Origin of the sequence: Providencia sp. PROV267 (assembly GCF_028477825.1) — a bacterium.
Lineage (GTDB): Bacteria > Pseudomonadota > Gammaproteobacteria > Enterobacterales > Enterobacteriaceae > Providencia > Providencia stuartii.
This window is the reverse complement of the sequence record NZ_JAMPLX010000016.1, coordinates 1-57,671: the sequence shown is the minus strand read 5'-3', so window position 1 is coordinate 57,671 and position 57,671 is coordinate 1. Positions and strand designations below refer to the sequence as shown.

The 57,671-nt window shown below is 43.2% G+C and carries 50 protein-coding genes (1 of these 50 running past the window's edge); 35 read left to right on the top strand and 15 right to left on the bottom strand.

The annotated features are described in order from the left end of the window. The 5 genes from pstS to greB form a co-directional block, all read right to left on the bottom strand. On the bottom strand, positions 1-430 hold the start of the coding sequence (pstS, locus tag PR709_RS11100) for a phosphate ABC transporter substrate-binding protein PstS (protein ID WP_004923592.1). Its footprint begins 614 nt before the window's first position; the window shows 430 of its 1,044 coding nt (coding positions 1-430); the start codon lies at positions 428-430; the stop codon falls past the left edge of the window. Between the two features lie 488 nt (positions 431-918). Continuing rightward, positions 919-1,674: a hypothetical protein gene (locus PR709_RS11095; protein ID WP_154610530.1), complete on the bottom strand. Its 756-nt coding sequence runs from the start codon at positions 1,672-1,674 to the stop codon at positions 919-921. Between the two features lie 187 nt (positions 1,675-1,861). Next, entirely contained in the window at positions 1,862-3,193 is a 1,332-nt protein-coding gene (envZ, locus tag PR709_RS11090; RefSeq protein WP_071599669.1) for a two-component system sensor histidine kinase EnvZ, read from the bottom strand. Continuing rightward, entirely contained in the window at positions 3,190-3,909 is a 720-nt protein-coding gene (gene ompR / locus PR709_RS11085; RefSeq protein WP_004923581.1) for an osmolarity response regulator transcription factor OmpR, read from the bottom strand. Before ompR ends, envZ begins: the two co-directional genes overlap by 4 nt. A 247-nt stretch (positions 3,910-4,156) precedes the next feature. Next, positions 4,157-4,642, bottom strand: coding sequence for a transcription elongation factor GreB (gene greB, locus PR709_RS11080; protein ID WP_014657013.1), 486 nt, complete (start codon positions 4,640-4,642; stop codon positions 4,157-4,159). Positions 4,643-4,800: 158 nt separating this feature from the next. Between greB and PR709_RS11075 the strand changes: the two genes are divergently transcribed. From PR709_RS11075 to PR709_RS11055, 5 genes are all read left to right on the top strand, one after another. Beyond that, the gene (locus PR709_RS11075; protein ID WP_004923575.1) at positions 4,801-7,134 is read left to right on the top strand and encodes a Tex family protein; all 2,334 of its coding nucleotides are present in this window, start codon (positions 4,801-4,803) and stop codon (positions 7,132-7,134) included. Positions 7,135-7,471: 337 nt separating this feature from the next. Beyond that, a complete protein-coding gene (feoA, locus tag PR709_RS11070; RefSeq protein WP_036942241.1) occupies positions 7,472-7,702 on the top strand; it encodes a ferrous iron transporter A in 231 nt (76 codons plus the stop codon). 56 nt (positions 7,703-7,758) lie between these two features. Then, complete coding sequence (gene feoB / locus PR709_RS11065; RefSeq protein ID WP_014657016.1) at positions 7,759-10,077, top strand: Fe(2+) transporter permease subunit FeoB; 2,319 nt, start codon at positions 7,759-7,761, stop codon at positions 10,075-10,077. Between the two features lie 12 nt (positions 10,078-10,089). Then, complete coding sequence (locus PR709_RS11060; RefSeq protein WP_040132687.1) at positions 10,090-10,341, top strand: FeoC-like transcriptional regulator; 252 nt, start codon at positions 10,090-10,092, stop codon at positions 10,339-10,341. A 94-nt stretch (positions 10,342-10,435) separates the two neighbouring features. Then, positions 10,436-11,722 (top strand): hypothetical protein, encoded by a 1,287-nt coding sequence (locus PR709_RS11055; RefSeq protein ID WP_042117029.1) that lies wholly within the window; start codon positions 10,436-10,438, stop codon positions 11,720-11,722. A 44-nt stretch (positions 11,723-11,766) separates the two neighbouring features. Here PR709_RS11055 and bioH read toward each other — a convergent pair whose 3' ends face one another. Further along, positions 11,767-12,546 carry a pimeloyl-ACP methyl ester esterase BioH gene (bioH, locus tag PR709_RS11050; RefSeq protein WP_004923560.1) on the bottom strand — a complete coding sequence of 260 codons (780 nt, stop codon included), beginning with the start codon at positions 12,544-12,546 and terminating at the stop codon, positions 11,767-11,769. A 33-nt stretch (positions 12,547-12,579) separates the two neighbouring features. Here bioH and PR709_RS11045 point away from each other — a divergent pair, with 33 nt between their 5' ends. The 7 genes from PR709_RS11045 (at position 12,580) to PR709_RS11015 (ending at position 19,670) form a co-directional block, all read left to right on the top strand. Continuing rightward, positions 12,580-13,263 carry a hypothetical protein gene (locus PR709_RS11045; RefSeq protein WP_014657020.1) on the top strand — a complete coding sequence of 228 codons (684 nt, stop codon included), beginning with the start codon at positions 12,580-12,582 and terminating at the stop codon, positions 13,261-13,263. A 63-nt stretch (positions 13,264-13,326) separates the two neighbouring features. Continuing rightward, on the top strand, positions 13,327-13,905 hold the full coding sequence (nfuA, locus tag PR709_RS11040; protein WP_014657021.1) for a Fe-S biogenesis protein NfuA: 579 nt from the start codon (positions 13,327-13,329) through the stop codon (positions 13,903-13,905). Between the two features lie 89 nt (positions 13,906-13,994). Continuing rightward, positions 13,995-14,318, top strand: coding sequence for a thiosulfate sulfurtransferase GlpE (gene glpE / locus PR709_RS11035; RefSeq protein WP_004923549.1), 324 nt, complete (start codon positions 13,995-13,997; stop codon positions 14,316-14,318). Between the two features lie 16 nt (positions 14,319-14,334). Next, entirely contained in the window at positions 14,335-15,180 is an 846-nt protein-coding gene (gene glpG, locus PR709_RS11030) for a rhomboid family intramembrane serine protease GlpG (RefSeq protein WP_014657022.1), read from the top strand. Between the two features lie 30 nt (positions 15,181-15,210). Next, positions 15,211-15,969, top strand: a complete 759-nt coding sequence (locus PR709_RS11025; RefSeq protein ID WP_004923543.1) for a DeoR/GlpR family transcriptional regulator — start codon at positions 15,211-15,213, stop codon at positions 15,967-15,969. 294 nt (positions 15,970-16,263) lie between these two features. Beyond that, complete coding sequence (gene glpD, locus PR709_RS11020; protein WP_004923536.1) at positions 16,264-17,772, top strand: glycerol-3-phosphate dehydrogenase; 1,509 nt, start codon at positions 16,264-16,266, stop codon at positions 17,770-17,772. A 329-nt stretch (positions 17,773-18,101) separates the two neighbouring features. After that, positions 18,102-19,670, top strand: coding sequence for an ATP-binding cassette domain-containing protein (locus PR709_RS11015; protein WP_004923533.1), 1,569 nt, complete (start codon positions 18,102-18,104; stop codon positions 19,668-19,670). Between the two features lie 42 nt (positions 19,671-19,712). Here PR709_RS11015 and PR709_RS11010 read toward each other — a convergent pair whose 3' ends face one another. Genes PR709_RS11010 through PR709_RS11000 form a run of 3 tightly spaced genes read right to left on the bottom strand, consistent with a single transcriptional unit; the run spans position 19,713 to position 21,172 of the window. Continuing rightward, a complete protein-coding gene (locus PR709_RS11010; protein WP_004923529.1) occupies positions 19,713-20,207 on the bottom strand; it encodes a DUF2569 family protein in 495 nt (164 codons plus the stop codon). Positions 20,208-20,220: 13 nt separating this feature from the next. Continuing rightward, positions 20,221-20,580 (bottom strand): DUF488 domain-containing protein, encoded by a 360-nt coding sequence (locus PR709_RS11005; RefSeq protein ID WP_004923526.1) that lies wholly within the window; start codon positions 20,578-20,580, stop codon positions 20,221-20,223. Between the two features lie 37 nt (positions 20,581-20,617). After that, positions 20,618-21,172 carry a DUF2569 family protein gene (locus tag PR709_RS11000; protein WP_004923523.1) on the bottom strand — a complete coding sequence of 185 codons (555 nt, stop codon included), beginning with the start codon at positions 21,170-21,172 and terminating at the stop codon, positions 20,618-20,620. Positions 21,173-21,370: 198 nt separating this feature from the next. On the opposite strand from PR709_RS11000, the gene PR709_RS10995 reads away from it, so the two are divergent. Continuing rightward, on the top strand, positions 21,371-22,270 hold the full coding sequence (locus PR709_RS10995; RefSeq protein ID WP_004923520.1) for a DNA-3-methyladenine glycosylase family protein: 900 nt from the start codon (positions 21,371-21,373) through the stop codon (positions 22,268-22,270). Positions 22,271-22,356: 86 nt separating this feature from the next. Here PR709_RS10995 and poxB read toward each other — a convergent pair whose 3' ends face one another. Then, a complete protein-coding gene (gene poxB, locus PR709_RS10990) occupies positions 22,357-24,081 on the bottom strand; it encodes a ubiquinone-dependent pyruvate dehydrogenase (RefSeq protein WP_004923516.1) in 1,725 nt (574 codons plus the stop codon). Between the two features lie 1,106 nt (positions 24,082-25,187). On the opposite strand from poxB, the gene proP reads away from it, so the two are divergent. The 3 genes from proP (at position 25,188) to PR709_RS10975 (ending at position 28,558) form a co-directional block, all read left to right on the top strand. Continuing rightward, positions 25,188-26,690 (top strand): glycine betaine/L-proline transporter ProP, encoded by a 1,503-nt coding sequence (gene proP / locus PR709_RS10985; protein WP_004923504.1) that lies wholly within the window; start codon positions 25,188-25,190, stop codon positions 26,688-26,690. Positions 26,691-26,717: 27 nt separating this feature from the next. Beyond that, positions 26,718-28,169, top strand: a complete 1,452-nt coding sequence (gene phrB, locus PR709_RS10980; RefSeq protein WP_004923499.1) for a deoxyribodipyrimidine photo-lyase — start codon at positions 26,718-26,720, stop codon at positions 28,167-28,169. A gap of 77 nt (positions 28,170-28,246) precedes the next feature. Beyond that, positions 28,247-28,558: a monooxygenase gene (locus PR709_RS10975; protein ID WP_004923494.1), complete on the top strand. Its 312-nt coding sequence runs from the start codon at positions 28,247-28,249 to the stop codon at positions 28,556-28,558. A gap of 92 nt (positions 28,559-28,650) precedes the next feature. Here the strand turns inward: PR709_RS10975 and paaZ are convergent, their stop codons facing one another. Further along, entirely contained in the window at positions 28,651-30,711 is a 2,061-nt protein-coding gene (gene paaZ / locus PR709_RS10970; RefSeq protein ID WP_004923491.1) for a phenylacetic acid degradation bifunctional protein PaaZ, read from the bottom strand. A 321-nt stretch (positions 30,712-31,032) separates the two neighbouring features. Between paaZ and paaA the strand changes: the two genes are divergently transcribed. The 17 genes from paaA (at position 31,033) to PR709_RS10885 (ending at position 48,779) form a co-directional block, all read left to right on the top strand. After that, on the top strand, positions 31,033-31,971 hold the full coding sequence (gene paaA / locus PR709_RS10965) for a 1,2-phenylacetyl-CoA epoxidase subunit PaaA (RefSeq protein ID WP_036944051.1): 939 nt from the start codon (positions 31,033-31,035) through the stop codon (positions 31,969-31,971). A 22-nt stretch (positions 31,972-31,993) separates the two neighbouring features. Further along, positions 31,994-32,281 carry a 1,2-phenylacetyl-CoA epoxidase subunit PaaB gene (gene paaB / locus PR709_RS10960; protein WP_004923482.1) on the top strand — a complete coding sequence of 96 codons (288 nt, stop codon included), beginning with the start codon at positions 31,994-31,996 and terminating at the stop codon, positions 32,279-32,281. A gap of 9 nt (positions 32,282-32,290) precedes the next feature. Further along, positions 32,291-33,049 carry a 1,2-phenylacetyl-CoA epoxidase subunit PaaC gene (gene paaC / locus PR709_RS10955; protein WP_272570891.1) on the top strand — a complete coding sequence of 253 codons (759 nt, stop codon included), beginning with the start codon at positions 32,291-32,293 and terminating at the stop codon, positions 33,047-33,049. Between the two features lie 4 nt (positions 33,050-33,053). Continuing rightward, positions 33,054-33,563, top strand: a complete 510-nt coding sequence (gene paaD / locus PR709_RS10950) for a 1,2-phenylacetyl-CoA epoxidase subunit PaaD (protein ID WP_014657032.1) — start codon at positions 33,054-33,056, stop codon at positions 33,561-33,563. 10 nt (positions 33,564-33,573) lie between these two features. Then, on the top strand, positions 33,574-34,632 hold the full coding sequence (gene paaE / locus PR709_RS10945; protein ID WP_042117021.1) for a 1,2-phenylacetyl-CoA epoxidase subunit PaaE: 1,059 nt from the start codon (positions 33,574-33,576) through the stop codon (positions 34,630-34,632). Between the two features lie 9 nt (positions 34,633-34,641). Further along, entirely contained in the window at positions 34,642-35,415 is a 774-nt protein-coding gene (gene paaF, locus PR709_RS10940) for a 2,3-dehydroadipyl-CoA hydratase PaaF (protein WP_004923466.1), read from the top strand. Between the two features lies 1 nt (position 35,416). Further along, positions 35,417-36,211, top strand: a complete 795-nt coding sequence (paaG, locus tag PR709_RS10935; RefSeq protein ID WP_042117018.1) for a 2-(1,2-epoxy-1,2-dihydrophenyl)acetyl-CoA isomerase PaaG — start codon at positions 35,417-35,419, stop codon at positions 36,209-36,211. Between the two features lies 1 nt (position 36,212). Then, positions 36,213-37,751: a 3-hydroxyacyl-CoA dehydrogenase gene (locus PR709_RS10930; RefSeq protein WP_004923457.1), complete on the top strand. Its 1,539-nt coding sequence runs from the start codon at positions 36,213-36,215 to the stop codon at positions 37,749-37,751. Next, on the top strand, positions 37,748-38,185 hold the full coding sequence (gene paaI / locus PR709_RS10925) for a hydroxyphenylacetyl-CoA thioesterase PaaI (RefSeq protein ID WP_061064602.1): 438 nt from the start codon (positions 37,748-37,750) through the stop codon (positions 38,183-38,185). Before PR709_RS10930 ends, paaI begins: the two co-directional genes overlap by 4 nt. Next, positions 38,185-39,387: a 3-oxoadipyl-CoA thiolase gene (gene pcaF / locus PR709_RS10920; RefSeq protein WP_053110258.1), complete on the top strand. Its 1,203-nt coding sequence runs from the start codon at positions 38,185-38,187 to the stop codon at positions 39,385-39,387. Before paaI ends, pcaF begins: the two co-directional genes overlap by 1 nt. 201 nt (positions 39,388-39,588) lie before the next feature. Further along, complete coding sequence (paaK, locus tag PR709_RS10915) at positions 39,589-40,899, top strand: phenylacetate--CoA ligase PaaK (RefSeq protein ID WP_014657036.1); 1,311 nt, start codon at positions 39,589-39,591, stop codon at positions 40,897-40,899. A gap of 163 nt (positions 40,900-41,062) precedes the next feature. Continuing rightward, positions 41,063-42,001, top strand: a complete 939-nt coding sequence (gene paaX / locus PR709_RS10910; RefSeq protein WP_004923446.1) for a phenylacetic acid degradation operon negative regulatory protein PaaX — start codon at positions 41,063-41,065, stop codon at positions 41,999-42,001. 45 nt (positions 42,002-42,046) lie between these two features. Further along, positions 42,047-42,640: a phenylacetic acid degradation protein PaaY gene (gene paaY, locus PR709_RS10905; RefSeq protein ID WP_004923444.1), complete on the top strand. Its 594-nt coding sequence runs from the start codon at positions 42,047-42,049 to the stop codon at positions 42,638-42,640. 1,214 nt (positions 42,641-43,854) lie between these two features. Beyond that, positions 43,855-44,433, top strand: coding sequence for a fimbrial protein (locus tag PR709_RS10900; protein ID WP_004923436.1), 579 nt, complete (start codon positions 43,855-43,857; stop codon positions 44,431-44,433). 55 nt (positions 44,434-44,488) lie between these two features. Next, positions 44,489-45,184, top strand: coding sequence for a fimbrial biogenesis chaperone (locus tag PR709_RS10895; protein WP_072503009.1), 696 nt, complete (start codon positions 44,489-44,491; stop codon positions 45,182-45,184). A 21-nt stretch (positions 45,185-45,205) separates the two neighbouring features. Beyond that, positions 45,206-47,698, top strand: a complete 2,493-nt coding sequence (locus PR709_RS10890) for a fimbria/pilus outer membrane usher protein (protein ID WP_004923428.1) — start codon at positions 45,206-45,208, stop codon at positions 47,696-47,698. A 13-nt stretch (positions 47,699-47,711) separates the two neighbouring features. Further along, positions 47,712-48,779 (top strand): fimbrial protein, encoded by a 1,068-nt coding sequence (locus tag PR709_RS10885; protein ID WP_040132675.1) that lies wholly within the window; start codon positions 47,712-47,714, stop codon positions 48,777-48,779. A 49-nt stretch (positions 48,780-48,828) separates the two neighbouring features. Here the strand turns inward: PR709_RS10885 and PR709_RS10880 are convergent, their stop codons facing one another. Together PR709_RS10880 and emrA are read right to left on the bottom strand one after the other, a co-directional pair. After that, positions 48,829-50,349 carry a DHA2 family efflux MFS transporter permease subunit gene (locus PR709_RS10880; protein ID WP_014657040.1) on the bottom strand — a complete coding sequence of 507 codons (1,521 nt, stop codon included), beginning with the start codon at positions 50,347-50,349 and terminating at the stop codon, positions 48,829-48,831. Positions 50,350-50,365: 16 nt separating this feature from the next. Then, positions 50,366-51,538, bottom strand: a complete 1,173-nt coding sequence (gene emrA, locus PR709_RS10875; RefSeq protein WP_272570890.1) for a multidrug efflux MFS transporter periplasmic adaptor subunit EmrA — start codon at positions 51,536-51,538, stop codon at positions 50,366-50,368. 538 nt (positions 51,539-52,076) lie between these two features. Between emrA and glgB the strand changes: the two genes are divergently transcribed. Together glgB and glgA are read left to right on the top strand one after the other, a co-directional pair. Next, positions 52,077-54,284 carry a 1,4-alpha-glucan branching protein GlgB gene (glgB, locus tag PR709_RS10870; protein ID WP_004923415.1) on the top strand — a complete coding sequence of 736 codons (2,208 nt, stop codon included), beginning with the start codon at positions 52,077-52,079 and terminating at the stop codon, positions 54,282-54,284. 3 nt (positions 54,285-54,287) lie between these two features. Further along, positions 54,288-55,727, top strand: coding sequence for a glycogen synthase GlgA (gene glgA / locus PR709_RS10865; protein WP_004923412.1), 1,440 nt, complete (start codon positions 54,288-54,290; stop codon positions 55,725-55,727). Between the two features lie 346 nt (positions 55,728-56,073). Here glgA and PR709_RS10860 read toward each other — a convergent pair whose 3' ends face one another. Both PR709_RS10860 and PR709_RS10855 read right to left on the bottom strand, forming a co-directional pair. Beyond that, on the bottom strand, positions 56,074-57,015 hold the full coding sequence (locus PR709_RS10860) for a hypothetical protein (protein WP_004923406.1): 942 nt from the start codon (positions 57,013-57,015) through the stop codon (positions 56,074-56,076). Between the two features lie 482 nt (positions 57,016-57,497). Continuing rightward, positions 57,498-57,671, bottom strand: a 174-nt coding sequence (locus tag PR709_RS10855) for a PAAR domain-containing protein (RefSeq protein WP_272570898.1), incomplete at its 5' end; no start/stop codon positions are given.

Here is a 57,671-nt window from a genome sequence, read left to right as displayed (position 1 = left end):
ATTTAGCGATGGCAGGATCATTCCATTTGGTGATTTTACCAAGGTAGATATCACCTAATGTTGTACCGTCTAATGTCAATTGACCTGACTGGATACCTTTTACGTTAACCGCCAGTACCACACCACCGATTACGGTTGGGAACTGGAATAGGCCATCTTCTTTCAATTTTTCATCGGTTAATGGCGCATCAGACGCACCGAAATCAACCGTTTTTGCATTAATTTGTTTAACACCACCAGAAGAGCCAATCCCCTGATAGTTCACTTTATTACCTGTTTCTTTCTGATAAGAGTCCGCCCACTTAGCATAAACTGGAGCAGGGAATGTTGCACCCGCGCCAGTTAAGCTTGTGGCAGCAAAAGAAGACATTGCAGTCATTGAAAGGGTTGCTGCCATTACGCTAGCTAAGGTTGTACGCATCATTTTCATAATCCCTCCGGGGATGTATAGAAACAATTAAGTAGTAAATTGTTGGTGAAATGTCACGGTAGGAAAAATAGGACAATTTGATGACAACAACATGTCTGATTTATGACAGTTTTATGACAATTGACGATTTTCGTCTAGCTATCGAAAAAAACAGCAGCTTAAAAAAACAAAATTGACCATAAAATCAATAAGTAATGAAATACAGAGCAGAATATCTCTATATTGAGACCACCATGACAAACTGTCATAAAAAAGTCGTAAAATCCTTTTTTACTGCTTCTCTATTTTGATAATACGGTTTAATTCACCGTTTCAAGGGAGAAACATGCGCTTGCCATCAAGGGATTAAAATCAGCAATTTGCGTATGCGGTCAGACTACCATCACAAAATGGTCATCTCGCGTGGTGCCTGCTTTATGATAAAGCAGGCAGATAATCAGCGAAAATTGAGCCTCACGCCAGCTACGCAAACAACAAGCAAATATTCATTATTCTTTATTTGACTTGAAAACCGGATGTTGTTTGAGCTGAGCGATTACTTGATCCATCCCCGTTTTATCATGAGTGGTCTGCGATGATGCCGCTATAGTGTTGCGAAGACCTGCAAATTTTGCCATCGGCGGTGGAGGTGGCGGTGTATTTGTCGACGTCGGTTGCTCCGTGGCTGCGGCTTGGTATTTCTGCGCATTGGCTTTAAATACTGGGCTATTTTTAAGTTCAGCAATCACTTGATCCATCCCCGTTTTACCATGAGTGGTCTGCGATAATGCCGCTATATTGTTGCGAAGACCCGCAAATTCTGCCATCGGCGGTGGAGGTGGCGGTGTATTTGTCGACGTCGGTTGCTCCGTGGCTGCGGCTTGGTATTTCTGCGCATTGGCTTTAAATACTGGGCTATTTTTAAGTTCGGCAATCACTTGATCCATCCCTGTTTTTCCGCCATCTCCTGTTTGAGCGGGCTTAATATCAGGCTTTGGCATAGGGGGTGGCATAGGAATAGATAATGCCCCTTTCGATGCTAAGGGTTGATTTGGAGGTAGTTGTATAACGGTTGCCAGTTGTTTGCTCCATTTCACCTGCTTAAAGGCCTTTTTGGGTTCTTGAAACAGCCCTACGACTGTGTTTTTGATATTAATTATTCCCGTGGAGAGTGTAGCCTGCTTTTGCTTTCCCTCTATTCCAGCGAAAGCTAATGCCGCTTTACTCTGAAAACAGCAAATAGGTTTAGAAAAATTGATATGCATAAATTCACCTGAGTTATTTTATTTATGTTTATTATCTAAATAAAATAACTATCAGATCTTTTATATAACGATGGTATTACTTATAGAGTAAGTTATTTTTTATATGATGACTGGCGCGTAAGATAGGCGTTAATACCGAAATAAAATAGAAGGTAGGTCGTTTTATACGACCCACTACCGACAATGGTTACTCTTCTTTTTCTTTCAATGGCAGGAGTGCACGAATGGCGAAACCGCCGCGTTCACTTTTATGGATTTCGATACTACCTTCATGGGCATCGACAATACGGCGGATAATTGCCAATCCTAGCCCTGTTCCCTTATTGCTACGGGCTTTTTCACCTTGCACAAAAGGTTGGAAGAGGCGTTGAATATCTTCTTCTTTGATACCTGCACCATCATCTTCCACTTGGAACCAAACCGAATCCTCATTTTTGCCACTGCTCACTTTGATCCAGCCGTTACCATAGCGATAAGCGTTAACAATCATATTGGTGATGGCGCGTTTAATGGCTAATGGATTCGCATTCACGATCAGACTACCCGGCTCCAGTGCCGTTTCAATTTCACCAGTCACGCTCGTTTCAGCGGTAACTGCCTCATTGAGGATGCTATTTAGGTCACAAAACTCCATATTCATTTCCTGACCCGTTTTCAGGTAGTCCATAAACTGACCAATAATCGCATCACACTCTTCAATATCCTTATTGATGGATTCTGCTAGGTAGCCATCTTCAGGGCTCATCATTTCCGTCGCCAATCGGATCCGTGTCAGTGGGGTACGTAAGTCATGACTGACCCCCGCCATTAAAATTGTCCGATCATTTTCAAGCGTCTTTATGCCCGCAGCCATATGATTAAAGGAGCGGATCGCGGCTCTTACCTCAGTTGCCCCTTTTTCTTGCATGGCGGGTAATATGACCCCTTTTCCCACTTGCCCTGCATGGTATTCAAGTTCAAGTAATGGCTTGTTTTGGTAACGAATATAGAGCCAGACCCCTGCAAAAATAGACAGGAAAATAGCTAAAGTATAACGGAATACTAACGAAAATTGGTTTTGCCCAATTTCAGTTAATGGCACACGCACCCAGATATCAGGCGCAAGATAGGAGGTCAACCAAAGAATAGGATATTCGCGGCCAAGCTCAAGACGCACTTGGGCTTCGCCACCAATATATTCCGACATGTTTTCGCTGAGAAAATCGTATTCTTTCGCCCAATTTAAGCCTTCTTCCATCGCGGCTGATTGAGCATAAAAGGTGATCCCCAACTCATTGTAGATTTTTTTACGTAATGCGGGAGAGACCCGTACTGTGGTTCCATCTTGCAGCACCATCCGCTCCGTCATTAATGTTCGCACTTCATAAGCCAACACTTTGTTGAATTGCTGCAAACTTGGCATAACAACAAAATTCAGCACCACCATATAGCTGGTGACAAGGCTGGCAAACAGTAATGCAACAAACAAAAATAACGAACGCGAAAATGTACTACGGCGAGAGAACCTCAGTCGCTTCATGCTTTACTACCGTCCGGCACAAATACATAGCCCAAGCCCCAGACTGTCTGAATGTAGCGAGGGTGAGCTGGATCTTCTTCAACCATACGACGTAAACGTGAAATTTGAACGTCAATTGAACGTTCCATCGCACTGTATTCACGGCCTCTCGCTAAGCTCATCAGCTTATCACGAGATAATGGTTCCCTTGGGTGCGAAACCAATACTTTAAGTACAGCAAACTCACCGCTCGTCAAAGGCATATTTTCTTCGCCTTGGAACATTTCACGGGTGCCTAGGTTCAGTTTAAACTTACCGAAGGTAATAATCGCATCATCCTGAGATGGTGCGCCTGGCAATTCATTTGCTTGGCGACGTAATACAGCACGAATACGTGCAAGTAATTCACGCGGGTTAAAAGGTTTAGGAATGTAATCGTCGGCGCCAATCTCTAAACCAACAATACGGTCAACCTCTTCACCTTTAGCCGTTACCATAATAATCGGTATTGGATTGTTTTGGCTGCGTAAACGACGACAAATTGACAGACCATCTTCACCTGGCAACATCAAATCTAAAACGATTAGATGAATCGACTCCCTCGTTAGGATCCTATCCATTTGTTCAGCATTCGCGGCACTACGTACCTGAAATCCTTGCTCTGTGAGGTAGCGTTCAAGCAAGGCACGCAAACGCATATCATCATCGACGACAAGAACTTTATAGCTTTCTTGCATTTTGTAGCCCTCAAGATGTGCAATCTATCGAAATTATTTTTAAAATAAGAATATACCCACCATGCTCCAAGCTGTATGGGTGTTACAAAGCGCTGCTATCTAAATCACAAAAATAGTCATGACGATAAATTTTTACTTGCGCTTAATAACGGCATATCACCTGAATTATTTTGTGTATAAGTAAAATATAAGATAGTTAACGTCCTAATTTACCATCAACTTGAAATTTAATGAATAATTTTACGCCTTATAGGACTAGCGGTTTATAACTAATTTCTAACACTGTATAGGTTACCCGCCCCCCAGGTGTATTCACCGTAATTTCATCATCAACCTGCTTACCAACTAGCGCGCGAGCAACTGGAGAATCAATAGAAATCCAATTTTTGGATGGATTAAACTCATCGGCACCGACCAATCGGAATATTCTGATATTTTCATTATCGTCTTCTAATTTCACCCATGCGCCAAAAAAGACTCGCCCTTCTTGCCGTGGGTCTGGTTCGACAATTCTTAGTTGATCCAATCTTTTAGATAAAAAGCGTACTCGACGATCAATCTCTCGCAAACGCTTTTTACCATAAATATATTCCGCATTTTCTGAACGATCACCTTGAGCCGCAGCTTCAGAAACCGACTGAGTGACTCTTGGGCGCTCCTCTTTCCAAAGATATTTAAGTTCTTTGTCTAGCGCATCCCAACCTTCGCGTGTGATTAAGAGACTCTTATTCATAACCTTCATAAATCAGTAAGCAAGTTAGATAATTATAAATTATATACAGAATTAATCTTTAACTTTAGCAAAGTTCACCCTAGAAATTCTGCTTCTGTGCAAGTATAACAGTGCCATAAATTTTTTAACCATTCTTTGACTAGGTATTAAAAAGCGACATGAATGAAACTCTAAGCCAAATAATCGCGGGAGAGCTACAAGTTCAACCGAAACAGGTATTTTCTGCTATCACCTTGTTAGATGAAGGGAATACGGTTCCTTTTATTGCTCGTTATCGTAAGGAAGTCACAGGAGGCCTTGATGATACTCAGCTTCGCCAATTAGAGAACCGTTTAGGCTATTTACGAGAGTTAAATGAACGCAAGCAAACCATCCTCAAGTCAATCGAAGAACAAGACAAACTCACTCCCGAACTCGCCGCTGCTATCAATAACACCTTAAATAAAACCGAGCTTGAAGACCTCTACTTGCCCTTTAAGCCCAAACGCCGCACTCGTGGGCAAATTGCTATCGAAGCAGGCCTAGAGCCGTTAGCAGACACATTGTGGAATGACCCCACTCAATCCCCCGATGATGTCGCTCAATCCTTTGTCAATGCCGAAAATGGCGTGGCAGATACGAAAGCGGCTCTCGATGGTGCTCGTTATATCTTAATGGAGCGTTTCGCCGAAGATGCAGCATTATTAGCTAAAGTTCGCGACTATTTACTGAAAAATGCCCATTTGGTTTCCAAAGTTATCGATGGCAAACAAACCGAAGGCGCTAAATTTAGTGACTACTTTGATCACCAAGAACCTGTTTCTTCCGTTCCGTCGCATCGCGCATTAGCCATGTTCCGTGGTCGTAATGAAGGTATTTTACAGTTATCACTAAACTGTGACCCGCAATTTGAAGAGCCACCAAAAGAAAGTTACTGTGAAGAGATCATTACTCGTCACCTTGATGTTCGATTGAATAATGCACCAGCAGACCAATGGCGTAAAGCGGTTATTAGCTGGACATGGCGCGTCAAAGTATTGCTACATCTCGAAACTGAGATTATGAGCTCACTGCGCGAAAAAGCAGAAGAAGAAGCAATCAATGTGTTTGCGCGTAACCTCAGTGACTTATTGATGGCGGCACCAGCCGGTATGCGGGCGACTATGGGGTTAGATCCGGGTCTACGGACAGGGGTGAAAGTCGCGGTGGTGGATGCGACAGGTAAACTTATCGCAACGGATACTATCTATCCACACACAGGTCAAGCGGCTAAAGCGGCGGCTAGCGTTGCGGCCTTATGTCAAAAACACCAAGTCGAGTTAGTCGCTATCGGTAACGGAACGGCTTCAAGAGAGACTGAGCGCTTCTTTGCTGACGTGCAAAAACAGTACCCCGAAGTCACAGCACAGAAAGTGATTGTGAGTGAAGCGGGGGCCTCCGTTTACTCGGCATCAGAGCTGGCCGCTCAAGAGTTCCCTGATCTTGATGTGTCATTGCGCGGAGCCGTGTCTATCGCACGCCGCTTACAAGACCCCCTCGCCGAATTAGTGAAAATCGACCCGAAATCGATTGGTGTTGGTCAATATCAACACGATGTGAGCCAAACTCAATTAGCTCGTAAACTCGATGCCGTGGTCGAGGACTGTGTAAACTCTGTCGGCGTTGACTTGAATACCGCTTCTGTTGCCTTGCTAACCCGCGTTGCAGGTCTAAGCAAAATGATCGCGCAAAACGTGGTAAATTGGCGCGATGAGAATGGCCGTTTTGCAGATAGAAAACAGCTTCTAAAAGTCACTCGCTTAGGGCCAAAAGCCTTTGAACAGTGTGCGGGCTTCTTACGGATCACCAACGGCGATAACCCACTTGATGCTTCTGGCGTTCACCCAGAGGCTTATCCCGTTGTTGAAAAGATCCTCGAAACTGTTCGCCTGCCCCTTAAAGAGATTATGGGCAACTCCTCTGTTTTAAATAGCTTAAGCCCTCGCGACTTCACAACAGAGCAGTTTGGGGTTCCTACTGTTACCGATATTATCAAAGAGCTGGACAAACCGGGCCGCGACCCACGCCCTGAGTTTAAAACGGCGACCTTTGCCGAAGGCATTGAAACCATGAATGACTTAGTCGCAGGCATGATTTTGGAAGGTTCGGTGACTAACGTCACTAATTTCGGCGCTTTCGTTGATATTGGTGTGCATCAAGATGGCTTAGTGCATATTTCATCGCTGTCTAACAGCTATGTTGAAGACCCACATAAAGTGGTTAAAGCAGGTGATATCGTTAAAGTAAAAGTGATGGATGTTGATATCCCTCGCAAACGTATCGCCTTATCGATGCGCCTTGATGAACAACCCGGCGATACCAATAGCGCACCACGCCGCCATAATGACCAGCAAGAGAGAAACTCACGTAAACCGCAATCTGCACAACGTGACATGTCACGGAAAAACCAAGCCGCCACTGGAAACAGTGCGATGAGTGATGCCCTCGCTGCCGCATTCGGTAAAAAACGCTAATCCCTCAACCTCTACAATCCGATTTCTCTTTGATTGTAGAGGTTTTTACTCACGCCCAAGCTATTTCGCCCCGTGAATAATTAACAAAACAAATACATTAATCGATTTTAATTTACTCTATAAATTTATTGGGTTTCGCCTTGGTGCGCGGCAAACTCAATGCTTAGTTGATCCACATCAATTAAATTTGACGAAAAAAGAGGCTAAATATAACGAATAGTTGATGATTATTATTATCATTATTGATTAGATTTTTTTCTGTTTATGCTGACTTTTTACTTGTATCTCTCTTAATAACAATCATCAGTATTATTACCTATGACTAATGGAAGGCGATATGTCACTACTTCCTCAACACAGCTACAAAATACTCGGTTTTTCACCGCAGATAAGCCCCGCTTACCGACAAAAACTGCTCTCGCTTGGTTTATTACCGGGTTCCATTTTTAAAGTAGTACGTTTTGCTCCTTTAGGAGACCCAATACAAATCGAAACGCATCGAGTTAGTCTTGTACTACGAAAAAAAGATCTCGCCTTACTCAACCTTGATGAAGCCACGCCGACTTAATATCAGGTGTTGTTATACCACGTTACTATTTTGTATTTTTATTATCGGTAAACACTATGAAACCATTAACCATCGGCCTCATTGGCAATCCAAATGCAGGTAAGACAACGCTATTTAACCAATTAACTGGCTCTCGCCAACGGGTTGGTAACTGGGCTGGTGTCACCGTCGAAAGGAAAGTTGGGCGTTTTAATACGGCTGAGCATCATATTGAATTAGTTGACTTGCCCGGTACTTATTCGCTAACCACCATTTCAGAACAGACATCTCTCGATGAGCAAATCGCCTGCTATTTTATTTTAAGCGGCGAAGCCGATATGCTGATTAACGTCGTCGATGCCTCTAATTTAGAGCGCAACCTCTACCTCACTTTGCAATTAGTGGAGTTGGGAGTACCTTGCATCATCGCACTTAATATGTTGGATATTGCACAAAGCCAACACATTGAGATTGATGTTGAAAAACTGCAACAGCAGTTGGGTTGCCCTGTCATTCCGTTGGTTTCAACCCGTGCGACAGGGATTGATAAACTCAAACAAGCGATTGATAAACATCCTCAGAACAATATGACAGCGCTGGTTGAATATCCGGCGGCCTTATTACAAGAGGTGGATTCACTCTCTGAGCAGATCTCGGCGCAGCAATTTAGTCAGCAACAACGTCGTTGGTTAGCATTGCAGATACTCGAAGGCGATATTTATAGCCGCCAGCGCGCGAATATTACAGAAGCGCAATTGCAGGCAACTCAACAGCACTTAAAAGCTAGCTTAAATGAAGAGCCTGAACTGTTAATTGCCGATGCCCGCTACCAATCCATTGCAGCGATTTGTGAGAAATCCATCAATAACAGTGCCGCGGAGCCCAACAAATTAACGCAATCCCTTGATAGACTCATCCTTAACCGCTGGCTTGGCGTTCCGATTTTTTTATTTGTCATGTACTTAATGTTCGTCTTGGCAATTAATATTGGTGGCGCTTTGCAGCCGTTCTTTGAAGGTGCCTCAGAAGCCATCTTTATCCATGGTATTCAGTGGGTAGGGGCGTATTTCAGTTTCCCTGATTGGCTCACCGTCTTCCTTGCACAAGGTATTGGTGGCGGTATCAATACCGTACTCCCTCTCGTACCGCAAATTGGTATGATGTACCTGTTTTTATCTGTCTTAGAAGACTCGGGCTATATGGCACGAGCCGCCTTTGTGATGGATAGATTAATGCAGGCCTTGGGCTTACCGGGTAAATCCTTCGTGCCATTAATTGTGGGTTTTGGTTGCAATGTTCCCGCTATTATGGGCGCACGTACGTTGGATGCACCTCGTGAGCGCCTCATTACCGTATTAATGGCTCCATTTATGTCTTGTGGTGCACGGCTCGCTATCTTCGCGGTATTCGCCTCCGCGTTTTTTGGGAAAAGTGGCGCAAGTATTGTTTTTTCACTCTATATCCTCGGAATTGTTGTCGCTATCTTAACGGGTTTGCTACTCAAACATACCTTAATGCGTGGTGAAGCCTCTCCTTTTGTGATGGAACTCCCGGTGTATCATGTGCCCCACCTAAAAACACTGTTGATCCAAACTTGGCAGCGCCTAAAAGGCTTTGTGATCCGTGCGGGTAAAGTTATCGTGGTTGCCAGTATGTTTATCGGCGCTTTAAATAGTTTTTCCCTTTCAGGAAAACCTGTCGATAATATTAATGACTCCGCTCTTGCTTCCGTCAGTAAAGTGATTACCCCTGTTTTACAGCCTATCGGAGTGCATACCGATAACTGGCAAGCCACTGTTGGTTTGATTACTGGTGCGATGGCAAAAGAAGTTGTTGTAGGAACATTAAACACCCTCTACACCGCGGAAAATATCACAGCCGAGCCATTCGATGCCCAATCCTTTGATTTACTCGATGAGTTGGGGGATGCAGTCGCAGAAACTTGGGATAGTTTGAAAGAGACCTTTACCCTAAGTGCACTTTCTAATCCAATCGAGGCAAGTAAAGGCGATGGTGAAATGGCTTCTGGATCCATGGGCACCATGGCAGCCAAATTTGGTTCCGATATTGCCGCATACAGCTACCTTATTTTTGTCTTGCTGTATGTCCCTTGTGTTTCGGTCATGGGGGCTATCGCTCGTGAAACCAATAAAAGCTGGATGGCATTCTCCATTTTATGGGGGCTGAATGTGGCTTATAGCCTTGCGGCTCTGTTCTACCAAGCTGCAACTTTTAGCCAGCACCCGCAAAGCAGCTTAATTATTATTGTTGCAGTTATCATATTTAATCTTGTGCTGTTTACCTTATTGCGCCGAGCACGGAGCAGAGTAACACTGAATCTGGCAAATCAAACCGCCAAATCTTGTTCCGACTGCTCAGGCAAGGCCTGCCACTAACGGGGAATAACAATGGTCAGCTTGTTACAAATTAGGGATTTCATTGCACTGTATGGGCAAGCTGACCTCGACTTACTCAGCCAACGACTCCATGCCCCTAAATCACTTATCCAAGCGATGCTCGATAAACTAGTCGCAATGAACAAAATCGAAAAAGTCGATATAACAGCCTGTTTAACCGGAACAAGCTGTAAAGGATGCCCCGAAAGCAGTAATTGCTCACACCCTTTATATAAAATAAAGTCACCCCCGCTCTGTGAATGACTTACGCGACCTCGACAATGTCTCTTTTTTAAAGTTTTAATCAAATTACTCACTAAAATACATGACTTCATTCAGGTTAAAAGAGGAAGTATGTATGACAAGATTTGATAAAAGCCTATTTTTAAATAATACGCTTAATTACCTTCGTCAATTCGGCTATCAAGCAATCCCATCAGAAGTGAAATATAATTTAACCAAAGGCCTTACCGCTTATTTCCTCGTTACCTCAGTGAAAAATAGTGGTAACAGTTACATCAGCTTGTTATCGCGAGCGCAAGATTATCTTAATCGTACTCACTTAACTTCAAATAAAACCGATATCTCCCATGAATTACTCACAACAAGTATCAAAAAAGTACTTGATATCCAAAAACCCTTAGATGTGATTAAACGCTATCAAGACTATCATGCCAGCTCTAGCAAAATTGATCGCCGAGGTTTAGGCGTAAAACAATCACTCGCAACCCACCGAAAAGCAGATGTTGAAAGCAGCCAACATTTCAAAAAATATAGTGACAGCGTTCATCAATTAGCTGAACAATATTTTAATGCACTAAAAAATAAAGCACTTAAAAACGTTGATGAGCTCGACCCCTCATTAAATAAGGTTTTATTTAAAAAATTACTCAGCAGATACCCCAATAATTTATCAAAACTCATTACCAAATCCGATAAAAGCCTAATAGAGGCCTGCTTTAATACCGCTGCGGAACAAATGCGTTGCCCCAAGTTAAAGCAATATGACCAATTTATGGCAAAAAATGGATTTATCACAGCGAGTGAAACTGAGCTTAGCTATTTTTTTCAAATAAAAACGCCTGTTGAAATTAAACTAGGGTTACGTGAAGACGCCCGGCAGGCTGAAACAGGCAATAAAGAGACAGGGATACAAATTTTTGCCGGTAAAGATACATTAGCGGCCTATATCCGTAAAAATCCAGCGGATGATGTCACAACTTTCACCCTCTTTGACCCTAATGTCGGTGTTGAAAAATTCTATAGTATTGACGCCTTTCTTACGACGCTGATTAGCAAAGCTACGGCTTATAACCTTGAAAATGGCTATTCTACCGAAACATTGAAATACAAAAAGTTTTATTACCACCGACCACCCGCCGCCGACCAAGAACAAACGGCAACCCATCGTGCAAACCTTTTTGCGCCGTCCGCGCCACCACTCCCTTTTGAGCCTTCCGCCCCACCCGAGGCGTTGATGGCAGAAGACACGGTTGGCTCTACCAGCTCTGCCGTTCCTCCATCTTATGGCGAACTATTTCTAGGGGATAAATCCCCTTTAGCGCTCCATGACGCACATCTTTCTGGGCAGCACAACGCACCAGCTCCCCCTTATGCCCTATTTTCGCCTACCCAGCAACGTTAGTTTTATCATTTTACTCAGTGGCTTATTGCCACTGAGCTAATAGGTCACTCTTCCAATCGTGCCAGAAAGTCCAGTAAATATTCACAAAATTCATCTGGATGGGAAATGAAGGGTGCATGAGCGCTATGGCGCATCACAACAGAAGGTGAATTAGGATAACGTTCATCAAGTAATGTCGCGACTTTACGTGGCACCAAACCATCTAAGTAACCATAAAGACGTAAAAATGGCACGGTGAGAGCTTTAAGCTCCTCACGTAAATCTGTAATACGTAAAATTTCTAGCCCTGCATTTAGAATTTCCACTTTTGGCATAGGCTGCTCGAGCACCACAGATTTTAGCAATTTAGCATCTTGACGAGCGCTTTCAGTGCCTAACGTCTGCAATGCTAAAAAACGTTCGACTGTGCGCTGAAAATCTGTCGATAGTTGCTGTTCAAACCCAAGTAGCACCGTTGATTTTATCCCTGGCCAGCTCCCCTCATGGGCTTGAAAACAAGGTGATGAAGCGACCGTAATCAATCCTTTTACCTGCTGAGGATGGCTAAGTGCAATATGACTGGCGATTAATCCCCCCAGTGACCACCCGAGCCAAATAGCCTCTTTAGGCGCCTGCTGCCATAAAGTATCAGCCATCGCGGCTAAATTCATCGCATCAAACCCTTGGCTACGACCATAGCCAGGCATGTCAACTAAATGCAAACGAAAATGCGGTGAGATTCGCGGAATAATGGAACGCCACACTTCGGCATTCAGCCCCCATCCGTGCAGCAACACAAGATCTTGAGAACCTTCACCGATTGTCTCCCAGTACAACTGCGTCATGGTTACACTCTCTTTTTTCACAGGAATATGCTTATGCTAACAATGCAAGGTGCCTGTTGGCTATGCCAGCAGCCATTAAAATTAGTGGATCACGGGATTTGTGCGTTCTGCATAAAGCGTATCCCAACCATGTCAAATGTCTGCCATCGGTGCGCACTACCAGCCGAACAAGGCCACATCCTATGTGGTCGCTGCTTAATTCAGCCGCCTGCGTGGCATCGGTTAATCGCTGTTAGCCCCTATCAAGCCCCTTTACGTAAATTAATCCATCGTTATAAGTTTAACCCACAGCCTCAATTAGCTTTCACGCTTGCTAAAGTGTACGCATTACATTGGCTTAATGGTTATCGCCAGCAGCTTTGGCCTAAGCCTGATAGGCTTTTGACAATCCCTTCACACCCTAAGCGGCTATGGTTACGTGAATTTGACCACATTGCTTTTATCGGTGAATATTTAGCCAAGTGGTTAAATATTGCCTATTCACGAAATTCATTATTGCGCACTCGTGATACACTGGCTCAGATAACATTAAAACGTAAACACCGCCACAGCAATCTTAATGGCGCATTTACCCTAACAACCCCTGTCATAGGGCAGCACGTCGCTATTTTTGATGATGTGCTGACGACAGGCGCGACGATGCAAGCCGCGGCACAATTGCTGATTTGTGCGGGTGTAGAGACAGTACAGGCTTGGTCACTCTGTCGCACCTTGTAGGAATGGGGCAAATGGGCGTATTATAACCAACTAAAGCGGTCAACTATTATTGAGCAAATGATTATGATTAATATTACTGAAGCAGCACAGGCTCATTTTGCCAAATTACTGGAAAACCAAGAGCCAGGCACCCAAATTCGCGTGTTTGTCATCAACCCAGGCACACCTTCTGCTGAATGTGGCGTTTCCTACTGCCCACCGGACGCTGTTGAAGCAACAGACCAAGAATTGAAATTTGAGCGCCTATCCGCTTATGTTGATGAGATCAGCGCACCATTCTTAGAAGACGCAGAAATTGATTTCGTGACAGATCAGTTGGGTTCACAACTGACGCTCAAAGCGCCTAACGCAAAAATGCGCAAAGTCTCTGATGACGCACCTCTTATCGAACGTGTTGAGTATGTTTTACAATCACAAATTAACCCACAACTTGCAAGCCATGGCGGTCGTGTCTCACTGATGGAGATCACTGATGACGGCTTTGCTATTTTACAGTTTGGTGGCGGTTGTAACGGCTGTTCAATGGTCGATGTCACATTAAAAGAAGGGATTGAAAAAGAACTTCTCAAAATGTTTGAAGGCGAGCTAAAAGGTGTTAAAGATCTTACTGAGCACCAACGTGGTGAGCATTCGTTCTACTAATTGTTCACCTAAACTTGCTAATCTGACGGCGCCCGTATCTTATTGCGGGTGTCTTTTATTATTTCATCACCTTTATAATTCGGTATTTTATGGAACAATTTGAGACGCTAACGCCTGCACAGGCATACCAACATTGGGTTGATGGCACTGCGATATTAGTGGATGTTCGTGACCCACAAAGCTTCCGTGCGGGGCACGCAAGTGGCGCCTATCATTTGACCAATGAAACACTGAGCGCATTTTTAGCACAAACAGACTATGAGCAGACCATCATGGTGATGTGTTATCACGGTCATAGCAGCCAAGGAGCTGCACAGTACTTAATTAATATTGGCTTCGAATCCGTCTACAGTATCAATGGTGGTTTTGAGGCTTGGTTGAGGGAATATCCACAAGCCGTTACGGCTCTCTAAGCGAGAAAATCCATTCATGATCCATGTTGTTTCATTCACAAATCCCAGAATGGCCCAGGCTTTTGTCGATTATATGGCAAGCCAACATATCGAATTAAAAGTCCATCCTGTTCCAGAGCAGCAGCAAATAGAGCTTTGGCTTCAAGATGAGCAATATCTCGCAAAAGTACAGCAAGAGCTTAACCTTTTTTTGCAAGATCCATCAAACCCCCGTTATACCGAAGCAAGCTGGAAAATAGGTAACACCCAAACCGCGTTTAAATATCGCAACACTTTGACCTTGGCTAATCTCAAAGCACAATCAGGTCCTTTAACCATCGCCGTCATACTGATCTGTGCTGGCGTTTATTTTTGGTTAGCCATAACCCAGCACCTTGATGTGCTACGTTATCTTGCATGGCCACGGGAAGGGCAGCAATTTGAACTTTGGCGGTGGTTTAGCCCTGCATTCGTTCAATTTTCCCTATCTCAGCTCATTTTTAACCTCGTTTTGTGGTGGTATTTAGCTAGCCAAGTTGAACGTAGGCTAGGCTCCGGTAAATTACTAACGATCTTTTTAGTATCTGCCTTATTCTGTAATTGGGGGCAATCGCTGTATAGTGCATCTAATTTTGGTGGACTATCTGGGGTTGTCTACGCGCTGATCAGCTACGTTTGGCTAATGGGTGAACGTCAACCCGAAAAAGAGGTCAGTGCTCCGAGAGGGTTAATCATTCTAGTTGTTGTTTGGCTCGTGTTAGGTAACTTAGAAATTTTAGGTCCTGATATCGCAAATGCCTCACATATATCGGGGTTAATTATCGGATTATTGATGGGAATATGGGATAATCGACATACTTTTACATCCCATCGCTCCAGATAGAACATACATATTTAGTTAGAGGCTAACACCGTGAAACAGACCCAGAGACATGATGCAATCATCGAACTCGTTCGCCTTCAGGGCTATGTGAGCACTGAAGAGCTTGTTGAGCATTTCGAGGTTAGCCCTCAGACGATCCGCCGTGACCTCAACGACCTCGCAGAACAAAATAGGATCCAGCGCCACCATGGTGGTGCAGCCCTGCCTTCTAGCTCGGTTAATGCGGCCTATCACGACCGTAAAATCATGTGGTCAAATGAAAAAGCTCGCATTGCTCAACGCGTTGCCAGCCAGATCCCTGATGGTGCAACCTTATTTATCGATATCGGTACAACCCCTGAAGCCGTGGCTCATGCACTGGTGAATCATAAAAATCTACGGGTCGTGACCAACAACCTAAACGTCGCCACACTGCTAATGCCAAAAGAAGACTTCCGCTTGATCCTCGCGGGTGGCGAAGTACGCTCACGCGATGGCGGCATTGTTGGTGAGGCAACTCTGGATTTTATCTCACAATTTAGGCTGGATTACGGTATCTTAGGGATCAGCGGCATTGATATGGATGGTTCACTACTTGAGTTTGATTATCACGAAGTGCGCACCAAACGCGCAATTATCGAAAACTCACGTTGTGTGATGCTAGTCACTGACCACTCAAAATTTGGTCGTAATGCCATGGTCAACCTCGGCAATATGAATCTGATCGATCATTTATTTACCGACAAGCTACCACCTGAAAGCATTCAAAAAGTGATTGAACAGCACAATGTACAACTCGAGCTGTGCTAATACTTTAATCTAGATGGTAGTATCGGCTACCATCTTTCCTTTCCTGCCAAACTTAACCTTTTCGTTAACCCTCTCGATAACGCTCTCAATGACATTCTTTCGTTAATGTTCGAACATTTTCACTTTGTAAAAATAGTCACAGTATATGTGTGGTTATTGAAAATAATTTGTTACCTTTATCACGAGTTGTTGTTTTTTGTTGGTTAACAGTTGGCATATTAATCGATTTTGATTACAATCAAATGAGCGAAAACGAACATTATAGAAAACGTTTCGAACATCTCAGGGGGATGCATGGAAACTAAAGACTTGATTGTAATCGGCGGCGGTATAAACGGCGCTGGTATCGCGGCAGATGCCGCTGGCCGTGGATTATCTGTATTGCTGCTTGAAGCTCAAGACTTGGCAAGTGCGACATCATCTGCGAGTTCAAAACTGATCCACGGTGGTTTACGTTATCTTGAGCATTATGAATTTCGCCTTGTGAGTGAAGCACTTGCTGAACGCGAGGTGTTATTAAAACTTGCGCCACACATTGCGTTTCCAATGCGCTTCCGTCTGCCGCACCAACCTCACTTACGCCCAGCTTGGATGATCCGTATTGGCTTGTTCCTGTATGATCACTTGGGTAAACGTACCAGCTTGCCCGGCAGTAAAGGGTTAAAATTTGGTCAAAATTCCGTCCTTAAGCCTGAACTTAACAAAGGTTTCGAATATTCAGACTGTTGGGTCGATGATGCGCGTTTGGTTGTATTAAACGCTCAAGAAGTGGTACGTAAAAATGGTGAGGTTCGCACACGTACAAAAGTCACTCGAGCCTATCGTGAAGATGGCTTATGGGTGGTTGAAGCAGAAGACCTGCGCACTGGTGAAAAAGAAACTTGGAAGGCGAAAGGTTTAGTTAACGCCACTGGCCCATGGGTAAAAGAGTTCTTTGACGATGGTTTGAAACTCAAATCACCTTATGGCATTCGTCTTATCAAAGGTAGCCATATTGTTGTGCCTCGCGCTCATGATGAGCCACAAGCTTATATTTTACAAAATGAAGACAACCGTATTGTGTTTGTGATCCCTTGGATGGATGAATTTTCCATTATCGGCACCACCGATGTCGAATACAAAGGCGATCCAAAAAATGTTCGTATTGATGACAATGAAGTGAACTACTTACTAAAAGTCTATAACGATCATTTCAAAAAACAGTTGAGCAAAGCGGATATTGTTTGGGATTACTCAGGGGTTCGTCCATTATGTGACGATGAGTCTGATTCACCACAAGCCATTACACGTGACTACACACTCGATATTCACGATGAAAATGGCAAAGCACCGCTGCTGTCTGTTTTCGGCGGTAAATTAACCACTTATCGTAAACTCGCAGAAGCGGCTGTCGGTAAACTTGCGCCTTACTACCCAAATGCAGGTGCAGCATGGACTAAAAATGGTGTGCTGCCTGGTGGTGATATTGAAGGTTGTGATCGTGATGGTTATGCACGCTTACTACGTCAACGTTACAATTGGCTACCAGAAGGCCTTGCTCTACGTTTTGCAAGAACATACGGTAGTCAAAGCAAGTTGATCCTCGAAGGCGCTAACTCACTCAGCGATCTTGGCGAAGCATTCGGTCATAACGTCTATGAAGCAGAGCTACGTTACTTAGTCGAACATGAGTGGGTTACTGAATTAGATGACGCTATCTGGCGTCGTACCAAATTGGGCATGTGGCTGAACGAAAGTGAAAAACAGCGCATCGCACAATGGTTGGCAGAGCATGTGAACGTCGCTCAACCAGCCACAGTTTAGTTGTAAAAATCTCGTTGGCAATGCACCAAAAGCCAGTCGGTTTATCATCGGCTGGCTTTTCTTTTGGAATTTATACTGACCCATAGAGCACAATACCTACTACTTTATCAGTTGCCTAAACGCATAGAGTTTGATTAAATAATCAAATCACTCTTTCTTCCACCTAGCTAAAGGTATTCCCCGACGATGATTTGAGATCTGCCAGAAAATGCTTACAGATACCCAACACGGTATTTCTTTTTCTGTTTTTGGCAGACAATGGTCATCAATCGTCTCATTTCTTGAAAGATAGCACGCTGTTGTCTGCCCCCTGCTCTCAGGAGGTACACATGACTGTTGCTTGTCATTTTTCACAACTTAATATCGAATTTCACCAAACAGCGCTTTTTCCCCCCTTAAATGGCTCCTTGATATGCCAAAAAAATGCGTTAATTGGCAACAATGGCAAAGGAAAGTCTGTATTAATGCGGCTACTTGCTCAACAAATGCAACCAACCTCAGGCTACGTTAGTTGGGCGATGCCTTTTATGCACGTTGACCAGCTCACACGCTTAGAAGGAGATACCATCGCAGACGCTTTAGGTGTTAGCCCCTTGGTCGATGCATTTACAAGAGTCGATTCGGGTAATGCGACTATGGAGGACTTAGAGCTATTGGAAGATAAATGGCACTTACCCGCCATTTGGCAGAGCTTATTGGACTCAGCCAAATTACCCGTGATGATAGATGCTCCAATTAATCACTTAAGTGGTGGTGAGCGAACTCGTCTTGCATTATGTCGAGCCTTCTTACATAAAGACCATTTTCTGTTATTAGATGAACCCGATAACCACCTTGACCATGAGGGTCGCCAGTGGCTAAGCAATAAATTGGCAGAACATAAAGCAGGCTCTTTGGTTATTACTCATAACCGAGCTTTACTGGCTCATATGCAAATGATTTTTGAGTTAACCGATAAAGGGCTACATGAATATGGCGGCAACTATGCCCTTTATGAAGAACAAAAACATTTTGCTATGGCAGCCATTGAGGCCAAAACCGAACGGCTAGACAACCAAATCCGCCTAGAAAAACGCCAACAACACGCCACGTTGCAAAAAGCAGAGCAACGACGCAAACAAGGCGAAAAAGTTCGTTATAGTGGCTCTCAGTCCTTATTGCTACTGGATATGCAAACCAATCGTGCGCAAAAAAGACAATCTAACGTGGCTGAACGCCATCAGCGTGTTATGAACGATTTACAAGGCCAATTACAGGACGTACAAGACAAACAGATCCATAATAAACAACAGAAAATGACGTTAAATTACCAGCCAGATGGTCGTAAGGTCACGATTTTGGCCTCTCAGCTACAACTGCCTTATGGCTACACGGAGCCTGTTTCTTTCACTGCCTATACAGGGGAACATTGGCACATTAAAGGCCGTAATGGCAGCGGTAAATCAACATTGTTAAAAACCCTTGCGGGGATGATTACTGCGGTATCCGGAGAATACCGAATTAACCCTGCATTTTGTTATCTCGATCAACATCTCAATTTATTGGATAAAACACTCCCCGTCGCGGAAGCGCTACAACGCTATCAACCTGCATTTACCGTTGAACAATGGCGCACCCAATTGGGCATGCTCAGGATCCGAGGGGATAAATCACTCCAACCACTTAGCCAACTTAGCGGTGGTGAACAACTAAAAGCGACGCTATTAGCGCTAACCCATAGCCCAACCCCCCCTGCGATATTGTTACTGGATGAACCTGATAACCACCTTGATTTAGATTCAAAAACACTATTGGAAGGATTACTCAGCGACTACAAAGGCACGCTTTTTTTGGTGTCACATGATGAGACTTTTGTTGAACAATGTGGGATGACCAATGAATTAGTGCTGGCAAATTAACCTTTTTATGCCATTGGCTGCCTACTGGCAGCCAACGAGCGGCTAGTGAATAAACGTCTGCTTGACTCTATCTGACATCAAAACATAGGGGATCCAGATAAAGCAGTAGAAACTGCTATTTACCACATTAATAATGTAGCTATACTCAATTTCAATGCCAAAAATATTTGGGAAAACAAAGCGCGAAACAACAACCATCACGGTATAAAATAGCATCGAGATAATAAATAAAGGTTTCGCGATTTTTAGGCCTTTGAAGGCTGCGATAACGTTCCACGCCAACAAAACTATCAATATACCTTGGGCCATTTGTAGCATATAAAAAGCGTTTGAAAACCCATCGACATAAAAATCAGATTGCTCATTCGTCACAAGGTGCCAAGCTGATTTAACTTGCAGGATATCTAAGTACATCATGATGATAGTCTGATAAAGCATATAAAACAGACCCAGCATAGGTAAAATAAGCCATCCTCTAATGCCTTGTAGTGGTGTTTTTTGAGGGCCCGTTAAGACTGCGGGTGTGTTGACATCCATCTGATTAATAACCTTATTCTTGTGACTTAATACAGCGTTCTAAATATGCTTTCAATACGTGTGCCTGATTATGCACCTTATCTTTAGCACTATACAGCAAGGTGAGATTGCCTAGCTTCGCTTTCTCTACAAGAGGCATCCAAGCCGCTGAATGATGACTTAATTCTTGATGATAGTCTTCAACAAATTTATCGAATTGGTCAGGATGTTGATGAAACCATTTACGTAACTCATTGGATGGCGCAACGTCTTTATTCCATTCATCATAATCGAGCGCGACTTTTTTTATCCCTCTTGGCCATAACCTATCAACCAATACACGGTATCCATCTTCAGACGAAACGGCATCATAGACTCTTTTACAGTAAATCATGCACCCTCACATTTGCGATATTCAGTATCGCTATTACTTAATTAACAAACGTATTTTTTACCCTGACAGAAACTAAGAAATATAAGCCCCAAATAAAGAGGCGTATCCCACTACCGACAATATCTACAATATCTTCATCCTCTGCTGATATTGAGAATAATGAACTCAATAAAACGACACTTGCTATGGATAGTATGAAGTCACTCGCGTAAAAGAGAATAATGACTTTAATCGCCAATTTTTTCTTATAAATAAAGAGATAACATACGAATAACAATAAGCCATAAATCAATGCACTCGAGAGTAAGTTAAAATATATGAACTCCCTAGCCATTGGAATAAATGATAATGACGTAGGGTCAGTCATCTTCTCCAAACCTTCTAGCTGCTCTGGAAGGTCTTTCAATAAAGTATAAGGAGTGATAATTAGCGTAAGAAATAATCCTAACATAGGGATTAGTAGCCATCCCCCAAAACCGACGGGTTCAGAAGAAAGAGGCTCATTTTCAACCGTTACTGATGGGCAATCCGTTTTTTGATCTGAACCCTCATTAATTTTACTTGAGGAGAGATGTTCTTCAGATTGGTTCATGGCTAGCTCCTTGCTTTTTAGTTTAACCTCAATGCAAATAGTTAACTTAAATGGAAAATTTATTTTATATAAATCTAACGCTTTTCGATTAAAATATCACCTTTGAATTAAAAATTATCAAAGCCAAAATACGAAAAATATCAAAATAACCTCATATTTTTTGTCCATAAAAATAATAATCCCGATAAGGCCTACTCTATGCCAAAAATAACCGCCCAGCTGTCTCTACCTCCCCATTATCAGACGAATGACTTTTTCGCCTTTCATTTAAGAGATCAACATAATATTGCCGAAATTGTTGAAGGTAATTTATTGCGCAAAGGTATATTGTGGGCGCACTCTCCAGCTCAATTACTTATTGAGATTGATAAAGACAAGGCACACATTACCCTTGATATTGATAACGCTAAAAATCGGCCCAGCGAATACGATGTTGTTGAACTAGGGAAACATATGCTCGGTTTACGGCAAGCCGTCGAACAGTTTGAAGCGGAATATTTATCACATCCCATTATCGGTAAGCTGATTAAGCAACAACAAGGTTTACGAATATATCAATCTTCAAGCCCATTTGAAGCATTAGTGTGGGCGATTATTGGCCAACAAATCAGTGTAACAGCCGCGATTGCAATACGTCGTCGCTTTATTCAAGCCACTGGTTCAAAGCACTCATCGGGCATTTGGTGTTTTCCAGATGCACAGCAGGTGTCAAAAGTGACTGATGAATCACTACGCCAAGCTGGGTTTTCTACTGGTAAAATCATCGCCATACGAGCGCTTTGTCACGCACTGTTAAGTCAGCAAATCGACCTATCACAACCTATCAGCAACCATAATGTCACAATATTGACCGACCAATTAGTCAGCCTTAAAGGTATTGGCCCATGGACGGTAAATTATGCGCTTTTACGCGGTTTTAACTACCTCGATGGCTCGTTACATGGCGATGTGGCCGTGAGGCGCAATTTGCAGTCTCTACTTGGCGCAGAGAGCCAGCCTACAGCAAAAGAGACGGAAAAATGGTTAGAGGCATTTTCGCCATGGCGTGCCTTAGTTGCCGCTCATTTATGGCGTAGCCAATCGGCTGCGGGGTATTAATTCCCTCATACAGATAGCAGCCAACCCTAATTGGTTGGCTGCGTAAATTGCCTAATTCGGCAAAGCAGATCAGTCAAAATGACCGATTAACGTAACCAGTTGGTTTTCGCTAATTCAACAACTTCATCACCACGACCACTTAAAATGGCTTTGAGCATATATAGGCTAAAACCTTTTGCTTCTTGCAAATTAATTGTCGGTGGCATAGAAAGTTCTTGTTTTGCTGTGACAACATCAACAACAACAGGGCCATCATGAGCGAAAGCTTCCTTCAATGCGGCATCCACATCTTCACTCTTCTCAACGCGGATCCCTTTGATCCCAGCAGCATTGGCAACTGCCGCAAAATTAGGGTTATGGAGATCAGTGCCTTCTGTTAAGAAGCCACCTACCTTCATTTCCATAGCGACAAAACCTAACACGCCGTTATTCAGAACAATGACTTTCACAGGTAAATTCATTTGTGCCAGTGACAACAGATCCCCCATCAACATACTAAAACCGCCATCACCACTCATGGTCACAACTTGGCGTTGTTTATCGACAGATTGGATCCCCATCGCTTGCGGCATCGCATTTGCCATTGACCCATGATTAAACGAGCCAATCAAACGGCGTTTACCATTCATTTTTAAGTAACGAGCCGCCCATACCGTTGGGGTTCCCACATCACAGGTAAATACCGCGTCATCATTCGCCAATGCACTGATCCGGCTTGCTAAATATTGAGGGTGGATCACACCGTCTTTACCCGGTTTCGCTAAATCATCAAGACCTTCACGCGCTTCGGTATAATGTTTCAATGCGCTATCTAAGTGGTGCCTATCTTGTTTCACGTCTAAGTGCGGTTGCAATGCGGTCAAAGTGGCTTTAATGTCACCAATCATGCCCATATCGATATGGCAATGGGAGCCTAAGCTACCTGCATTAATATCGATTTGAATAATCTTAGCCCCTTGAGGATAGAATGGGCGGTATGGGAACTGAGTACCCAGTAACACCACCGTATCGGCATTCATCATTGCATGGTAGCCGGATGAAAAACCAATCAGCCCCGTCATACCAACGCTATATGGGTTATCCCACTCAATGTGCTCTTTACCGCGTAGTGCATGCACGACTGGCGCTTTTAATGTTTCCGCCAGCTTAATCACTTCATCGTGTGCACCAGCACAGCCTGCCCCACAAAATAGGGTGATATTTTGTGCTTGGTTCAGTGCGTCCGCTAACTTCGCAATTTCAGCAGGCTGAGGCATGATCAACGGAGCTTGCGGCTGATACCATGTATCATTTGCTGTTTCCGGTGCTTCACGTAACGCAATATCTCCTGGCAGTACAATGACAGAGACACCTTTTTCTAGAATCGCTTTACGCATCGCAATCCCAAGCACTTGAGGAAGCTGCTCAGGGTTAGAGATCAGTTCGCAATAATGGCTACATTCGCGAAATAGCTCTGTTGGGTGCGTTTCTTGAAAGTAGTTACTACCGATTTCACTAGAAGGGATATGTGCAGCAATTGCTAATACAGGCACGCGATTACGATGGCAATCATACAACCCATTGATTAGGTGCATATTACCCGGACCACAAGAGCCTGCGCAAACGGCTAGCTTACCCGTCATTTGCGCTTCTGCACCTGCGGCAAATGCTGCAACTTCTTCGTGACGGGTGCCTAACCATTCGATTGTGCCAAGACGGCGTAAGCTATCACTCAGCCCATTGAGTGAATCACCCGTAACGCCCCAGATGCGCTTCACACCAGCATTATCTAGGACTTTCGCGACATAGGATGCAACTGTCTGTTTTTTCATAATGGCACTCTTTCCAGTCAGATTAGGTTAAAATATTCACAGAGCATCAAATCTATTTTCTCTGTAATACATCATCATTATTAAACCAATTTACGCACTTTAAACTTAGTGTAACGAATTAAATTTGCGGTTCCTACCGAGGAAAACAAATAGCTATTAAGAACAGAACAATCCTCCACTAATATCAAAAGAAGAATCTAGATACAGCATAAATTAAATATTCATTGTGCGCTGAAATATCAAAAAACAATAATATTAACAATTATTTAATAACCAGTCATAATAAGAGTATTTAATAAATAATATCGATAATGATAAGTAATTTGTTGATTATCCTAGAGGAGTAAAAATAAGATAAATAATTGTATTGGTTAAGGTGACAGAATATTTAAATTGGTGATTGAAGTGCAAGAAGCTGGCATCAAAATAGAAATATTCACGAAATTCAAACCAGAAATAAGACTCAAAAATAGCTATCGATACATAACTCAAATTCCATACCCTCCATCGGATAAATGGTATGGTTTACCAATAGGTCAAACGCGATATTTTTGCGCGCTGCTGCATAACTCCCCCCTCTTGTAAAAAATTTAAGATAAGCATCATATTATTAAGCATTAAACACATCGCAATTTTTTATTAAAAAACAACACACTAAGTATAAAAACCAATTAAGTATTTTTAGCAAGTTTAAAAAATTAATAAAGCCACTAAAATCAGCATAAATAACCGACATTTTACATTTAATCGATATTATTGTATTATTGATGACCTGTTTAAGTCACATAAAGGTTCTCATTTTGCTTTTTTTACAAAATGCACAACAACAAACTAGCTCACAACACTTCTCTATTCCCTGCTCTTCTCTGCGCAATTGTTAGCGGTGATTTTCCCCAAGTCGTCTTAGCAAATTCGATATGAAACACTCGTCATATTGATGATCTTTGCCAGTGATAAATAAAATATTGATGCATTCTACAGATAACGACTATTCTAATATAACGATCTCTGTTTTTATCTGGCGCGAGCAAGATATAGAGATATGGACCACACAGATCATGAATGCAATTCATTACGTTTCGAAATTCAGATAAAAGGATGGTTCCATGAAGTTCAAAAAGAAAAAAGAAAAGCCTTTAAATATTAATGATATTACTATCATTGATGATGGAAAATTAAAAAAAGCCATCACTGCGGCGTCGCTGGGTAATGCGATGGAGTGGTTTGACTTTGGGGTATACGGTTTCTTAGCCTATGTACTCGGTCAAGTTTTCTTCCCTGGCGCATCACCGAGCGTACAGATGATCGCCGCTCTAGCCACTTTCTCTGTTCCTTTCTTAGTTCGACCGCTCGGCGGTGTCGTCTTTGGTATCCTAGGGGATAAGTATGGCCGACAAAAAGTCTTAGCCGTCACCATTATCATTATGTCGATCAGTACCTTCAGTATCGGTTTGATCCCTTCATATGAGACTATTGGTATCTGGGCGCCTATCCTACTATTGTTAGCAAAACTCGCCCAAGGCTTCTCCGTGGGTGGAGAGTATTCAGGTGCAGCTATCTTTGTTGCCGAATACTCACCTGACCGTAAACGTGGTTTTATGGGAAGTTGGTTAGACTTTGGCTCTATCGCAGGTTTCGTGCTAGGTGCCGGTGTTGTGGTACTCATTTCAAGTATTGTTGGTGAAGAAAACTTCCACGAATGGGGCTGGAGGATCCCTTTCTTCCTTGCACTGCCTTTAGGTATCATTGGCCTGTATTTACGCCATGCACTTGAAGAGACCCCAGCATTCCAACAACACATTGAAACGCTCGAAAAACAAGATAAAGCCAATATTCAAAATCCACCGAAAGTCTCTTTCCGTGAAGTCGTTTCTAAATATTGGAAAAGTTTGATGATCTGCGTTGGTTTAGTTATCGCAACAAACGTGACTTACTACATGTTGCTGACTTATATGCCAAGTTACCTGTCGCATAACCTAAACTATTCTGCTGACCATGGTGTGCTGATCATCATTGCCATTATGATTGGTATGCTCTTTGTCCAACCAATTATTGGTTTAACCAGCGATAAAATTGGTCGCCGCCCATTCGTTATTGCAGGGAGTTTAGGTCTGATAGTGTTAGCCTATCCTGCCTTTATGCTCATTGATAGCGGCTCTGTTGGCTTGATTTTTGTTGGTTTGCTTATTTTAGCTGTGCTACTGAACTGTTTTACAGGGGTGATGGCATCAATTTTACCGGCTATTTTCCCAACGCACATTCGTTATAGCGCCCTCGCAATCGCCTTTAATATTTCAGTTTTGATTGCCGGTGCCACACCGACAGTAGCAGCATGGTTAGTTGAATCAACCAATAATCTGTATATGCCCGCCTTTTATTTAATGGTTATCGCCTTAATTGGCCTCTATACTGGTATTACTATGCCAGAGACCGCAAACAAACCATTAAGAGGGGCAACGCCTGCGGCATCTGATAGAGCAGAGGCGAAAGAGATCTTAAGCGAGCACTATGACAATATTGAACAGAAAGTTGAAGATATTGAACAACAGATCGCTGAGCTAGAGAAAAAGCGTCAGTCATTAATTAATCAGCACCCTAAATTGGATTAAACCTGATGTAAGGCAAAGGAGCAGAAGATGGCGAAAAAACAGGCTTGTCACCTAGTCTGGTTTCGTAATGACCTTCGTGTCACCGATAATAAAGCGCTGTCATCTGCTTGTGCTGATCCTGATGCTAAAGTGCTCGCCGTGTTTACGGCTACACCAGAACAATGGCGAGCACATCACCTCTCCTCTCGGCAAATCACCTTTTTGCATCAAAATCTCATTGCGCTTCGTGACTCGCTGGCCAAATTAAGCATCCCTCTGTTTTGCCAAACAACCCCCGATTTTTTAAGTGCCGCACAATGGGTACTGGATTTTGCTCAACAGCAGCAAGTTGACCACCTATATTTCAATCATCAATATGAACTCAATGAGCATAGGCGAGACGAATGGTTGATTCATCACCCACAACGCGCTTTCCGAGTACATGCTTTTGATGATGCCTTACTATTACCACCAAAATCCGTCACAAATCAGAAAGGCGAAATGTACCAAGTGTACACTCCGTTTCGTCGAGCCTTTATTAGCCAATTAGTGACCACCGATTTTCGTTCCTTACCAGCACCTCAACCACGAGGGGAAGCACTTGCTATCGATGACCTATCACTCCCCTTGTTTGCGCATCACGCCGTCGATATTGTGCCACATTTCCCAGCAGGTGAATCAGCAGCACGCCAGCAACTCAGGCAATTTTGTCGCCTAAAAGTGCAGCATTACCAACAGCATCGCGATATTCCCTCAATTGAGGGTACCAGCCTGTTATCCCCATATTTGGCAATTGGGGTACTCTCACCACGGCAATGTTTAAATCGCCTGCTCGCTGAGTATCCACCGCTTTTTGATTCCCCAGATAGCGGGGCATTCACATGGCTTAATGAATTAATTTGGCGAGAGTTTTACCATCATCTACTCGTCGCTTTTCCACGCTTATGCCGCCACCAGCCTTTTATTGAATGGACCAACCACATTCAGTGGAATAGCTCCGATGCTGACTTTAAAGCGTGGCAGCTTGGGCAAACGGGATACCCCATCGTTGATGCTGCAATGCGACAACTCAATACCACAGGTTGGATGCATAATCGTTTAAGAATGATCACTGCGAGTTTTTTAGTGAAAGATTTACTGATTGATTGGCGACTCGGCGAACAATATTTTATGCAGCAATTAATTGATGGCACACTCGCGGCAAACAATGGAGGCTGGCAGTGGTCTGCTTCGACAGGTACTGATGCACAACCTTGGTTTCGTATTTTTAATCCAACCACTCAGGGTAAAAAATTTGACCCTCAGGGTGCATTTATTCGCCAGTGGCTTCCAGAATTACAATCCGTACCCGATAAATATATTCACACACCGCATGAGTGGGCAGAGGCTAACCACGTTACTTTAGATTATCCCGCACCAATTGTTGACCATAAACAAGCACGTTTAGCCACATTAGCCGCTTTTGAAGCAGGAAAAAGCGATAGCGTAAAACACCATTAATTATCAAAGTAATAATTTCAGTTAGGGATTATACTGTCTACTACTCATCCATAGAACAAGCAAAAATCGGAGTCGTTATGCAGGTGATTTTACAGGTCGATTTCCCTTATCAAGGCCCTTGGGGAGAGCAGATGGCTGATGCAATGAAAACATTAGCCGAGTCTATCAATGATGAACCTGGCTTTATCTGGAAAATTTGGACGGAGAACCCATCGACACAAAAGGCTGGAGGTATTTACCTGTTTGCGTCAGAAGAGCAAGCTCAAGCTTACTTACAAAAGCACAGTGCGCGGCTAAAATCCTTTGGTGTTCCTGAAGTCCGAGGGGAGATCTTTGCCGTCAATCATGCGCTTAGCCAACTGAACCAAGCGCACTTTATTAACAATTAATTTCTGACTGCTGATAAGAGGCTGGACAGCGGCTAGCCTCACCGCAACCTGCTATTGGATACGGGCGAATCATCCCCGTATCCGTTCAGCCGCTAAAAATCCCCTTCACGGCGCTCAACAAGCGTCAGAATACTGTATAAGGCAACGGCAACATTATTTTGATTGAAGACTTGAACATCCCATTCAACCACGCCATTTGGCTTATCTTCTGCCGTTTTTTGTGCTTTTTTAATCTTTTTCTTGCAAGTTAAACGCACTTGGATGGTATCACCAATTTTTACAGGCTCAATAAAACGTAAGTTTTCCATACCATAGTTGGCGATCACAGGACCGACTGCCGCATCAACAAATAAACCAGCCGCTGCTGATACAACAAAGTAGCCATGAGCCACTCGCTCACCAAATAATGATTGCGCAGCGCCAATTTTATCCATATGTGCATAGAAATGGTCACCACTTAAACAAGCGAAGTTGACTAAGTCTGCTTCCGACACCGTGCGTCTTGCCGTCAATAAGGTATCGCCAATGACTAAATCCTCAAAATACTTCCTAAACGGATGCACTTGATCCGTCACTACATCTGCACCACGGATCCACTGCTTGGTGACGGCAGTCAGCATAGAAGGGCTACCTTGAATAGCCGTTCGCTGCATATAGTGTTTAACTGCCCTCAATCCGCCTAGCTCCTCGCCACCACCCGCGCGACCCGGGCCACCATGCACTAATAGTGGTAATGGTGAGCCATGCCCCGTTGATTCTGCCGCTGAGGCTTCATTCAGAATCAACATTCGACCATGTGCCCGTGCACTTCTACGGATAACATCTTGCGCTACTGAGGTGTCTGCCGTTACTAATGTACCCGCAAGGCTCCCTCCTCCCATAATGGCCAACTCAACCGCTTGGTCACTCGTCTCATAGCCAATCAATGTTGCAACCGGCCCAAATGCTTCCGTTTCATGGACGGCCTGATTGGTATAAGGATCGGCGCAATAGAGCAAGGTAGGCGGATAGAATGCCCCTTTTTGGCTATCGGCACCCATCACATTCAGCTCTTGAAGATCCCCTCCACACAGGATTTCACAACCGTTTTGCTGTAAATACATAACCTTTTCATGAACATCATCACGCTGCTCTTGATTGATTAAAGCCCCCATGCGCACGCCTTCAACGGCAGGGTCACCGACAGTGATACCCGATAAGCGTTTTAATAATGCCTGTTTAACTGTTTCTAACTGGGGCTTCGGCACAATGATACGACGGATTGCTGTACATTTTTGCCCTGCTTTCACCGTCATTTCACGGGTCACTTCTTTAATAAATAAAGAAAATTCAGGTTGTTCTGGAGTAACATCAACCCCAAGTATTGCGCAGTTAAGGGAGTCTGCTTCCATGGTGAATGGGATCGACTTTTCACGTAATCGAGGGTGAGATTTTAATTTTTGCCCTGTTGCTGCCGAGCCAGTAAAGGTCACCACATCCTCAAAATCGAGATATTCAAACATATCACCGATCCCCCCGCAGATTAGCTGAATAGCACCTTCAGGCACTAACCCACTTTCAACGATCAGGCGCACCATTGCTTGAGTAACTTGAGCGGAAGCCGTCGCAGGTTTAATAATCGCAGGCATCCCCGCTAGCCACGTTGGTGCCAATTTTTCTAGCATTCCCCAACAAGGGAAGTTAAATGCGTTGATATGTAATGCCACACCATGGCGGGAAGTTAAAATATGGCGAGCAATAAATTGGCCTTGTTTCGATAGCGGGATCATCTCATCTTCGGGCCAAATCGTATCATCTGGCAACTCGCGATTTGCAAGCCCTGCAAAAGAGAAGAGTGTTGCGATCCCACCTTCAATATCAACCCAACTATCTGCTTTAGTCGCCCCTGTTTGTGCTGATATTTCATAAAGAGACGCTTTATGCTCTAGCAAATATTTAGCGACGGCTTTTAACATTTGGCCGCGCTGCTGGAAAGTCATGGCGGATAAAGCATCCCCGCCTTTTTTCCGACCGTAATCAAGACAATCAACCAGAGGTAAACCCGCAGTGGTAACCTCATATAACGCCTGCCCAGTCAATGCATGATAAATTTTGCGGCCTTCACCTTCACCATATAACCACTTCCCCGTTATATAACTTGTTAATTGCTGCATGGCATCTCTCCAAAATAAAAAACAACAAACACAAATATTAAATAAATATGTATCACAATATGGGCAGCGAATGCCAACCTCAATTTAACAAATTAAGAACAAAACTTATCCATTAGCTACTAACAAATAAAAACCACACTAATTTACATAAAATTAACTCTATGATTTAAATCAATAAACTTAAATTGATTGTGAAGCCAATCGCAAAAGAAGAATAAATGAGATTGATTTTATTGTTAACGATTCCTAGCATTAATGTTAAATATTGTGATTCATTTTTTATTTTTATTTAATTTAATACGAATCATTTGGAAGAAAACAATGAATGAGCAAAATCAGGCAAACTTCGAGGCCAAAATCGAAGCCGACATTAATATTGAGCCAAAAGATTGGATGCCCGATGCCTATAGGCAAAACCTGATCCGCCAAGTTGGACAACATGCACACTCGGAAGTTATCGGCATGCTGCCAGAAGCAAACTGGTTAACTCGCGCACCCACATTGAGACGTAAAGCTATCTTGTTAGCAAAAATCCAAGATGAAGCAGGTCATGGCCTCTACCTTTATAGCGCAGCCGAAACATTAGGATGCACTCGCCAAGACATCTATCAAAAGATGCTCGATGGCAAAATGAAATATTCGTCTATTTTTAACTACCCCACCCTAACTTGGGCCGATGTAGGTGTGATTGGCTGGTTGGTTGATGGTGCCGCCATTGTTAACCAAGTTGCCCTCTGCCGAGCCTCATATGGCCCCTATGCACGAGCGATGGTGAAAATCTGTAAAGAAGAGAGTTTTCATCAACGTCAAGGTTACGAAGCTGTCACTGTACTGGCGAACGGCTCTGATGAACAAAAAGCCATGTTACAAGATGCCATTAACCGTTTCTGGTGGCCTGTTCTGATGATGTTCGGCCCGAACGACAGTGACTCCCCACACAGTGCACAAAGTATGGCATGGAAAATTAAAAGATTTAGTAACGATGAGCTACGCCAAAAATTTGTTGATAACACAGTACCGCAAGTGGAAGCCCTCGGTATGACTATTCCAGATCCAGAACTGAAATGGGATGAGGAGCTAGGGCACTACCGCTTTGGTGAAATCGACTGGGAAGAGTTTTATCAAGTCATTAAAGGCGAAGGCATCTGTAATTACGAACGCGTGCATGCCAAACGCAAGGCTTGGGAAGATGGAGCATGGGTACGCGAAGGTGCCATGGCACATAGCCGAAAACAGAAAGCCGTTAAATCCGCCGCCTAGCACAGAATAAAAGGAAAAGACCATGAGCAATCAAGATTGGCCATTATATGAAGTTTTTGTTCGGAGCAAACAAGGGCTTGCGCATCGTCATGTCGGTAGCCTGCATGCCGCTGACGATCAGATGGCACTAGAAAATGCACGCGATGCTTACACTCGTCGTAGTGAAGGATGCTCCGTTTGGGTGGTCAAAGCGACGCATATTATTGCCTCTCAACCAGAAGATAAGAGCGCTTTCTTTGACCCTGCTGACACCAAAGTCTATCGCCACCCAACTTTTTATACCATCCCCGATGGCATCAAAAACATGTGAGGCAACGATATGAATCAGCATGAAGCACTCAAACAATATGTTTTAAGGCAAGGCGATAGCGCATTGATCCTGGCTCAACGGCTATGTGAATGGTGTGGTCATGCACCAGAATTGGAAATCGACCTTGCTCTCTCCAACATCGGTTTGGACTTACTCGGTCAGGCAAGAAACTTTTTAGCGTATGCCGCAACCCTATCAGGAACAGAGTTTGATGAAGATAAAATTGCCTTCCTCCGAGATGAACGTGAGTTTTGCAACTTACTGCTGGTAGAGCAACCAAACGACGGCTTCAACGACACGCTAGTACGCCAATTTTTTATGGATGCCTACCATGTTCCGCTTTATCAAGCCTTAATTCACAGCGCAGATGAACAATTGGCAGCCATCGCGGAAAAATCGCTCAAAGAGGTGCTCTACCACTTACGCTTTAGCCGTAACTGGATGATCCGCTTAGGTGATGGTAGCGAAGAAAGCCATCGGCGAATTCAGCAGTCGGTCGATCAACTGTGGCGCTTTACAGGCGAATTATTCCACGCCGATGAAGTCGAGATTACGCTCGCGGAGGTAGGTATCGCTGTTGACCCTCGAACATTACGTGAACAGTGGTTAGAAACGATCACAGAGACTTTCGCGCAAGCCACGCTGACGATGCCTGAACAAAATGCATACCGTTTAGGTGGCAAACAGGGTAACCACACTGAACACTTAGGCCTCATTTTAACCGAGCTACAGTTTGTCCAACGCGCTTATCCAAATTGTGAATGGTGATGCTATGGAACAGAGATTGCAAAACAGCGGGTTACAACCCCCTCAAATTCATCAGATCTGGCAGCAACTGCATCAAATCCCCGATCCTGAGTTACCTGCACTCTCCATTACTGATCTTGGCATGATCCGCAATGTTTTTGCCACATCTCGTGGCTGGAAAGTGATGTTTACACCCACTTATTCCGGTTGCCCAGCAACTGAATTTTTAATTAACGAAATCAAAAATGTTTTAGAGCATGCCGGGTTTCCCAATGTGGAAATCGAGGTCGTTCTCACGCCGGCATGGACAACAGATTGGATGAACCAAGACGCCAAACAACGCTTGCGTGAATTTGGTATTGCGCCGCCAGCAGGAAAAGCCTGTGAACACCCCGAAAAATCGGGGCCAATCTGTTGCCCACGTTGCGACAGTCAACACACAGAGAAAATCAGCGAATTCGGCTCGACCGCCTGCAAAGCACTATATCGCTGTCTCGAATGCTTTGAGCCATTTGATTATTTTAAATGTATTTAAGGGCACACTCATGACTGTATTTCATCGTTTAAGTATTGCTGCAATTGAACGTGACACGCCTGATGTGGTTGCTGTGACCTTCTGCGTTCCTGATAATTTGCGCGAGCACTATCGCTACCGCCCTGGGCAACATTTAACCCTAAAAGCCTTAGTCAATGGCGAAGACTTACGCCGCTGTTATTCCATTTGCAGTTCACCTGACGACGGGGTTTTAAAAATTGGTGTTAAAGCCATCCACGAAGGACGTTTTTCAAATTTTATTAACCAACAACTTCATGTTGGCGATAGCCTTGATGTGATGATCCCCCAAGGGAAATTTGGTTATCAACCTCAAGTCACAACAGAAGGTCGTTACCTTGCGGTTGCGGCAGGCTCCGGTATCACACCTTTACTTTCCATTATTAAAGCCACCCTACAAACTGAGCCACACAGCCGCTTCACTTTAATTTATGGCAACAAAAATAGCCGTTCGGTGATGTTTAAAGAGAGCATTGCCGACCTTAAAAACCAGTATGCAGAACGTTTTCAGGTGCTCTATCTATTTAGCCAAGAGCAGCAAGACAGTGCACTGCTTAGCGGTCGCGTGAATAAGCCACAATTAATGGCATTGGGTAAAACCTTGCTCAATTTTAAGCAATTTGACCATGCTTTTGTGTGCGGCCCTGAAGAGATGATGGACGATGTGCAATCTGCATTAGCTGAATGTGGCATGGCGCCAGAGCGTATTCATAGTGAGCGTTTTAACACTTCCGGCACGAAATTCCGCCCATCTGCAACATTAGCAACGGATAACCGCCAAGTCAGCATTCACCTTGATGGACGTACAATGACCATCAATATGGATAGCCAAGACGACAGTATTCTGGATGCGGCCTTACGCCAAGGCGCAGACCTTCCCTATGCCTGTAAAGGCGGTGTTTGCGCAACATGTAAATGTAAGCTTAAAGCGGGCGAAGTTGAAATGGGCGTCAACTACAGCCTTGAGCCGGACCAAATTGCGGATGGTTATATTTTAAGCTGCCAAGCATGGCCGAAAGGCGATGGCGTAGAACTCGATTTCGATGTGTAGGAGGCTCATATGCAAACTGATTGGATCCTAGCTCATATTGAACATCGCGTCCTAACATTGACGTTGAATCGCCCTGATGTGCGTAACGCCTTAAGTACTGATTGCCTCGAATTACTTGTCGATCACCTTGAACAAGCCGATAAAGACCCACAAATCGGCGCCATCGTTATTGCCGGCAACCCACGTTTTTTTGCGGCGGGTGCTGACCTTAAAGAGCTCCAGCAACAAACCGTTGCGGCGGCGATCACGGATAGGCGCCCTCAAGTTTGGCGCCGTTTTTCGCAAATTTCCAAACCCATTATCACCGCAGTCAATGGTTATGCATTGGGTGCTGGCTTTGAATTAGTACTTGCAAGTGATGTGGTCATTGCCGGTGAAACGGCGCGTTTTGGCTTACCTGAAATCACCCTAGGGCTAATACCTGGCGCGGGAGGAACTCAACGTCTGGTTCGCGTGGTTGGCAAATCCCTTGCGATGCAAATGGTACTCACGGGCGAGGCGATTCCTGCACAACGTGCCTTACAAGCAGGATTAGTGAGTCAAATTTGTGTGGATGGGTTAGTTGTTGAATACGCACAGAAACTTGCCCAACGCATGGCGGATCACGCCCCACTTGCCGTGAGAGCGGCTAAAGCATCCATTAATGCAGCTCAAGAAATCTCACTTTCAGAGGGATTACAGCTTGAGCGCCAATATTTTGTCACCTTGGCAGGTACTGATGACCGCCGCGAAGGGATCAATGCTTTCTTTGAAAAGCGACAGCCAAAATTTACAGGACAATAAGATGCCAAACAGCGCAATGATACTGACAACACGGGAAAATGGCGTACTCACCATTACATTAAACCGCCCTGACCGGTTAAACAGCTTTAACGATGAAATGCATCGTCAACTAAGTGATGCACTAAAAATTGCTGAACGTGATGACACCGTGCGTTGTTTAGTGATTACAGGAGCCGGTCGTGGTTTTTGTGCAGGTCAAGATTTGAATGATCGCAATGTTTCGGTTAGCGAACAGGCACCGGATTTAGGTTATTCCGTCGAAACTTTCTATAATCCCCTGATCCGCCGACTCACTTCACTACCGAAGCCTATCATCTGTGCCGTTAATGGCGTAGCCGCAGGTGCAGGCGCGGCAATCGCCTTAGCGGGTGATATCGTTATTGCGGCTAAAAGCGCCAGTTTTATTCAATCTTTTTGCCGCTTAGGTTTAGTACCGGACTCCGGTGGTAGCTGGTTCTTACCTCAATTAGCAGGCCATGCAAGAGCCATGGGGATGGCATTACTTGGCGATAAAATTAGCGCTGAGCAAGCACTACAGTGGGGCATGATTTGGCAAGTCACTGAAAATGATGAGCTGACAACCACCGTTAATCAATTAGCCCAGCACCTCGCCACACAGCCAACCTATGGCTTAGGACTAATCAAAAAAGCTATCTATCGTGCCGCAACTAACACATTAGATGAGCAGCTAGACCTAGAACGTGATTTACAGCGCTTAGGTGGACGCAGCGAAGACTATCGCGAAGGAGTCGATGCCTTTTTGAATAAGCGCGAACCTAAGTTTAAAGGACGCTAATATGACTTTAACTCTTAATACCGTCGCTGTCATTGGTGCTGGCACAATGGGTATCGGCATTGCACAGGTGGCAGCAAGCGCTGGACATACGGTACTGCTATTTGACATCAACACACAAGCACTGAATAAAGCAAAACAGTCTTTAACTGAACGGTTAAATAAGCGCGTTCAGCAGGGCAAAGCGGATGCGCAAACAACAGAGGCACTGCTTGCGCGTATTACACTTGTGCATACGATGGCTGACTTAGCACCGGCTCAATTAGTCATTGAGGCTGTCGCTGAGAAACTGACTATAAAACAAGCGATATTTAGCGAACTTGAAGGCATTTGCAAAGAAAACACCCTCTTTGCAAGTAACACCTCTTCGTTATCGATTACCGCCATCGCCAGCCAACTTAAACACCCAGAGCGCTTTGCTGGCCTCCATTTTTTCAACCCAGCTCCCATTATGAAGTTGGTTGAAGTTATTCGTGGGCGCGAAACCGCAAGCGCTGTTATTGAACAGCTAAAAAACTTGGCGGTCGCATGGGGCAAAATTCCCGTTATCTGCCGCTCAACGCCTGGCTTTATCGTTAATCGAGTTGCTCGCCCTTTTTATGCTGAAACATTACGCGCACTTGAAGAGCAAATCGCAAACCCTGCAACATTAGATAGTGTTCTACGTGATGCCGGTGGGTTTTCCATGGGCCCTTTACAACTGACCGACCTTATTGGTCATGATGTAAATTACGCGGTGACGGATTCGGTTTTTCAAGCATTTGGCTACGACCCTCGGTTCCAAACCTCCTTTGAACAATTAGAGCTGGTCCAAGCGGGACATCTCGGTCGAAAAACTGGCCGCGGCTTTTATCATTACGATGACAACAAACCACTGCCTAAAGCCACAATGGCAGAAAAAGTGATATTAAACAATCCCCCCTCCGTTACGGCTCGAGGCGATTGGCAAAGTTTACCTGAGTTTGCACAATTATTAAGGCAAAACGGGATCCCTCTCGAAGAATCTAAAATAGATAACCACGAATTGCCTACACTCCGAGTTAACAATGTTATTGTTATGTTAACGAATGGTGAATTAACTTCTGCACGAGCGCAAAAAGCCAATCAGAGCATGGTGCAATTTGATTTATCCGCTGATTATGCCAAAGCAAACGCAATTGCAATCAGTTGTGCAGTCCAAAACAGCCACCAAGAAAACCAGAGTGTCATTGCCTTTTTTCAATCGCTCAACAAGGACGTGATTGTATTACCTGATTATCCCGGCCTATTGACGATGCGGACGGTTGCCATGCTATGCAATGAAGCTTTAGATGTTGTCAATAAAGGCGTCGCTAGCCCAAAAGATACTGATAACGCAATGCGTTATGGCGTGAACTACCCTAAAGGGCCGCTCGCTTGGGGCGCCGAAATTGGCTGGCAACATATCCTTAATACACTCGATCAGTTATCGCAGTTTTATGCCGACGGGCGCTACCGGGCGAATCCCCTGTTGCGCCAATTGGTTGCTGGGGTGCGGTCATTACCTGCTAAGGAGCTGCAATGAGTTCACAAGCCACAATAACATTGGCTCAACAATCCGCAGACATCATGTACCGTGACGATGCTTGCGCAAAAGCGATGGGGATGGTGATAGAGCAAGTTTCTGAGGGAGCCGCTCAACTCTCCATGACCGTCACTTCGCACATGCTTAATGGTCATAAAACCTGCCATGGCGGTCAACTATTCAGCCTAGCTGACACCGCGTTTGCTTACGCTTGCAATAGCCATGGACTCGCCGCTGTTGCCTCAAGCTGCTCTATTGATTTTATCCGCCCTGCATATGAAGGGGATACATTGACCGCAGTCGCAAACGTTAAGCATCAGGGCAAACGTACTGGCTTATATGAAGTAGAAATTGTCAACCAACAAGGCAAAACCTTAGCTTGGTTCTATGGGCGAGCGCATCGCCTAGGTCACCGTTTAACAGGAGAAGAGTGATGAGAGATGCCTTTATCTGTGATGGTATCAGAACCCCAATTGGCCGCTACGGAGGCGCACTGTCCTCTGTACGCCCTGATGACCTCGCCGTTTTACCTTTAAAGGCTCTAATGGAAAGGCATCCTCAATTAGATTGGTCAATAACTGATGACATTATCCTAGGTTGCGCAAATCAGGCTGGTGAAGATAACCGTAATGTCGCACGAATGGCGTGTTTATTAGCGGGTCTTCCATTATCCGTATCGGGCACTACCGTGAATCGTCTTTGTGGTTCAGGCCTTGATGCAATTGCACTTGCGGCTAGAAGTATCAAAGCGGGGGAAGCGAATTTTATGATTGCAGGCGGTGTCGAATCAATGAGCCGCGCACCCTTTGTTATGGGTAAGTCAGAATCGGCCTTTTCAAGGCAAGCACAAATATTTGATACCACAATTGGTTGGCGATTTGTCAATCCACTGATGGAAAAGCAGTTCTCAACACATTCGATGCCAGAAACGGCGGAGAACGTTGCAGAAGAGTATCGCATTCATCGAGCTGACCAAGATGCCTTTGCTCTACGTAGCCAACAACGCACCGAACAGGCTCGTCAACAAGGCGTTTTCGCACAAGAGATCATCCCCGTCACCATTAAACATCGCAAAGGGGAGACGATTGTTACAGAAGACGAACACCCAAGACCTGAAACAACCTTGGAACAATTACAAAAGTTAAAAACACCGTTTCGTGAAAATGGCTCAGTGACAGCAGGTAATGCTTCTGGGGTGAATGATGGTGCAGCCGCCTTGATTATCGCTTCCCAAGAAACGGCTAAAGCTCAGGGGTTAACCCCTAAAGCACGAATTATCGCAACAGCAACCTGTGGTGTTGAACCACGGTTTATGGGGATAGGACCATTACCCGCCACCCAAAAAGTCCTCAAAATGACGGGGCTAACAATCGAACAAATGGATGTGATTGAGCTAAACGAAGCTTTTGCTGCTCAAGCACTCGCTGTACTAAGAGGATTAGGTTTACCTGACGACGCGCCACAAGTGAATCCAAATGGTGGTGCCATTTCCTTAGGCCACCCTCTTGGTATGAGTGGGGCAAGGTTGGCGATTACCGCCGTGAACGAATTACATCGTCGCCAAGGGCGCTATGCCTTATGCACCATGTGTATTGGTGTGGGCCAAGGCATAGCCATGATTATTGAACGAGTTTAGACCGATTAACCTACCCAAAATCACACCGTTCTAATGAGATGAATGATGGGTAAAAAATAAAAACGCCTGAAACCCTACACCTGCTCAGGCCAATACTGCACTCGCTTTTCGCCATTGCATATATACCCGCCCTGACTCGGCAATATATCGCAAAAAAGGCTTAAAGCATGCGGATATCAATAATTATAAGGACTAGCAATTATGAGCACTCTACAACACACTATTGATCCAATTGAGTTTGCATCGAGAGATGAAATCGAGGCATTGCAGTTCTCAAGACTGAAGTGGACACTCACTCACGCTTATGAAAATGTGCCGATGTATCGCAAAAAATTCGATGCGGCCGGCGTTCATCCTGACGATTTCAAGCAACTGAGTGATATCGAAAAATTCCCGTATACCACAAAGCAAGATCTACGCGAGAATTACCCATTTAATACCTTTGCAGTGCCCATGGATAAAATCATCCGTATTCATGCCTCTTCGGGCACGACGGGTCGCCCCACTGTTGTCGGCTATACCCAACAAGATATTGATAATTGGGCTGATTTAATCGCTCGTAGCCTACGCTCTGCGGGAGCCACGAAAGGAGATAAAATCCACGTTGCCTACGGCTACGGCCTATTTACCGGTGGCTTAGGCGCTCATTATGGTGCTGAGCGTCTTGGTGCAGCCGTTATTCCTATGTCTGGTGGTCAGACAGAAAAACAGGCTCAATTAATTGCTGATTTCAAACCTGACGTCATCATGGTAACCCCCTCTTACTGTCTAAGCATCATTGATGAGCTAGAGAAAATCATGGGCGGAGACGCAAGTAAGTGCTCACTAAGACTAGGCGTATTTGGTGCAGAGCCATGGACTGAGGCATTAAGAACAGAAATTGAAACACGCTTAGGCATCAAAGCGCTTGATATCTACGGCCTGTCAGAAGTCATGGGGCCAGGTGTGGCCATGGAGTGTGCCGATGCCGGAGAAAGTGGGCCTACAATCTGGGAAGATCATTTTTATCCGGAGATTATCTCACCTGATACCCTAAAAACACTCTCGCCCGGTGATAAAGGTGAGTTAGTATTCACTACCCTAACAAAAGAGGCTATGCCTGTTATCCGCTATCGCACTCGCGATTTAACCCACTTAATGCCGGGGATTAATCGTAATATGCGCCGTATCGGTAAAATTACCGGCCGCTCTGATGACATGATGATCATTCGTGGAGTCAACGTTTTCCCATCGCAGATAGAAGAGCAAATCATGCAGTTCAAAGAGCTTTCCCCTCATTACCAGCTAGAAATTAGCCGTAAAGGGAATATGGATAGCTTAGCTATTCGCGTCGAGCTGAAAAAACCCGATCTTCTGACCTATGATGAGCGTTGTAATATCTGCCATAACCTTAAGCATCGAATTAAGTCAATGGTAGGCGTAAGCACACAGATCAGTATCGTTAATTGCGGTGATATCCCTCGTTCACAAGGCAAAGCGGCTCGTGTTATTGATACAAGGATCGCCATATAAATCTTCTCTACGAGGCACCTCACAATGGATAAATGTCGGGGTGCCTTTAATTTTAGTTTCCTAATATAACAATGCCCTGTGTAGCAAATAGAAGACAAGCAAGATGTTTTTGTCTACTATTCATTCATATTTTTGATACAGATATTCATCGGATAATGACAAAATGGAAACTAAACTTAACCAATTTATACAGCATGCGCTAACCAGCCAGCCAATTAGTGGAACATCACTCATTATCTCTCTTTATGGCGATGCGCTACACCACCGCGGGGGTGAAGTATGGCTTGGTAGCTTAACCAATTTACTTGAACCAATGGGCTTTACCGACCGCTTTGTCCGTACTTCCGTATTTCGCTTACAAAAAGAAGGCTGGCTAGATGCTGAAAAAATCGGTCGTCGTAGCTATTACCGAATATCTGAACGTGGTCAAAACCAATTTCGTCACGCTGAAAGTAAAATCTATCAAAGTGAGCAACCCAATTGGGATGGCAAGTGGGATTTATTGTTACTTGAAGCCGCTGACAAAGATGAAAAAGCAAGGCTCAAAAAAGAGTTAAGCTGGTTAGGATTTGGTCAATTTAGCACCTCACTGATGGCAGCACCAAGTAGCGCTCAAAGCGATATTCCGTCATTACTTAATGAACTTAATGCAAGTGAAGAGGTGATCTACTTTCGAGCAGATTACCCCTATAACCGCTCCGAAAAACACCTAAAAGAGTTGGTGTCAGACAGTTGGTCGTTACAACAGGTGGCTGAACATTATCACCAATTTATCGTGTTATTTCGCCCACTCGCACTCTTATTAAAAGAGTTATCGGATGAGCAAATAACACCTGAGCAATGCTTTCAACTACGCTTATTACTGATCCACTTTTATCGCCGAGTAGTATTAAAAGATCCGCTGCTACCCGATGAGTTACTCCCTGCGCAATGGGAGGGGCAAATAGCCAGGAATCTGTGTATCAATATTTACCAGCGTGTTGAAGTAGCAGCAACACGCTACGTCAGCGAAATATGCGAAACAACTGTAGGGGAACTGCCGCAACCGACTACAACCTATTTCCGACGTTTTGGCGGTGTATTAAAAGAGATCGCGGCATAAATCTTCTTAAATACCGATGTAACTTAAACAGAAGGGGAACTCAATATGCCTTTTTATCAGATAGATGGCATCACGCCAGTTGTTAGTCCAGAAAGTTTTGTGCATCCAACCGCTGTGATCATTGGCGACGTGATTATCGGAAAAAATGTTTATATTGGCCCTAATGCGAGCTTACGTGGAGACTTCGGGCGTTTGATCATTAAAGAAGGGGCTAATGTTCAGGATAACTGTGTTATGCATGGTTTCCCGCAATACGATACCATCATTGAAGAAAATGGTCATATTGGTCACGGTGCGATTTTGCACGGCTGCCATATTAAACGTAATGCCTTGGTTGGAATGAACAGTGTCATTATGGATGGCGCCGTGATTGGCGAGAATTCTATTGTTGGCGCTTGCTCCTTTGTGAAAGCAGAAGCGGTATTTGCAGATAATACGTTGATCGTAGGAACGCCTGCTAAAGCACAAAGAACACTGTCTGAAAAAGAAATAGCTTGGAAAAGCCGAGGTACGGCTGACTATCAAGACCTTGTTATCCGCTGCCAACAAAGCTTCAAAGAAGTTACCCCACTCACACAAGAAGAGCCAGATCGCCCGAAACTGACATTTGAAGGTGTCATTCCGAAATCAGCCCTATAGTTACCCCACAAATAAAATAATAAGCACTCCACTTCGAGTGCTTTTATACCCATAATTAAGTAAAGTCACTGATTATTGGCAATAAATCATCATTAAATTGATACTATTCTGATTCGCTTATATCGCCGTGTTTAATACAATCCCTTAGAAATAAAATAAGCAGTGGCTGTTTTTCAACCCACAATAACAAAGAATAACAATTCGTTATGGGTATTTATCGTGCAAAATACCACCCATGTTGAAAAATTCACCGCCTTTTCTTCTATGTGCAAAAGAAAAGGTAAATTAATAATAAAGTTAATTTGTTTTTTGCCGATAATGAAACCTGTAGAAATGAATAAATCATTTTTCGATAAATTAAGTTTAACTGGCAGACCTTTTTCGAAGTGAGCCAATATAAAATAAACCTTATTATTAATACGGTTATTTTATAGATATTAGCTATTAATATGATAGTTAAAACCTAAAATTGATTAATATTTACTCATCGATACGTCATTGTTTATATCAAAAAAATATTTCACATGGTGAATATATTTATTAACAATAATACATATTAAGAATAGTTTCATTTTTATATAAATATTTATTTTGACTAAACTTATTTATTCAGATTAAAAATTTGAATAAAATAAAATTATTAAAATGATTTTCATCAAAAAAATTTATGTATTTTGACTATTTATCAACTACTACCAAAGGAGTACCTGACTTAACATATTGATTTAAAATCAATAAAGAAATACAAATCCACAAAATGAAACGTTTGGTAACAAGTTTTTAACTCTACTTTTGTAGCCAAAAAATACATATAGCTCTGAATTAACTGAAATTAAAAAATAAAACACCACCCTCTTTTCAAAATACGCCCTTTAACACGTAATCAGCAATCTTTTCCGAGCCTAATTCGATATTTAATTTTTAAATCTAATATGAGTAATAATCCCCCTCTTTTTAAACAAATGATTACACGTATAATAGCGCCCTATAAAATTTGATATAAATCAAATTACCCTCAAATTTAAATGAGGCTGAAATATAAAGCGCCTTTGTTAAAAAGTGCCGTTTCGTATTTCTGTTTTTTAAATTCAACGTAATTAATAAATTTTTTTAAACTGGCTGAGGATGGCTTTCTATTTCTATAAATAACAGAAGGCGCAAACTTTGCCATTCCTCTTTTATTAACATATATACAGCTTTTCTCGGAGAAGAAAATGAATAACAAATTTGCATTATCAGTTGCAACGGCATTAATTCTTTCTGCTACACCAGCACTTGCTGCTGAAAAAGCAGCTGGTGGTGTAATTAACTTTAGTGGCGCAATTACTGATACAACTTGTACTATCAATGGCGGTAAAAGTGCAGATTTCACTGTTGCATTAAATCCAATCACTGTTGAAGATGCAGGCACGACTCAAGGCATTATTACTAAAAATAAAAAAACAGTATCACTCACTTTCTCTAACTGTACTTCTGCAAGCGGCGCTGCTGATACCCCTCTGAAAATTTATTTCTCATCTGCAAATAATATTTCTACTGATGGTAAGTATCTGCAAAATACCACAGTTAATGAAAATGACACGAGCGTTTCTCGTAACGTTGGTTTCGCCATTACTAAAACAACAGACCAAATTCCTCTGTTATTAAACCAACCATTCGTTACTGATATCAAAGGCAACGACTCTAACACTGAAACCTTAGCATTAGATATCTATTACTATAAAACGAATGCTCTGCCAGCAAGAGTTGGTAGCTTAAGCTCTAACGTCACTTATACCATTTCATATCTGTAATTATTTACCCAAATAGCCAGGCTATTTTATTAGCTTGGCTATTTCTGAGTTTATTATTATGCGCCTACTTATTTTATTTTCCTTACTCGCTAGTATTAATACTGCCTTTGCTAATATTGTTGTTAATGGAACACGCGTTATTTATCCAGAAAAAAATAACGAAACCATCGTACAACTTATTAATAATGGAAATGATCCAGCCTTAGTCCAATCATGGATTGACGATGGTGATATCAATTCAACACCAGAAACAGCCAATGTTCCTTTTTTGCTTTCTCCCCCTGTTGTTAAGGTATCAGGGAATGATGGGCAACAGTTACGCATTAAAAAACTCCCCGCATCGCTGCCAACCGATCGCGAATCTGTTTTTTATTTAAATATATTAGATATCCCACCAACACCAGAACATCTGCAAGGGAAAAACACGATGCAGTTGGCGATTAAAACACGTATTAAACTGTTCTATCGTCCGAACCACTTACAAGCCGGTGTTGAACAAGCACTCGAACAGATTGAAGTGAAAGCGGAAAACAAACAATTCCGTATCACTAACAATAGTCCTTATTACGTCACTCTTGCGAATGTTGATGATAAAAAAGGTAAAAAAATATTGACCGATTCACTCATGGTAGCGCCGTTTTCACATGCTTTAGCACCAACTAAAACCGCTGTCAGTGCAGGTCAAAAATACAGTTTGCTCTATGTCGATGATCTCGGCGCCTATAAAAATAAAGATGTGATTGCAAAATAAAATATAAGAGAGCTTGTAATAATGAAGTTGCATGGCCGCCATAGGAGCCTATTAGCAGTTTGCCTAATTCTTGGAACATCAAAAAGCTGGGGGGTGAGTTTTGATACCTCTTTACTCGCTGGTGATTCCGCGAAATCCGATCTGTCTCGCTTTTATGAAGAGCAAAGCATGCCAGCGGGTACACAAGAGATGGATGTCTTTATTAATGGCGATTGGAAAGGCCGTTATCCTTTTATATTTACAGACTCTCACAACCGTATTTTTCTTAGTAAACGCGAAGCTGGACTTTTAGGGATCAAATTACCTGAAACATCGGATGAAGAGCAGGAATATACATTAGAACAATTGGTGCAAGGTGGTAGCTTTAATGTCGATATCAGTACATTAAGCATCAAAATGTCTATTCCACAAAGCTTTCTTTTGCGCAACGAAGTGGGCTATGTTCCTCCCGAATTTTGGGAAGAGGGTATCCCCGCAGCCATGCTTTCATATAACGCGACTTACTATAAAACAAAGAATAAAAATGGTGATAAATCATCGAGTGATGATCTCTACGCGGGTTTTGAATCGGGGCTCAATTTTAGCTCTTGGCAATTTCGCGATAGCAGCTCACTCCGAAAACATTCAGGTGATAGCTTAAAATGGGAAAATAATACACGCTATCTACGCAAAGCTTTACCATTATATCAATCCAATTTTATTGCAGGTGATTTTTACTCCCAGGGAACACTATTTGATTCAGTGCGAGTTCGTGGCGTTTCTCTCGCCTCAGACATTAATATGCGCCCCACTTCACAACAAGGCTTTGCCCCGATTGTTAGAGGTGTCGCTCAAACTAACGCCCTTGTCAAAGTCATACAAAACGGCAGTATTATTTACCAAGAAAACGTGCCACCAGGGCAATTTACCATCGATAATATTCAGCCAACGGGGTCGGCTGGCGATTTGTTAGTGATCGTAAAAGAAGCCAACGGGCAAGAACAATCCTTTACGGTTCCATTTTCTGCCGTACCGGGGATGTTAAAAGAGGGGGTAAGTAATTATGCCCTGCTCGCTGGTAAGGTGAACCAAGAAAATGGTCACTATCAGCCCAAATTTCTCCAAGGCACCTTCGAATATGGTTTTAATAACCTAATCACTGGCTACACGGGGGTGATTGCAAGTGAAGATTATCAAGCTTATCTGCTCGGCTCTGGTTGGAACTTACCTATTGGTGCTGTTTCTCTCGATATCACACATGCCAATACTCAATTACCTAATGACACGCAGAAAGGCCAAAGTATGCGAGTGTCATACAGTAAGTTTCTCAATACAACAGCTACCAATTTCACCTTAGCCGCCTATCGCTATTCGACCAAAGGCTATTATAGTTTCAGTGATTCGATTCATGCCCATGAAGGTTATCGTTTATATCAGGAAACTTTAGAAAAACAGGCCACAGAGACACTGCCTCATCGTGAATTACCTGCTTTCGATATAAATACGTGGGATTCTATGCGTGGGGTTCGTCCAAAAAATACCTTCACGATCAATTTAAATCAGCGCTTACCTGAAAACTGGGGAACCTTCTACGTTTCCGGCTCCCAACGTGACTATTGGTCGACTACCCCAACAACCCGCGAGTACCAACTAGGCTACTCGAATGCGTATTCAGATATCAGCTATTCACTGTCCGCTAGCCGAGTACGAGATGGTAAAGGCGAAGAAGAAAATCGCTACTATATTTCAATCAGTTTACCTCTGTCTGTATTTGATAATGATATATGGGTCAGCACAGGCCTTACTGCTACCGATTCTCACTATCAACAAAGTACCGTTTCTTTAAGTGGTACGGCTCTGGAAGCAAACCGATTGAGTTATTCACTTTCCGGCAGTAATCAGCAAGGTGGCCAAAACATGGCAAGCGCCAATGTGGCTTATCGCTCAAATGTTTCCACTATTGGTAGTTCACTCAGTGAATCTAATGACTACCATCAAACTGGGCTGAGTGCACGCGGCAGCTTAGTCGCTATACCTTGGGATATACTCGCATCTAACGAAATCGGCAATACAATGACCATCGTCAAAGCGCCCCATGCACAAGGCTTAATGGTGAATGGCGACCAAAGTATCGTGACCAATAAAGAAGGACTGGCATTAGTACCTTATGCAACGCCATATCGTAAAAATACGATTATGCTTTCAAATACAGAAAATACACAAGGCGCTGAAGTTATCGGCAATATGGCAAATAGCGCACCAATCGAAGGTTCAGTGAATTTAGTGAAATTCAAAACCGATACGCGCACCTCTTGGCTCAGTCGTGCATTACGACAAGATGGCAGTGCATTACCTTTCGGCGCAGAAGTAACTGACCTTCAAGGAGAAGCGATTGGCTATGTAGGGCAAGCCAGTGTGCTGTATTTAAAAGCAGAAGCTTTTCCTAAGTCGGTCATTATTCGGTTAAATGAGGGTCACTGCACCATTCATAACTTACCAGACAACCTTGACGGCCCCACTGGCGTTTGCCAATAACGAGATGAATGTCATGATGCGATCCTATCTTTTTTTAATCCTAATTCTCTTTAGCGGCTATAGTCAGGCAATTTGCCATGAAAGTGGCATAAGCTATGCTTCGCCAATTAGCATTGATTTGTCGGATAAACTCACCCCCGCCACCCCCGAGTGGACAACGACCATATCGACACAGTACTCAGGTAGCTTTAATTGTTCCACCCGCCAAAGCGAATTTGGTTATACCAAAATCCTGAATACTGACAACCAATATGCAACCATTTTGAGTTTTATGAATGGGAAATATCATGTCAGGGCACAAATCATTAATGATATTCCGAATAAGAAACTGAATAAATCAGGTCGTCACTCTGCTTCTGAGTTAAATACACCAGTGACGATTAAATTTACGCTTGAACCAAAACAAGGCACGCTCATTGCCGGTGATACCGTCCATTTACATGATATTCTCTTCGTCACAGATTTAAGCGGAATGTCAATTTTTGATATTGTGCTATGGCCCGTTAAACAACTTCTGAAAATCCTACAATGGTTATTTAACGGTTTTAACTGGCCCTATGATGACCGTGATATGTTCGGTCAGCCACTAATATTAAAATATGCACCAAAATTAACTACCTGCGCTTTCCAAAATGCGGGGCTTGTTGTCACATTACCAACATTAAGCCGCCATCAAGTCATTAATGGAAACCAAGCTGGCTATACACCGTTTTCATTGAATATGCGTTGTGAGAACCTTGGGGGCGCAAATAATACGGCAGAAAGAGCGATCGATGTCTTTTTATCTAGCAATAATCTGCTTAGCTCAGATAATACGGTCTTGATTGATAAAACAGCCAATGCCGCACAAGGTATCGGGCTACGCTTAGTTAAAACTAATGCGCCAAATACCCCTGTGGTGATTTCACAAAATCCAAACTCCCGAGGTAATGCAACGTCGCTGTTTTACGTAAATGCAGGAGGCCAACTGGAACCGCACTTTAGTATTCCAATGGCTGTTTACTATTATGCATGGGATCCTCAGCGAGCAACCCAAGGCACCCTCAAAACTACGGCGACACTCAATATTGTCTACCCGTAAGCTTCAAAAGATAAGAGCGCTAATCGTTAGCGCTCTTATTGTATTTAACTTACGCTTTACTACCAAAAGGCGGTTTTGCAAACCAGACGGTGATAATCAGTCCAATAAACACCCATCCACATAACCAAAAGATTTCATTGGCCGCAATGATTAATCCTTGGCTAGTGATCTCCTGCGCAATAAAGCCCGATGTCTGCTCATGACTTAAGCCATGTGCCGCCATCTCTTTATACATCTCTAGCGATTCAGGGTTATAGTCAGTGATGTATTCCGTTAACTGGCTATGATGGAGCGACTCTCTATCACTCCACATCGTGGTTGTGATTGATGTTCCTATCGAGCCTGCAAGAGTACGGAAGAAGTTTGCAAGACTTGACGCCGACGCCAATTTTTCAGGGGGTAAACCTGACAGTGTTAACGTCGTCAGTGGCATAAAGAAGCAAGCCACAGCCATCCCTTGCACTAACTGAGGCCAAACTACGGCAGAAAAGCCCATACTTGGTTCAAAGGTATATGCCCGCCAGAAGAAACAAATCGCATAGAATACAAAACTAAATGTCACTATCCAGCGAATATCAAGGAAGTCTGACAATTTCGCGACGGGGGCAGAGAACAAGACGGGCAATAACCCTATCGGCGCAAGGGCTAACCCCGCCCATGTTGCCGTATACCCATAGACCTCCTGCAATAACTGGGGCAAAAGAACGATAGCACCAAAGTAGGCCATATAGGCTAAGCTAACGGAAATCGTGCCTATCGTGAAGTTACGTGATTTAAATAGTGCAAGCTCAACAACTGGGTTTTTGTCTGTTAGTTCCCAAATAACCAAAAAAACCAATGCTATCGCTGAAATTACCGCTAATGTGACAATTTCATCAGAGGCTAACCATCCTAACTCTTTCCCCTTATCCAACAGGACCTGAAGGCAACCAACACCCACTGACAATAATGCCAAGCCAATCAAATTAAACGGGACATTGACTACTTTCGATTCCATTCCTTTAAGGATAATAGAGCCCACAATAACCACAAAAATACCCAGTGGAACGTTCATAAAGAAGATCCACCCCCAATGGAAGTTATCACTAATATAACCACCAAAAATAGGGCCAAACACCGGGGCTAAAATGATCGTCATTGACCAAAATGCCAATGCCATATTTTGCATTTTAGGGGGGTAGCAACGCATGATCAGACTTTGTGAAAGGGGGATCACCGGCCCCGCAACAGCACCTTGTAAAACACGAAATAAAATTAACATGCCAAGGCTATCAGAGAAGCCACAAAGTAATGAAAAGATGGTAAATAAAGCGGTTGCCCATATAAAAACACGGACTTCACCAAACCGTTTAGCAAGGAACCCAGAGATCGCAATGGAAATGGCATTAGAAACACCAAATGAGGTAATCACCCATGTTCCTTGTGACATTGAAACACCGAGATCACCAGCAATGGTTGGGATGGCAACGTTAGCGATTGTCGAATCCAGCACCTGCATAAAGGTTGCAAGTGACAATGCAATCGTTGCCCATACCAGCTTTGAGCCCTTTAGTGGTTGAATATCTGCCACAGCCACTCCTTTCGGGCTAATCCGCGTTTTCGTTAATAATCGTGTCGATCACCGAATCGACATCCGCCAGCTTTAACACCAGCACATCACTTTCAAATGCTGGCGTGTCACGCTGAACCTCTGCTAACACAGGGCCATTTTGATCTTTAATATCAATCGTTGCATTCATTGATAGCCCAATACGCAACGGATATTTGGCAACCTGTTCAGGGTCTAGCTCTACACGGACAGGCAAACGTTGTACCACTTTAATCCAGTTACCTGTTGCATTCTGTGCAGGTAATAAAGAGAAAGCACTCCCCGTTCCCATATCCAAACCAGCCACCTTACCGGTATACACAATATCATCACCATAAAAATCACTGGTGAGTGTTACTGGCTGCCCTATGCGCACCTTTTCTAATTGTGTTTCCTTAAAGTTCGCATCCACCCAAACGGGTTGAGCTGGCACAATAGCCATCAAAGAGCCTTGCGGACCGACTTGTGAACCGACTTGCACATTACGACGCGAAACATAACCTGTGATAGGGCTTTTCACCTCTGTACGTTGCAAAGTAATCCATGCGTTGCGCACATTATCTGCGGCTTGTTGGATTGCCGGTTGTTTTCTCAACTCGGTATTGCGCAATAGTGCTTGGTTCGCATTATATTGCTGAATGGAGATATCTAAGGCTGCTTGCGCCAACTGCACCGCTTCTTGGGAGTGTTGTAAATCTTCTTTAGAGATAGTCCCACTTCGTCCTAAAGCGGCGCGGCGTTGATAATCTTTCTGTGCTTGCGCAAGTGAGATACGATTTTTTTGGATTTGCGCTTGGTATTCATCACCATTAATGTACAGCTCTTTGGTTTTGCGCACCGTGGTTGCGAGGTCATGTTTTGTCTGCTCGTAGGCTAGCCGTGCATTGGTTTTATCCAGAACCACCAGCACATCACCCGCTTTAACCAAATCGGTATTTTCAAAATTAACCTGAGTCACATTACCTGTAGTCTGCGCAACAATAGGTACTTGCACACCGGAGACATAAGCATCATCAGTATATTCTTGAAAACGTAATACCAAAAACCAATAAGCACCATAAGCAACAAACAGTAGAACAATAATAATTGAAGCAATTACCATCCAGACTTTTCTACGTTTTTCATTCTTCGTTTTTTGATTAGTTTCGGTTGAACTCGTTGGTTGATCCATAATAACTCTCTGGGTCTCACACTTTATTAATCACTACCCTTATATTTACGGACTAATGCTAATAAAGCAATAGAGAATTCCATTTAACAATATTAATTTTTAGTTTTGTCATTAATTAATGTTTTATATTTCACATCAATAAATGACAGTAATATTTAATCAAGAGCATCCGAAATTGAAAAGCATTTTAACGCATAGATTCAACTAGTTATAGATGTTGACTTTTTAGCACCTAGATTTATTATCATAAGAAACAAAACCATTTCCAATTCATCTATTTTTGATGACTTTACTTCAACACCAAGCAGCTTTATTGTTTTATCGCTATATTAAAATATAAAACATTCCTAATTTGATAGTTATTGACTTATCTCAATATTTTTATCAAATGAAATTGTGGACTATTATTTTGTATCATTGAAAAGATAAATAATAACAAATAGCGCTCGTTTTAACGCTACCTTTAGCATCTAAAAGTTAATCATGAAAACGATAATATAAGGCGGCTAGCTGCGACTGATTTCATTCAGGAGAGGTGATGAAAGAGAGAGAAAAACCATCAGAGCAACAACTGATCATCGATCAATTATTTGCCGGACATTATCGTGACCCTTTTGCTTTCCTTGGTATGCATCAACAAGGAAAAGTTACCTATTTTCGAGTCTTACTCCCAAATGCTCAAGAGGTCACCGTACTGGATAGGTTGACCGCAGCCCCCGTTGTGCAACTATCACGCCTTGATGAACGCGGCTTTTTTTCAGGCGATGCAACAGACTTAGACGCTAATTTCACTTATATTTTGCAGGTTAACTGGGGCAATTCACAACAGGTTATTGAAGATCCGTACCGTTTCGGCACATTACTACACGATGCAGATACCAAAGGCCTCCAGCGTACTTTCTCATTTGAAACACTCGGTGCGCATGTACGCCAAGTGGGTGATATTACAGGTACGCATTTTTGTGTTTGGGCACCGAATGCCCAACGAGTCTCTGTCGTGGGCGCTTTTAACTTTTGGGACGGTCGCCGATACCCCATGCGCCATCATCCCGAAAATGGCCTTTGGGAAATCTTTCTTCCCGCGATTCAGGCAGGTACTCACTATCAATATGAAATATTAGATGCAAAAGGCGAAATACAATTAAAATCCGATCCTTATGCCTTTCGCAGCCAATTACGACCAGATACGACATCAATTGTTTCCCTGCTTCCAAAACAGCGCCACCCCACAGCACAGCAAATCCAATCGAACCAACGCAATGCCCCTATCTCTATTTATGAGGTTCACCTTGGTTCATGGCGGCGCTCAGCCAATAACCATAGTTGGCTCACTTACCGAGAACTGGCAGAAACATTACTTCCCTATGTTAAAGAGATGGGGTTCACCCATTTAGAAATATTGCCTATTAGCGAACACCCTTTTGATGGCTCATGGGGCTATCAGCCATTAGGTATCTACTCCCCTACCAGCCGTTTTGGGTCGCCGCAAGATTTGATTGACTTTGTTGATGAAGCACATCGATTAGGTATTAATGTGATCCTAGATTGGGTGCCCGGCCATTTTCCTTCGGATAATAGTGGGTTAGCCAATTTTGATGGTACGCCACTCTATGAGTATGCTGACCCAAAAGAAGGTAAGCACCGCGACTGGGATACTCTGATCTACGACTACCGCAGTCACGAGGTACGCCAGTTTTTATCCGATAATGCCGTCTATTGGGTAGATCGATTTGGCTTCGATGGCTTACGCGTTGATGCTGTTGCATCGATGATTTATCGCGATTATAGCCGCCCTGACGGCGAATGGATTGCAAACGAGTATGGTGGCAATATTAACCTTGAGGCCGTCAGTTTCTTACAGCATACCAACGAATTACTTCACCGTATCCAGCCTAATGTATTAATGGCCGCAGAAGAGTCGACAGACTTCTCTGGGGTGACATTGCCACCATCCCTTGGCGGGCTTGGATTTAACTACAAATGGAATATGGGGTGGATGCATGACACGTTAAGCTATTTACAGCTAGACCCTATCGCCCGTAAATACCACCATAATAAAATGACATTCAGCGTGATGTATGCGTGGAGTGAAAACTACATATTGCCTCTATCTCACGATGAAGTTGTTCACGGTAAAGGTTCCTTATTGCGCAAAATGTCAGGCTCACCTGACCAAAAATTTGCCACGCTACGTGCTTATTATGGGTTTATGTGGGCGCACCCAGGTAAAAAGCTGCTGTTTATGGGGGGAGAAATCGCACAATGGCGTGAATGGGATCATGATGGGGAGTTAGATTGGCATCTGGTGGATATTCCTACCAGCCCGCATGCTGGTGTTCAACGTCTGATCAGAGATCTCAACGTTACTTATCGCAGTACACCCGCCCTGTACGATAACGATCACAATGAAAGTAGTTTTGAATGGGTGATCGTCGACGATCACGATAATTCGGTTTTTGCATTTATTCGCTACGCCGAAAATGGCGACCCGCTGCTTGTAATCAGCCATTTCACTCCAGTAACGCGAGCAGATTACCGCATTGGTGTCAGGCTACACGGTCAATATCAAGTCTTATTAAACACAAATGATTCACGCTATGGGGGCAGCGATAAGCATCCTGTTGCTCCTATTTCCAGCCAGCCAATCAAGGCACATGGTTGCCAGTATTCTATTGCATTGACGCTGCCACCGTTATCAACGCTATATCTGACCATAAAGCCAGCCACAAAGAAAAATAAGGAGTAAAAAATGAAAGTATTACATGTTTGTGCCGAGTTTTTTCCTTTATTAAAAACAGGTGGACTGGCTGACGTTGTTGCGGCACTCCCGCCCGCTCAGCGGCAACATGGTGCAGATGCGAGAGTCTTAGTGCCGGGTTTTCCTGCTATTATCAATCAACTTGCTGATAAACAAAAAGTCACGACCCTTAACACATTCGCAGGGGAAGTGACCTTATTTTATTGTCTATATAACGATACGCCATTATATCTTATTGAAGCACCGCACCTTTACCAACGAGAAGGTAGCCCCTATCACGATGGTTATAACAATGCCTATCAAGATAACTATCGCCGCTTTGGATTATTAGGTTTTATCGCCGCTGAACTCGCCAGAGGCTGTGACCCACTATGGCAAGCCGACATTGTGCATGCTCATGATTGGCATGCTGCCCTAGCCTGTGCCTACCTTGCAGCCTATGGCTACCCTGCCCGCTGTATGTTCACCATCCATAATATCGCTTACCAAGGGCTATTTTCACCCCATCATATTCATGAACTGTGGTTGCCCCCTGAGTTTTACAACGTTGATGGAATGGAGTTTTTTGGTCAACTCTCATTTATGAAAGCAGGGCTATTTTATGCCGATCATACTAACGCCGTTAGCCCGACCTATGCCAAAGAGATCTTAAATCCGCATTATGCTTATGGCCTCGATGGGCTTTTAAATCGGCTCAACCACGAGCAGCGCTTAAGTGGTATTTTAAATGGCATAGATACTGAAGTCTGGTCACCTTCAAGTGATGCCTTAATTGCGCAAAAATACAGTGAGCGTAGTGTAAAAAATAAGGTAAAAAACAAACTGGCTTTGCAACAATCCCTCGGCCTTGCGCAACAAACGGATAAACCGCTCTTTGCTGTTGTTAGCCGAATGACCCGCCAAAAAGGTTTGGATCTGATCTTAGAAATCTTACCGGATCTACTGAGTTCTGGTAGTCAGTTTGTTTTACTTGGCAGCGGCGATCACGACCTCGAAAATGCCTATCGCCATGCTCAATCACAATATCCAGATCAGGTACGCGCGATTATTGGTTATGATGAGCCATTATCCCACCAAGTCATTGCAGGTGCAGACGTATTAATGGTGCCAAGTCGTTTTGAGCCATGTGGCCTGACACAGCTCTACGCGCTACGTTATGGCACGTTACCACTCGTGCGCAACACTGGTGGCCTAGCCGATACCGTGACAGATTGTTCATTGGAGGCGATAAAACGCAAAGAGGCAACAGGCTTTGTGTTTAATGAGAGTCATGCCGCCGATCTTAAATCCGCAATCGACCGCGCGTTAGCTTTGTGGGATTCTCCAGCACAATGGCAACAGGTCCAAAAAAATGCAATGGCAAAAGATGTGAGTTGGCAAAAGTCGGCGGAGGCGTATTTAAATATCTATCGAAGAGTGCTGGGGCGATGAATTCTAGGCCCTGTGAATAATTCTATATATTTGCCTATTTATAAAAGGTGGTCGTTCAAACGATCACCGAAATCAATAAATTTAAATGTTAGAGAAATTTCCATCATGCGGAATAGTATTCTCAGGTAATTCGGCTACTACTTAATATTGCAAGCAGTTTCTCTTTAGCAAATTAAAGAATATTATTCGTTTAATCTTATAGTGTGCTAATACCGGTTGATATTCATTTTCCAGATAAAAAAACGCTTGACGTTCGCTACTTTGAATAATTTTTTTGTTTTTTGACGTCAGCTTCATGACATTACCCATTTTAAAAAGCGGTATATTAACCGCCTATTGTTCATGATTAAAATAGCTTATTGATAACTTGCAGCTCGGGATTAATCGTAATGAGATCATCAATCATTTGGTCATAAATAGCAGGCCTATTTTGTTTCCAACCCACCATATCTGGGCGGTGATCAATCGCCATTGGCGTTTTTAATAGCGGATGATCAATAATGGGTGTTGTCAACCCATGGCGAGCACGGAAATTTTTTACGGCTTGGTATTCAAACGGCCACGCTAATAAAATTTCCATGTCTATTTCATAGCCTGTTGAGCTTTGTTCATTCTCATTATCTGCAAATAATGCAGACCATTCGATATGCTTGTCACATAAAGTAATAAGCCATTGAGCGACAACATCGTGATTTTCATTATACAATGCTTCTTGGCAGAAACGTTGATAGAAGGGGTCAATAGGAATTCCGGCGCTTTCCCAATCTATTGTTTGGTTTTTCTCGCTTGCCAGCATTTCAATCGCTAGGACACCTAATTTCTGTGGTCGAGTGTACATAGGGAGTGATTCTGCCATTTTACCCGATTGAATACTTTCAATAATTTTATCGTAGCAAAAGTGCCCTATTCGAAAATCATTACAGGCGAAATCCATTAATAAAATTTCACCTTGCTCCGCTAAATTGAGAAATAATTCCTCTCTATTTTTTGTCATAAGATAATTTAATACAAACAGTATATTCTTATGGTAAAAAAAACGCTCAAATTCATAAGGTGAATCATTATCATTTTTGTATATTCTTCGCATGTATGTTAGTGCAATACTTGATAAGTAAGACTCTAGTAAAACTTCATAACGAATATAGCGTTCTGAGTTACTTAACCCATGTAATTCATCTAGACTATCTATAGTTTCGCTATATATAATTTTATTAATCTTTGCAACATCATTATTTGAAGAGTTAACTAAATTCTCTATATATTTAATTACTTTATTTGTTCGATTCATTTTTCCAAATCCTCAGCGATGAAAAATTCAGTGTATTTACTGTTATGTGAAGGATTAAATTCATTATCTAAACCTACTGTTATTTTATAACCAACTACCTGACACTTTTTCATACTTAATTTAATTTCTTTTAGTATTCTAAATTCTTTTCTAGTTAAAGAGTAATCATTATCACCATGAAATAAAGAGCGCGTTCAGCTAATTCAGTATGGCGTCTGATATTTTTTTATAGTCTACTTGTATTTCTGTAAGCTTTCCACTTAAAGGAGTTGCATTTGGACCAAACTTATCCTTCATCGTCGTTTTGATTTCAAACGTAACCCACTCAGGTGACGGTGACTCAATTTTGCAAATGAAATCATCTTCATAATCATTCATTATTTAAAGCTAACATACTGACTAACAACTGTATTCACTCATTCTTTATTGTTTTAACCCCATTGATTACAACACCCCGCTCAAGATACTTTTTTACTACTTGCTTAATCCACTGCGACAAGCACACACCCACCAAAGCAACCACAAGCCACTTTGTGACCTTCAAGTGCGACGGGAATTTCGTTGATTTTCATTAAACCGTCGCCCTCGACGATAGCACCTGTTGTTTTACACGAAGGGCAATAAACCGAGTCGCCCACACAGGCGACTTCTTGGAC

Excerpts from the sequence above, each read along its gene's own strand:
- paaB (WP_004923482.1), top strand. The coding sequence starts at position 31,994 with ATGAGCAATCAAGATTGGCCATTATATGAAGTTTTTGTTCGGAGCAAA.
- PR709_RS11005 (WP_004923526.1), bottom strand. The coding sequence starts at position 20,580 with ATGATTTACTGTAAAAGAGTCTATGATGCCGTTTCGTCTGAAGATGGA.
- paaE (WP_042117021.1), top strand. The coding sequence starts at position 33,574 with ATGACTGTATTTCATCGTTTAAGTATTGCTGCAATTGAACGTGACACG.
- paaF (WP_004923466.1), top strand. The coding sequence starts at position 34,642 with ATGCAAACTGATTGGATCCTAGCTCATATTGAACATCGCGTCCTAACA.
- PR709_RS10930 (WP_004923457.1), top strand. The coding sequence starts at position 36,213 with ATGACTTTAACTCTTAATACCGTCGCTGTCATTGGTGCTGGCACAATG.
- glpE (WP_004923549.1), top strand. The coding sequence starts at position 13,995 with ATGGAACAATTTGAGACGCTAACGCCTGCACAGGCATACCAACATTGG.
- greB (WP_014657013.1), bottom strand. The coding sequence starts at position 4,642 with ATGAATAAGAGTCTCTTAATCACACGCGAAGGTTGGGATGCGCTAGAC.
- poxB (WP_004923516.1), bottom strand. The coding sequence starts at position 24,081 with ATGAAAAAACAGACAGTTGCATCCTATGTCGCGAAAGTCCTAGATAAT.
- paaY (WP_004923444.1), top strand. The coding sequence starts at position 42,047 with ATGCCTTTTTATCAGATAGATGGCATCACGCCAGTTGTTAGTCCAGAA.
- PR709_RS10860 (WP_004923406.1), bottom strand. The coding sequence starts at position 57,015 with ATGAATCGAACAAATAAAGTAATTAAATATATAGAGAATTTAGTTAAC.
- feoA (WP_036942241.1), top strand. The coding sequence starts at position 7,472 with ATGTCACTACTTCCTCAACACAGCTACAAAATACTCGGTTTTTCACCG.
- paaD (WP_014657032.1), top strand. The coding sequence starts at position 33,054 with ATGGAACAGAGATTGCAAAACAGCGGGTTACAACCCCCTCAAATTCAT.
- paaG (WP_042117018.1), top strand. The coding sequence starts at position 35,417 with ATGCCAAACAGCGCAATGATACTGACAACACGGGAAAATGGCGTACTC.
- glgA (WP_004923412.1), top strand. The coding sequence starts at position 54,288 with ATGAAAGTATTACATGTTTGTGCCGAGTTTTTTCCTTTATTAAAAACA.
- paaA (WP_036944051.1), top strand. The coding sequence starts at position 31,033 with ATGAATGAGCAAAATCAGGCAAACTTCGAGGCCAAAATCGAAGCCGAC.
- ompR (WP_004923581.1), bottom strand. The coding sequence starts at position 3,909 with ATGCAAGAAAGCTATAAAGTTCTTGTCGTCGATGATGATATGCGTTTG.
- glpD (WP_004923536.1), top strand. The coding sequence starts at position 16,264 with ATGGAAACTAAAGACTTGATTGTAATCGGCGGCGGTATAAACGGCGCT.
- envZ (WP_071599669.1), bottom strand. The coding sequence starts at position 3,193 with ATGAAGCGACTGAGGTTCTCTCGCCGTAGTACATTTTCGCGTTCGTTA.
- pcaF (WP_053110258.1), top strand. The coding sequence starts at position 38,185 with ATGAGAGATGCCTTTATCTGTGATGGTATCAGAACCCCAATTGGCCGC.
- PR709_RS10975 (WP_004923494.1), top strand. The coding sequence starts at position 28,247 with ATGCAGGTGATTTTACAGGTCGATTTCCCTTATCAAGGCCCTTGGGGA.
- phrB (WP_004923499.1), top strand. The coding sequence starts at position 26,718 with ATGGCGAAAAAACAGGCTTGTCACCTAGTCTGGTTTCGTAATGACCTT.
- PR709_RS10995 (WP_004923520.1), top strand. The coding sequence starts at position 21,371 with ATGCCAAAAATAACCGCCCAGCTGTCTCTACCTCCCCATTATCAGACG.
- PR709_RS11095 (WP_154610530.1), bottom strand. The coding sequence starts at position 1,674 with ATGCATATCAATTTTTCTAAACCTATTTGCTGTTTTCAGAGTAAAGCG.
- glgB (WP_004923415.1), top strand. The coding sequence starts at position 52,077 with ATGAAAGAGAGAGAAAAACCATCAGAGCAACAACTGATCATCGATCAA.
- paaK (WP_014657036.1), top strand. The coding sequence starts at position 39,589 with ATGAGCACTCTACAACACACTATTGATCCAATTGAGTTTGCATCGAGA.
- PR709_RS10900 (WP_004923436.1), top strand. The coding sequence starts at position 43,855 with ATGAATAACAAATTTGCATTATCAGTTGCAACGGCATTAATTCTTTCT.
- glpG (WP_014657022.1), top strand. The coding sequence starts at position 14,335 with ATGATCCATGTTGTTTCATTCACAAATCCCAGAATGGCCCAGGCTTTT.
- paaI (WP_061064602.1), top strand. The coding sequence starts at position 37,748 with ATGAGTTCACAAGCCACAATAACATTGGCTCAACAATCCGCAGACATC.
- proP (WP_004923504.1), top strand. The coding sequence starts at position 25,188 with ATGAAGTTCAAAAAGAAAAAAGAAAAGCCTTTAAATATTAATGATATT.
- PR709_RS11075 (WP_004923575.1), top strand. The coding sequence starts at position 4,801 with ATGAATGAAACTCTAAGCCAAATAATCGCGGGAGAGCTACAAGTTCAA.
- bioH (WP_004923560.1), bottom strand. The coding sequence starts at position 12,546 with ATGACGCAGTTGTACTGGGAGACAATCGGTGAAGGTTCTCAAGATCTT.
- PR709_RS11000 (WP_004923523.1), bottom strand. The coding sequence starts at position 21,172 with ATGAACCAATCTGAAGAACATCTCTCCTCAAGTAAAATTAATGAGGGT.
- feoB (WP_014657016.1), top strand. The coding sequence starts at position 7,759 with ATGAAACCATTAACCATCGGCCTCATTGGCAATCCAAATGCAGGTAAG.
- PR709_RS10890 (WP_004923428.1), top strand. The coding sequence starts at position 45,206 with ATGAAGTTGCATGGCCGCCATAGGAGCCTATTAGCAGTTTGCCTAATT.
- paaX (WP_004923446.1), top strand. The coding sequence starts at position 41,063 with ATGGAAACTAAACTTAACCAATTTATACAGCATGCGCTAACCAGCCAG.
- emrA (WP_272570890.1), bottom strand. The coding sequence starts at position 51,538 with ATGGATCAACCAACGAGTTCAACCGAAACTAATCAAAAAACGAAGAAT.
- PR709_RS11055 (WP_042117029.1), top strand. The coding sequence starts at position 10,436 with ATGACAAGATTTGATAAAAGCCTATTTTTAAATAATACGCTTAATTAC.
- PR709_RS11015 (WP_004923533.1), top strand. The coding sequence starts at position 18,102 with ATGACTGTTGCTTGTCATTTTTCACAACTTAATATCGAATTTCACCAA.
- PR709_RS11045 (WP_014657020.1), top strand. The coding sequence starts at position 12,580 with ATGCTAACAATGCAAGGTGCCTGTTGGCTATGCCAGCAGCCATTAAAA.
- PR709_RS10885 (WP_040132675.1), top strand. The coding sequence starts at position 47,712 with ATGATGCGATCCTATCTTTTTTTAATCCTAATTCTCTTTAGCGGCTAT.
- paaC (WP_272570891.1), top strand. The coding sequence starts at position 32,291 with ATGAATCAGCATGAAGCACTCAAACAATATGTTTTAAGGCAAGGCGAT.
- paaZ (WP_004923491.1), bottom strand. The coding sequence starts at position 30,711 with ATGCAGCAATTAACAAGTTATATAACGGGGAAGTGGTTATATGGTGAA.
- PR709_RS11060 (WP_040132687.1), top strand. The coding sequence starts at position 10,090 with ATGGTCAGCTTGTTACAAATTAGGGATTTCATTGCACTGTATGGGCAA.
- PR709_RS11010 (WP_004923529.1), bottom strand. The coding sequence starts at position 20,207 with ATGGATGTCAACACACCCGCAGTCTTAACGGGCCCTCAAAAAACACCA.
- nfuA (WP_014657021.1), top strand. The coding sequence starts at position 13,327 with ATGATTAATATTACTGAAGCAGCACAGGCTCATTTTGCCAAATTACTG.